The 56,607-nt window shown below is 28.9% G+C and carries 48 protein-coding genes, 1 pseudogene and 1 riboswitch; of the genes and pseudogenes, 13 read left to right on the top strand and 36 right to left on the bottom strand.

All coding sequences use genetic code 11. The annotated features are described in order from the left end of the window. Positions 1 to 373: 373 nt before the first annotated feature. Complete coding sequence (locus FMAG_RS05465; RefSeq protein ID WP_005884805.1) at positions 374 to 1,357, bottom strand: LacI family DNA-binding transcriptional regulator; 984 nt, start codon at positions 1,355 to 1,357, stop codon at positions 374 to 376. Positions 1,358 to 1,605: 248 nt separating this feature from the next. On the opposite strand from FMAG_RS05465, the gene FMAG_RS05460 reads away from it, so the two are divergent. The 3 genes from FMAG_RS05460 to FMAG_RS05450 are packed head-to-tail and all read left to right on the top strand — an operon-like array spanning position 1,606 to position 5,280. After that, positions 1,606 to 2,946, top strand: a complete 1,341-nt coding sequence (locus FMAG_RS05460; protein WP_005884803.1) for a PTS transporter subunit EIIC — start codon at positions 1,606 to 1,608, stop codon at positions 2,944 to 2,946. Positions 2,947 to 2,958: 12 nt separating this feature from the next. Continuing rightward, positions 2,959 to 4,365, top strand: a complete 1,407-nt coding sequence (locus FMAG_RS05455; protein WP_005884801.1) for a glycoside hydrolase family 32 protein — start codon at positions 2,959 to 2,961, stop codon at positions 4,363 to 4,365. Between the two features lie 54 nt (positions 4,366 to 4,419). Then, positions 4,420 to 5,280, top strand: coding sequence for an ROK family protein (locus tag FMAG_RS05450; RefSeq protein ID WP_005884799.1), 861 nt, complete (start codon positions 4,420 to 4,422; stop codon positions 5,278 to 5,280). A 50-nt stretch (positions 5,281 to 5,330) separates the two neighbouring features. Here FMAG_RS05450 and FMAG_RS05445 read toward each other — a convergent pair whose 3' ends face one another. Next, positions 5,331 to 6,869 (bottom strand): AbgT family transporter, encoded by a 1,539-nt coding sequence (locus tag FMAG_RS05445; protein ID WP_005884797.1) that lies wholly within the window; start codon positions 6,867 to 6,869, stop codon positions 5,331 to 5,333. A 182-nt stretch (positions 6,870 to 7,051) separates the two neighbouring features. On the opposite strand from FMAG_RS05445, the gene FMAG_RS05440 reads away from it, so the two are divergent. The 3 genes from FMAG_RS05440 to FMAG_RS05430 are packed head-to-tail and all read left to right on the top strand — an operon-like array spanning position 7,052 to position 8,575. Continuing rightward, the gene (locus tag FMAG_RS05440) at positions 7,052 to 7,567 is read left to right on the top strand and encodes a shikimate kinase (protein ID WP_005884795.1); all 516 of its coding nucleotides are present in this window, start codon (positions 7,052 to 7,054) and stop codon (positions 7,565 to 7,567) included. An 18-nt stretch (positions 7,568 to 7,585) separates the two neighbouring features. Next, positions 7,586 to 8,368, top strand: a complete 783-nt coding sequence (locus FMAG_RS05435) for an SDR family NAD(P)-dependent oxidoreductase (RefSeq protein ID WP_005884792.1) — start codon at positions 7,586 to 7,588, stop codon at positions 8,366 to 8,368. A 12-nt stretch (positions 8,369 to 8,380) separates the two neighbouring features. After that, positions 8,381 to 8,575: a hypothetical protein gene (locus FMAG_RS05430; protein ID WP_005884790.1), complete on the top strand. Its 195-nt coding sequence runs from the start codon at positions 8,381 to 8,383 to the stop codon at positions 8,573 to 8,575. A gap of 41 nt (positions 8,576 to 8,616) precedes the next feature. Here the strand turns inward: FMAG_RS05430 and FMAG_RS05425 are convergent, their stop codons facing one another. The 7 genes from FMAG_RS05425 to FMAG_RS05395 all read right to left on the bottom strand — a co-directional run bounded on the left by FMAG_RS05425 (position 8,617) and on the right by FMAG_RS05395 (position 16,692). After that, on the bottom strand, positions 8,617 to 9,972 hold the full coding sequence (locus tag FMAG_RS05425; RefSeq protein ID WP_005884788.1) for an MATE family efflux transporter: 1,356 nt from the start codon (positions 9,970 to 9,972) through the stop codon (positions 8,617 to 8,619). A 194-nt stretch (positions 9,973 to 10,166) separates the two neighbouring features. Further along, a complete protein-coding gene (locus FMAG_RS05420; RefSeq protein ID WP_005884786.1) occupies positions 10,167 to 11,498 on the bottom strand; it encodes an alanine/glycine:cation symporter family protein in 1,332 nt (443 codons plus the stop codon). Positions 11,499 to 11,636: 138 nt separating this feature from the next. Beyond that, on the bottom strand, positions 11,637 to 12,638 hold the full coding sequence (locus tag FMAG_RS05415) for a 7-cyano-7-deazaguanine synthase (protein ID WP_005884784.1): 1,002 nt from the start codon (positions 12,636 to 12,638) through the stop codon (positions 11,637 to 11,639). Positions 12,639 to 12,640: 2 nt separating this feature from the next. Beyond that, entirely contained in the window at positions 12,641 to 13,147 is a 507-nt protein-coding gene (sepF, locus tag FMAG_RS05410) for a cell division protein SepF (protein ID WP_005884782.1), read from the bottom strand. Positions 13,148 to 13,171: 24 nt separating this feature from the next. After that, positions 13,172 to 13,849 carry a YggS family pyridoxal phosphate-dependent enzyme gene (locus FMAG_RS05405; protein ID WP_005884780.1) on the bottom strand — a complete coding sequence of 226 codons (678 nt, stop codon included), beginning with the start codon at positions 13,847 to 13,849 and terminating at the stop codon, positions 13,172 to 13,174. Positions 13,850 to 13,864: 15 nt separating this feature from the next. Further along, entirely contained in the window at positions 13,865 to 14,941 is a 1,077-nt protein-coding gene (gene hemW / locus FMAG_RS05400) for a radical SAM family heme chaperone HemW (protein WP_005884778.1), read from the bottom strand. 20 nt (positions 14,942 to 14,961) lie between these two features. Next, positions 14,962 to 16,692 (bottom strand): phospho-sugar mutase, encoded by a 1,731-nt coding sequence (locus FMAG_RS05395; protein WP_005884776.1) that lies wholly within the window; start codon positions 16,690 to 16,692, stop codon positions 14,962 to 14,964. Between the two features lie 295 nt (positions 16,693 to 16,987). On the opposite strand from FMAG_RS05395, the gene gltS reads away from it, so the two are divergent. Further along, on the top strand, positions 16,988 to 18,175 hold the full coding sequence (gltS, locus tag FMAG_RS05390) for a sodium/glutamate symporter (RefSeq protein ID WP_005884774.1): 1,188 nt from the start codon (positions 16,988 to 16,990) through the stop codon (positions 18,173 to 18,175). 18 nt (positions 18,176 to 18,193) lie between these two features. Here the strand turns inward: gltS and FMAG_RS05385 are convergent, their stop codons facing one another. From FMAG_RS05385 to FMAG_RS05355, 7 genes are all read right to left on the bottom strand, one after another. Further along, a complete protein-coding gene (locus FMAG_RS05385; RefSeq protein WP_005884772.1) occupies positions 18,194 to 19,762 on the bottom strand; it encodes a ClC family H(+)/Cl(-) exchange transporter in 1,569 nt (522 codons plus the stop codon). Positions 19,763 to 20,089: 327 nt separating this feature from the next. Next, the gene (locus FMAG_RS05380; RefSeq protein WP_005884770.1) at positions 20,090 to 21,010 is read right to left on the bottom strand and encodes a S66 peptidase family protein; all 921 of its coding nucleotides are present in this window, start codon (positions 21,008 to 21,010) and stop codon (positions 20,090 to 20,092) included. Between the two features lie 9 nt (positions 21,011 to 21,019). After that, the gene (gene dacB / locus FMAG_RS05375; protein ID WP_005884768.1) at positions 21,020 to 22,687 is read right to left on the bottom strand and encodes a D-alanyl-D-alanine carboxypeptidase/D-alanyl-D-alanine endopeptidase; all 1,668 of its coding nucleotides are present in this window, start codon (positions 22,685 to 22,687) and stop codon (positions 21,020 to 21,022) included. Between the two features lie 22 nt (positions 22,688 to 22,709). After that, a complete protein-coding gene (locus tag FMAG_RS05370; protein WP_040493632.1) occupies positions 22,710 to 23,249 on the bottom strand; it encodes a spore maturation protein in 540 nt (179 codons plus the stop codon). 65 nt (positions 23,250 to 23,314) lie between these two features. After that, entirely contained in the window at positions 23,315 to 23,923 is a 609-nt protein-coding gene (locus FMAG_RS05365) for a nucleoside recognition domain-containing protein (RefSeq protein WP_040493631.1), read from the bottom strand. Positions 23,924 to 24,019: 96 nt separating this feature from the next. Next, positions 24,020 to 24,194, bottom strand: a riboswitch (Lysine riboswitch). A 237-nt stretch (positions 24,195 to 24,431) separates the two neighbouring features. Beyond that, positions 24,432 to 25,235, bottom strand: a complete 804-nt coding sequence (locus FMAG_RS05360) for a hypothetical protein (protein ID WP_005884766.1) — start codon at positions 25,233 to 25,235, stop codon at positions 24,432 to 24,434. Positions 25,236 to 25,251: 16 nt separating this feature from the next. Further along, positions 25,252 to 26,133 (bottom strand): DMT family transporter, encoded by an 882-nt coding sequence (locus FMAG_RS05355; protein ID WP_005884764.1) that lies wholly within the window; start codon positions 26,131 to 26,133, stop codon positions 25,252 to 25,254. A gap of 157 nt (positions 26,134 to 26,290) precedes the next feature. Here FMAG_RS05355 and sppA point away from each other — a divergent pair, with 157 nt between their 5' ends. From sppA to FMAG_RS05340, 3 genes are all read left to right on the top strand, one after another. After that, a complete protein-coding gene (sppA, locus tag FMAG_RS05350) occupies positions 26,291 to 28,009 on the top strand; it encodes a signal peptide peptidase SppA (RefSeq protein WP_005884761.1) in 1,719 nt (572 codons plus the stop codon). A gap of 78 nt (positions 28,010 to 28,087) precedes the next feature. Further along, complete coding sequence (locus FMAG_RS05345) at positions 28,088 to 28,444, top strand: YbaB/EbfC family nucleoid-associated protein (RefSeq protein WP_005884759.1); 357 nt, start codon at positions 28,088 to 28,090, stop codon at positions 28,442 to 28,444. Between the two features lie 123 nt (positions 28,445 to 28,567). Then, positions 28,568 to 29,668, top strand: a complete 1,101-nt coding sequence (locus FMAG_RS05340) for a linear amide C-N hydrolase (protein ID WP_005884757.1) — start codon at positions 28,568 to 28,570, stop codon at positions 29,666 to 29,668. An 81-nt stretch (positions 29,669 to 29,749) separates the two neighbouring features. Here FMAG_RS05340 and FMAG_RS05335 read toward each other — a convergent pair whose 3' ends face one another. From FMAG_RS05335 to polA, 8 genes and pseudogenes are all read right to left on the bottom strand, one after another. Then, the gene (locus FMAG_RS05335) at positions 29,750 to 31,261 is read right to left on the bottom strand and encodes an ABC transporter substrate-binding protein (protein ID WP_005884755.1); all 1,512 of its coding nucleotides are present in this window, start codon (positions 31,259 to 31,261) and stop codon (positions 29,750 to 29,752) included. Between the two features lie 21 nt (positions 31,262 to 31,282). Beyond that, positions 31,283 to 32,349, bottom strand: a pseudogene (gene corA, locus FMAG_RS05330) (magnesium/cobalt transporter CorA). Between the two features lie 10 nt (positions 32,350 to 32,359). After that, the gene (locus tag FMAG_RS05325) at positions 32,360 to 33,886 is read right to left on the bottom strand and encodes an Eco57I restriction-modification methylase domain-containing protein (RefSeq protein WP_005884753.1); all 1,527 of its coding nucleotides are present in this window, start codon (positions 33,884 to 33,886) and stop codon (positions 32,360 to 32,362) included. Then, positions 33,886 to 35,346, bottom strand: coding sequence for a murein biosynthesis integral membrane protein MurJ (murJ, locus tag FMAG_RS05320; protein ID WP_005884751.1), 1,461 nt, complete (start codon positions 35,344 to 35,346; stop codon positions 33,886 to 33,888). The genes FMAG_RS05325 and murJ overlap by 1 nt, the downstream gene beginning before the upstream one ends. 37 nt (positions 35,347 to 35,383) lie before the next feature. After that, complete coding sequence (locus FMAG_RS05315) at positions 35,384 to 36,055, bottom strand: segregation and condensation protein A (protein ID WP_005884749.1); 672 nt, start codon at positions 36,053 to 36,055, stop codon at positions 35,384 to 35,386. Next, positions 36,030 to 36,986 carry a bifunctional riboflavin kinase/FAD synthetase gene (locus tag FMAG_RS05310; RefSeq protein ID WP_005884747.1) on the bottom strand — a complete coding sequence of 319 codons (957 nt, stop codon included), beginning with the start codon at positions 36,984 to 36,986 and terminating at the stop codon, positions 36,030 to 36,032. The genes FMAG_RS05315 and FMAG_RS05310 overlap by 26 nt, the downstream gene beginning before the upstream one ends. A 2-nt stretch (positions 36,987 to 36,988) precedes the next feature. Then, positions 36,989 to 37,891, bottom strand: a complete 903-nt coding sequence (whiA, locus tag FMAG_RS05305) for a DNA-binding protein WhiA (protein ID WP_005884745.1) — start codon at positions 37,889 to 37,891, stop codon at positions 36,989 to 36,991. 8 nt (positions 37,892 to 37,899) lie between these two features. After that, positions 37,900 to 40,617 (bottom strand): DNA polymerase I, encoded by a 2,718-nt coding sequence (gene polA / locus FMAG_RS05300; protein WP_005884743.1) that lies wholly within the window; start codon positions 40,615 to 40,617, stop codon positions 37,900 to 37,902. 147 nt (positions 40,618 to 40,764) lie between these two features. On the opposite strand from polA, the gene FMAG_RS05295 reads away from it, so the two are divergent. Next, positions 40,765 to 41,181: a single-stranded DNA-binding protein gene (locus FMAG_RS05295; protein WP_005884741.1), complete on the top strand. Its 417-nt coding sequence runs from the start codon at positions 40,765 to 40,767 to the stop codon at positions 41,179 to 41,181. Positions 41,182 to 41,365: 184 nt separating this feature from the next. After that, complete coding sequence (locus tag FMAG_RS05290) at positions 41,366 to 42,796, top strand: helix-turn-helix domain-containing protein (RefSeq protein WP_005884739.1); 1,431 nt, start codon at positions 41,366 to 41,368, stop codon at positions 42,794 to 42,796. Positions 42,797 to 42,850: 54 nt separating this feature from the next. On the opposite strand, the gene FMAG_RS13255 is transcribed toward FMAG_RS05290, so the two are convergent. The 12 genes from FMAG_RS13255 to pnp form a co-directional block, all read right to left on the bottom strand. Further along, entirely contained in the window at positions 42,851 to 43,255 is a 405-nt protein-coding gene (locus tag FMAG_RS13255; RefSeq protein ID WP_050795423.1) for a response regulator, read from the bottom strand. Between the two features lie 149 nt (positions 43,256 to 43,404). Then, complete coding sequence (gene dnaN, locus FMAG_RS05280; protein WP_005884737.1) at positions 43,405 to 44,535, bottom strand: DNA polymerase III subunit beta; 1,131 nt, start codon at positions 44,533 to 44,535, stop codon at positions 43,405 to 43,407. Between the two features lie 24 nt (positions 44,536 to 44,559). Beyond that, complete coding sequence (locus FMAG_RS05275) at positions 44,560 to 45,381, bottom strand: sigma-70 family RNA polymerase sigma factor (RefSeq protein WP_005884734.1); 822 nt, start codon at positions 45,379 to 45,381, stop codon at positions 44,560 to 44,562. A gap of 27 nt (positions 45,382 to 45,408) precedes the next feature. Next, positions 45,409 to 46,410 (bottom strand): NAD(P)H-dependent glycerol-3-phosphate dehydrogenase, encoded by a 1,002-nt coding sequence (locus FMAG_RS05270; protein WP_005884732.1) that lies wholly within the window; start codon positions 46,408 to 46,410, stop codon positions 45,409 to 45,411. Positions 46,411 to 46,420: 10 nt separating this feature from the next. Continuing rightward, the gene (plsY, locus tag FMAG_RS05265) at positions 46,421 to 47,023 is read right to left on the bottom strand and encodes a glycerol-3-phosphate 1-O-acyltransferase PlsY (protein WP_005884730.1); all 603 of its coding nucleotides are present in this window, start codon (positions 47,021 to 47,023) and stop codon (positions 46,421 to 46,423) included. Between the two features lie 9 nt (positions 47,024 to 47,032). Next, complete coding sequence (rlmD, locus tag FMAG_RS05260; protein WP_005884728.1) at positions 47,033 to 48,385, bottom strand: 23S rRNA (uracil(1939)-C(5))-methyltransferase RlmD; 1,353 nt, start codon at positions 48,383 to 48,385, stop codon at positions 47,033 to 47,035. Beyond that, a complete protein-coding gene (locus FMAG_RS05255; protein ID WP_005884726.1) occupies positions 48,386 to 48,646 on the bottom strand; it encodes a hypothetical protein in 261 nt (86 codons plus the stop codon). It abuts the gene before it with no gap. A gap of 3 nt (positions 48,647 to 48,649) precedes the next feature. Beyond that, positions 48,650 to 49,591 carry a 16S rRNA (cytosine(1402)-N(4))-methyltransferase RsmH gene (gene rsmH / locus FMAG_RS05250; protein ID WP_005884724.1) on the bottom strand — a complete coding sequence of 314 codons (942 nt, stop codon included), beginning with the start codon at positions 49,589 to 49,591 and terminating at the stop codon, positions 48,650 to 48,652. Positions 49,592 to 49,641: 50 nt separating this feature from the next. Then, the gene (locus FMAG_RS05245) at positions 49,642 to 49,899 is read right to left on the bottom strand and encodes a YggT family protein (RefSeq protein WP_005884722.1); all 258 of its coding nucleotides are present in this window, start codon (positions 49,897 to 49,899) and stop codon (positions 49,642 to 49,644) included. 14 nt (positions 49,900 to 49,913) lie between these two features. After that, positions 49,914 to 50,447, bottom strand: coding sequence for a CDP-diacylglycerol--glycerol-3-phosphate 3-phosphatidyltransferase (gene pgsA / locus FMAG_RS05240; RefSeq protein ID WP_005884720.1), 534 nt, complete (start codon positions 50,445 to 50,447; stop codon positions 49,914 to 49,916). A 27-nt stretch (positions 50,448 to 50,474) separates the two neighbouring features. Next, positions 50,475 to 51,812, bottom strand: coding sequence for a 30S ribosomal protein S12 methylthiotransferase RimO (rimO, locus tag FMAG_RS05235; protein ID WP_005884717.1), 1,338 nt, complete (start codon positions 51,810 to 51,812; stop codon positions 50,475 to 50,477). Between the two features lie 109 nt (positions 51,813 to 51,921). Next, complete coding sequence (gene pnp / locus FMAG_RS05230; RefSeq protein WP_005884715.1) at positions 51,922 to 54,021, bottom strand: polyribonucleotide nucleotidyltransferase; 2,100 nt, start codon at positions 54,019 to 54,021, stop codon at positions 51,922 to 51,924. Positions 54,022 to 54,245: 224 nt separating this feature from the next. On the opposite strand from pnp, the gene FMAG_RS05225 reads away from it, so the two are divergent. After that, a complete protein-coding gene (locus FMAG_RS05225; protein WP_005884713.1) occupies positions 54,246 to 56,552 on the top strand; it encodes a patatin-like phospholipase family protein in 2,307 nt (768 codons plus the stop codon). The last annotated feature ends 55 nt before the right edge of the window (positions 56,553 to 56,607 follow it).

Here is a 56,607-nt window from a genome sequence, read left to right as displayed (position 1 = left end):
ATAAAAAAAGAACTTAAATTTATTATCTCTAAAATAAAAAAATATAAATTACAATATACTAAAACTACATTTTATCAACTAGAAATCTGGAAAACATTTGGAATAAATCCTTTCTATTGTTTTAATTGTAAAATTAAAATGAAAGTAAGAAGAATTTCATATTTTAATATATCAAAAGGCTCCATTTGTTGGAAAGAATATTGTTGGTAGCGCTGATTAAAATCAGCTTTTTTGTGTTACAAAAATATTTATTTTTTCTTATTTTATTAAACTTCTAATAGAAATATTAACTAATTCCTTATTTTTCTCTTAAAAAGTCAAATTATAATTTCCTTATATATAAAAAAGTGGTTAGGAACTCCTAGCCACTTATTTATTTTACACTCTCCCTATCTAAAAACTCATAATCTATTTTTTGAATTTTAGGAACTTCTTCATTTCTAATTAATTTTATTATAGTTTCAGCAGCTAATTTTCCTGTCATTTCATTGTTATATTTTATTGTTGTCAATCTAGGAGTAACTACATCTGAAATTTTATATCCACCAAAACCTAAAATAGATATATCTTCTGGAATTTTATATCCATGTCTATAGATCGCTTTCATAGCTCCAAAAGCCATATTATCAGTAGCAGATACTATACAATCAGGGCTATTATTTTTTAAATACTCATCTACTAAAATCTCAGTTTTCTCAAGAGAGAAATCACTTTTTATTTCAGTAATTTCAATATCAGGAGATTTCCTTAAAATTTTAAAAACAGCCTCTCTTCTAGTAACCCCTACAGTAATATCTTTTTCATCTACTCCAATATAAAGAATCTTTTTTAAATTTGCTTTTAAAACCTTATTTCCAATCTTTTTTCCAGCTTCATTTTCATTGTTAATTATAGAGTACCCATTTGAACAAATTTGCCCTACAAAAAGAGTTGGAAGCTGAGTTCTCTTTACAAAGTTTTTATGCTCAGGAGTAATTTGAGTGGCTAAAATAATTATACCTTCGACATTTAAACGCCAAAGATTGTCAAGATTTGCCTTTTCTAATTCAATATCATGATTAGTATTTATAATAAGAGGAATATACCCCTCTCCCCTTAATTTTGTATCTAAGTTCATTAAAATAGTTGATGTAGTAGTAGAATCAAAACATGGAACAATAACTCCTATAAACTTATTATTTTTAGTTTTAATTCCTCTAGCAAAAAGATTAGGAGCATATCCATGTTCATCAATGACCCTTTGAATTTTTTCTCTGACCTCTTCACTTACATATCCATTATTAAAAAATCTTGAAACAGTACTCTTTCCCACTCCAGAAAGTTTTGCTATATCTAAAATCGTTATTTTTTTACTCATAAAAGTTTGTAACCTCACGTAAATATATTATATTTTCTATTATACAATAAATTTTGTAAAAACACTAACAAAAAATATTTTTGTATTAAAACAGGAAAAAAAGAGCTATAAGAGTTATTAGTGAAATATTTTTAAAAAATATTATTGACAAATTTAAAAAAATATATTATCTTAAATATATGGGAACGTTCCCTTAAGTTTGAGAGAGGGAACATAAATTTAGAATTAAAAAGTAAGAGGAGGAGAGTATGGACTTTAATAAAATTGCACAAGAAGTTGTAAAAAATATTGGTGGAAAAGAAAATATAGCTGTAATGGAGCATTGTGCTACTAGGCTTAGAATTGTTGCCAAAGATAATGACAAGGTTTCAGTAGAAGGTTTAAAATCTATTCAAGGAATAGGGGGATACTTTTTCCAATCTGGTCAGCATCAGATAATAATTGGAACTGGAAAGGTAAATAAGGTTTTTGCTATTATAAATTCTCAAGGAGATATAAAGACAGAGGGAGCAAAACAGGAAGCTTATGCTAATTTAAATCCATTCCAAAAAGGATTAAGAGCTTTAGCAGATGTTTTTATTCCACTTATACCAGTACTTGTTGCTACTGGACTTTGTATGGGACTCAGAGGTTTTGTATTACAATTAGGGGTAACACTTTCTCCCGAAGTTTTAACTATGACACAAGTTGTAACTGATACAGTATTTATATTTTTACCTGCTCTTGTAGTTTGGTCTACTTTTAAGAGGTTTGGTGGAACTCCTGTAATAGGAATGGTCTTAGGACTTATGTTGATAGCCCCTATGTTACCTAATGCTTGGGAAGTTGCTAGTGGTGCTGTAAAACCTTTACAATTAGGAATTTTTAGGATTGAAGGATTCCAAGGTACAATCCTCCCTGCTCTTATTGTTGGTATAGTTGGATCATATATCGAAAAATGGGTAAAATCTTGGATGCCAAGTGTAGTAGATTTAGTATTTACTCCATTTTTAACAATAGTTATAGGAATGATATTAGCTTTCTTAGTTGTAGGACCTATATTTACAACAATAGAAGATTTAGTTATGACTGCAATTCAAGGAATAATAGGGCTACCATTAGGAATAGGTGGTGGTTTATATGGTGCTTTCCAACAAGTATTGACAGTAACAGGATTACATCATTCATTAATGATTGTTGAAACAAGTTATTTAAGTACTTTAGGAAGAAATCCATTAAATGCTTTAGGAACAGCTTCTATGGCTGGACAAGCTGGAGCAGCTATAGCTTTCGCTATGAGTATAAAAAATAAGGAAGAAAGAGCTTTAAAATTCTCTTCAATAGTTCCTTGTTTCTTTGGAATAACAGAACCATTACTATTTGGAGTAACTTTAACAAATTCAAAAGTATTTATATCAGGTATGATAGGTGGAGCTGTTGGAGGAATATTTGCAGTTTTATTTGATATAGCTCCTTCTGTTATGGGAGTAACATTTATCCCAGCTATTCCAGCTTATTTAGGAAACAATCTATTTGGTTATTTATCTATGATTGCTATAAGTATGGGAGTAGCTATGGGAGTAACAAAAATTTTAGTTAAGAAAAATTAATTTGAGGTAAGAATGGATAAAAAAGAGTATATAAATCGTTTAAATGAACAGAAAAAACTACAAGAGATGATGAGTAGAGATAGATATTTACTTAACTTTCATCTAATTCCACCTAGTGGTTGGCTAAATGATCCAAATGGACTTTGTCAGTTTAAAGGGATAAATCATATTTACTATCAATATACACCTTTTGATGCTACTTGGGGTATGAAGTTATGGGGACATTATACAACAGAAGATTGGATAACCTACAAAGAGTATGAACCATTTCTTTTTTCAGATGTAAAAGATGATAGAGATGGGGTATATAGTGGTTCAGCTTTTATAAAAGATGATGAAATCTATTTTTATTATACAGGTAATGTAAAATACACCGATAAAAAATATGATTATATCTCTGCTGGAAGAGAGCAAAATACCATAATGGTAAGATCTAAAGATGGATTTACCTACGATGAGAAAAGAACAATTTTAAAAAATAGTGACTACCCTAATATGAGTTGCCATGTAAGAGACCCTCAAATAATAGAGAGAGATGGAGTTTTTTATATGGTATTAGGAGCAAGAGATTTAGAGGATAGAGGCTGTGTCTTAATATATAGTTCAAAAGATTTAGAAAACTGGTCTTATCATATGAGAATAGATTCACAAGAAAAGTTTGGATATATGTGGGAGTGCCCTAATTTAATAGAGATCTCTGGAAAGATGTTTTTAATTTGTTGTCCTCAAGGGGTGGAGCAAGTTGGAATAGATTATGCCAATATCTACCAATGTGGATATTTTCCTATAGATATAGATTTTGAGGGGAAAGAGTATGCTTTAGGAAAATTTGTAGAATTAGATAGAGGATTTGATATATATGCTCCTCAAACTTTTACTGATGAAAAAGGAAGAAAGATTTTAATTGGTTGGATGGGATTACCAGATGCTTCATACACTAATGAGGAAACAGTAAAAAATGGGTGGCAACATGCTTTAACCCTTCCTAGAGAGTTAAAGGTAAAAGATGGAAAAATTATTCAACTTCCTTTAGAGGAGTTTAAAAAATTAAGAGTTGAACAAGAAAATATATCTACTTTTGAAAATATAGAATTAATCTTTGATTTTGAAAGTTGTAAAGAGATTGAACTTCTTTTAAGAGAGAGCATAAAAATTATATATAGAGCTGGAATTTTAACTTTAAATCTTGAAAAATGTGGTCTTGGTAGAGATGAAAGAAGTGTAAGATTAGAGAAACTGGAAAGTTTAAATATATTTCTAGATAATAGCTCTATTGAGATTTTTGTCAACTCTGGAGAGGAAGTTTTTACAAGTAGATGTTATTGTGAGATTTTAGAAAATAGAGTAAATCTCAGTGGAGAGTATAAATTAAAAGAATTTAAAGGTTACGAGATAAAAAAATTTGAAATTTTAAAATAAAAATTGTATTATAGTAGATAATTACTATATTAGAATAAAGGAGATTAGAAACAGATGATAATAGGAGCAGTTGAAGCTGGAGGAACAAAATTTGTTTGTGGTGTGGGAAATGAAAAGGGAGAGATATTTGAAAGAGTAAGTTTTCCTACTGAAACACCTGAAATTACCCTAGCAAAAGTAGTAGAATTTTTCAAAGATAAAAATATAGAAAGACTTGGAATAGGATCTTTTGGACCAATTGATGTAAATCCTAAATCAAAAACTTATGGATATATAACAAAAACTCCTAAGTTAGCTTGGACAGATTGTGATGTAGTAGGATATTTAAAAAAATATTTTGATATCCCTATGTACTTTGATACAGATGTAAATGGAGCTGCTTTAGGAGAAGCTACATGGGGAGCAGCTAAAGGATTAGATAACTGTTTATATATGACTATAGGAACAGGAATAGGTGGTGGAGCTTTAGTTTCTGGAAAACTAGTTCATGGAATGTTACACCCTGAGATGGGACACATCTTAGTTAAAAGACATCCCGAAGATAAATACGAAGGAAAATGTCCTTTCCATAAAGATTGTTTAGAGGGAATGGCAGCAGGACCAGCTATCGAAGCTAGATGGGGAATAAAAGGACATGAGTTACCATTAGACCATGTTGCATGGGATATAGAAGCTTACTATATAGCTCAAGGATTAGTTAATTTCATTCTTACTTTATCTCCAGAAAAAATAATTTTAGGTGGTGGAGTAATGAAACAATCTCAACTTTTCCCAAAAATTAGAGCAAATGTAATAGAGTTACTAAAAGGATATGTTCAGACAAAAGAAATTCTTGAAAATATAGATAATTATATAGTATATCCAAAGTTAGGAGATAACGCTGGATTATTAGGAGCTTTAGCATTAACTTTGTAATTAAATAAAAAGGAGAAGCAACTTAACTTCTCCTTTTAAATTAGTTTATATTATAGGTGGATAGAAATTCCTGGTCCTATTGGTAAACCTATTAAGAACCAAACTATCATAAGCATTGTCCATCCAATTAAGAAACACATTGAATATGGTAACATCAAAGAAATAAGAGTTCCCATTCCACCATCTTTTTTATACTTTTGCATAAATGCTACTGCCATAGCAAAATAAGACATAAGTGGAGAAATTATATTTGTAGATGAATCTCCTATTCTATATGCTAATTGAGTAAATTCTGGAGTATATCCTAATTGCATAAGCATAGGTACAAATACTGGAGCCATAATTGCCCATTTTGCTGAAGCTGAACCCATAAACAAATTAATAAATCCTGTTAAAAATACAAATGCTACTATTAATGGCAGTCCTGTAAATCCAATAGACTTAAGAGCAGATGCTCCACTTACAGCAATTACTGTTCCTAAATTTGTATATCCAAAATATGCTATAAACTGAGATGCTGTAAATACAATAGCCATATATCCACCCATACCAGCTAACGCCTTAGCCATTAATTTAGCTACATCTTTATCACTTTTTATAGTTCCTGCTACATATCCATAAACAATACCAGGTAATAAGAAAAATAACATCATCGAAGTAATAAGTCCATTTGATGTCCAAGCTTTAAGTGTCCCATTTTCTCTAAATACTGCATTTGATGGAATAGTACAAAAAGCCATTATAGCAACAAATATTATCATTACAAGAAAAGCTGCTTTTAATCCTTTTTTCTCCTCTTCAGAAATAGTAGTCATATCTATTTCATTTTCACCTTCATATTTTCCTAATCTTGGTTCAATAATTTTTTCAGTTATAAATGTTCCAAATGCTGTAATTAAAAATGTTGAAACAAACATAAAATAGTAGTTAGCTGTAGCATCTACAAAATAGTTATGATCTAATAATCTTGCTGCCTCTGTAGTAATTCCTCCTAGTAATGGATCTGTTGTTCCTAATAAAAGATTAGCTGAAAATCCACCAGATACTCCTGCAAATGCTGCTGCAAGTCCTGCAAGCGGATGTCTTCCAAATGATAAAAATATTACTGCTCCTAATGGAACTAATACAACATAACCTGCATCTGAAGCAATATTTGACATAACTCCAGCAAAAACAACAACAGCTGTGATAGCTCTTTTAGGTGTAGAAGTTACTATTTTTTTAATAAGAGCTGACATAAGTCCACTACCTTCACATACTCCAATACCTATAACCCCTATTAAAACTGTTCCTAATGGTGCAAAACCAGTAAAGTTTTTAATCATAGAGTTAAATATATATCTAATTCCATCACCTGTCATTAGAGATTTTACTTTAACTGTTGTTTCTTCAAAATTTCCAGTTGCTTTATTTAAAGCTTCATAAGTAACTGATGCTCCCATTTTTGCTGCTATTCCAGAAATTAAAATAATAGCCACACAAAATAAGAAAAATAGAGTTACTGGATGTGGAAGTTTATTTCCTCCTACTTCAATAAAATCTAGAAATTTGTTAACAAATCCTTTTTTTACACTTTTTTCTTTCTCCATACTTCCTCCTAAATACCATTTTTTTCATTCTTTTTTTGAACTAAAAATATATAATTAAAATGTTTAGTTCAATAAAATTATACTTTAAGTTTAAAATAAAATCAACATAATTTTTAAAAAATATAAAATTTCTTTCTTTTATTTGCTTAGTTTACATGTTATAATATCTTTGAGGAGGAAAAATGAAAGATAATATTGCACTGATAGGATTTATGGGAAGTGGGAAAAGTACCATAGGAAGAATACTTGCTAAATATATGGATATGAAATTTATTGATATAGATAAACTTATTGCAGCTAGAGAAAAAAAAACTATTCCAGAAATTTTTTCTGAAAAAGGTGAACAATATTTTAGAAAATTAGAAAGGGAAATTGTTTTAGAGGAATCTCTCAATAATAATATTGTTATAGCCACTGGTGGTGGAGTTATCATAGATAATGAAAATATTAAAAATCTTAAAGAAACTTCATTTATTGTTTATCTTGATTGTACAATAGAGTGTATCTATGAAAGAGTAAAAAATAGTAAAACTCGTCCTCTTCTAAATGTTGATAATATGTTTGAAAAAATCCAAGAATTATATCAAAAAAGAGAATTACTTTACAAAATATCTAGTGATTTTAGCATAAAAATTGATATTAACAGCAATATGTATGACACTGCTGAAAAAATAAAAAAAGCCTATATCGAAAGTTAAAATAAAGGGAGTGATATTATGTACAATGAAAGTAGAGTAATGGGAAAAATAGCTTTTATTACAGGAGCAACTAGCGGAATAGGAAAATCTTGTGCTATATCTTTAGCTAAATTAGGAATGAATGTCATTATCACTGGAAGAAGAGAGCATCTTTTAAATGAATTAAAAAATGAATTAGAAAAAAATTATTCTGTTAAAGTTTTACCACTTCAACTAGATGTAAGAAATGCTCAAGAAGTAGCTGAAAAAATAGCCAATCTTCCTACTGAATGGAAAGATATTGATATACTTATCAATAATGCTGGATTAGCATATGGGTTAGATAAGCTTTATTTAAATTCATCAGAAGATATTTCTACTGTCATAGATACAAATATAAAAGGGCTTCTTTATGTTACTAATGCTATAGTTCCACATATGATAGAAAGAGATGTTCCTACAACTATTATCAATATGGGTTCAGTTGCTGGAGACGCAGCTTATGCTGGTGGAGCTGTTTATTGTGCTACTAAAGCAGCTGTAAAAATATTATCAGATGGACTTAGAATTGATTTAGTTGATACTAAGATAAAAGTAACTGATGTAAAACCTGGACTTGTTGAAACAGATTTCAGTTTAGTTAGATTTAAAGGAGACGTAGAAAGAGCTAAAAAAGTTTATCAAGGAATAGAGCCTCTTACTCCTGATGATATAGCTGAAACTGTAGCTTATATTGCTAATTTACCAGCCAATGTACATGTAGCTGAAATTACACTTGTTTGTAATAATCAAGCTGATGGTAGAACAATATATAAAAAATAATAGGAGAATATAATGGAAAAATACTTGATTAGTAAAACTGAAAAAGAGAAATATTTAAAAGATTATCCTGTTCTTGAGTGTGAACACTCTATTGGAATAGATTACGATGGACATATATCTATTAAATGTAAAAAAATAACTGGTACTTGTACTTATAAAAATTCTTCTAAAAACGAATATCATAATTGTAAACTCTTAAAAGATTAAAAAAATTAGGAGCTGTTAACAAATTGTTACAGCCCCTTTTTTTATCTTTTTAATACTGACTTCCAAGGTGTTTTTGTCACAATATAATAAAATAAAAAACCAGCTATATAGTTAGATACAAGATTTCCCCAGAAAACAGAATCTACTCCTAGCCATCTTTTTGTTATAAGAATAAATATGTATCTTATAAACCAAACTCTTAAAATTCCCATAGATAATGGTAATCTTGTTCTTCCTAATCCTATAAAAGCTCCTTGAGATACCATATATATTCCAAATCCTATAATTGAAAATGTATATATTTTTAATGAGTGGTCTGCTAAGTTTACTATTGTTTCATTATCTTGAAATAATCTAACTAAATAATTACTACTTGGTAAAAATAAAACAATTATAATTAAAGATATTATTACACTCACTCTACAACCATATATGAAAGATTTTTTAGCATTTCTAGGTTTTCTTGCCCCTATATTCATACTTACCATAGTTGTTACTGTTGTTCCTATTGAAGATGGTAAGTTAAAACACATAGCATTAATATTACTTGCTATTGTTTGTGCTGTTAATACATAAGCACCATATCTTTCTACTTCCATATTTATTAAGAAAAATCCAAAATTTATTAAAGAATATGTTAACATTGTAGGAAGAGCTAATTTTAATAACCTTTTTAAAAGTTTAAAGTCAAAACTAAAACCCCTCAAATCTAATTTTGTCATACTCTCTTTTATAAAAAGGTCATAATACATCCAAATTGCAATTACTATATAAGAACAAAGAGACGCCATCACCGCTCCAATAACTCCCCAATGAAGTACAGCCAAAAAAATACTATTAAAAATTATTTTTAATAAAAGTAAAATTATCATTCTTATAAGTGTAGCCTCTGGTTGTCCAGTTGCATTTTTTATAGCATTAAAAATAGCCGCCATAAAAAGCATTGGAATAACAATAGCATAAAGGCTCAAGTATAGAAAAACATCATAAGCTATCTCTGGACTAATACTTTTAGAAACCACTGAAGCAAAAATAATTGATGTGGGAGCCACCACTAATCCAATTATAAAAGAAAATACCATTATCTGAGTCGAAACTTTTTTTACTTCCTCCAAATCTCCTGTTCCATTTATTTGTCCAACTATTGCCATAGAAGCAACTCCCAGTCCTTGAGATAAGGCATTTATTATATTTATAATAGGTTGCCCAAATCCAACAGCAGCAGCTACTAAATATCCTGAGGTTCTATTTAAAAATAACCCATCAGATAGAGGAATAAGAGATTGAACCATCCCCATCAATAAAGTTGGAAAAGAAAGAAACAATAATGTGTTAAGAATATTTCTATTTAAAATCATTTCACGACGTTTTTCAACATTCGTAGATAAAAACCCCATAAAAAATTCACCTTCTTGTTTTATTTTTTATATTTTTCTTAATTTTATAGTATCATATTTCTTTATTAAATAAAAGAAATTGTTATTTTTTTTAAATTTAAATTTAATATAATTAAAATTTATTTTCTAAATAAAAAAGACTATTATAACCTCAATACCATAATAGTCTTTCGAAATATTATTTTTACTCTATACTATTTATTAAAAAATTTAACTTCATACTCTTTTAAACTCTCAAGAGCTTTTGAAACTAGAGGAAATACTCCAATCATATTTACTATTGTCATAAGTCCTAATCCTAAATCAGCTAAACTCCATACTAAGAAATTTTGTCTAACTCCTCCCCAGTATAACATAATCAGTGTAAATATTTTAAAAGCTTCTTGTGGCCATTCTTTTTCACATAGAAAATATAAATTAGGTTTTGCATAGAAACTAATACCTAAAATTGTACTAAATGAGAAAAGGAATAAAATTACCGCTGTAAAAACAACTCCCCATTCTCCTACATGGTATCTAAAAGCTTCTTGTAATAAAGTCATTCCACCTAATCCCTCTTGTACGTGTCCTTTAGATAATAAAATAACAAAAGCTGTAGCACTACAAATCACAACTGTATCTACTAATACTCCTAGAGCTTGAATTAATCCTTGTTTGGCTGGATGTTCTACTTCTGCTGCTGCTGCTGCACATGGAGCAGAACCAGACCCTGCTTCATTAGAGAAAAGTCCTCTCTTTACTCCTTCCATAACAACACTACCAAATGTTCCTCCTAAAAATTGTTTAACTCCAAATGCATGTTCAAATATATCTACCATAGTTGTACCCATAAGTCCTATATTTTTTACAATTATATAAAAAACAACTATTAAATATAAAGCTGCCATAAAAGGAACCATCTTATCTAAAACTTTTACTATTTTATTTCTATTTCCAAAAAGTACTCCAGCAGACAATATTACTAAAATCAAAGAAGTCATACTTGTGTTAATTCCAAAAGCTGTATTAAAAGATTCTGTAACAGAGTTTGAGATTACTTGGAAAACTCCTCCCCAGCATATAAGAGCAAAGATTACAAATAATATTCCTAGCCACCTTTGATTAAGTCCTTTTGTTAAAAAGTATGGTGCTCCTCCTCTATATCCCCCTTTTGGATCTTTTTCTCTATATAGTATAGCTATAGTCGATTCAATAAAAGCTGTTGAAGAGTTAAGTAAAGCTACTACCCACATCCAAAATACAGACCCAGGTCCTCCTACTGATACAGCTGCTACTACTCCAGCAAGATTTCCTACTCCTACTCTTGATGCTGTACTTATACAAAAAGCCTGGAATGAAGAAACTTCATCTTTTCCCGCCTTAGATTTTTCAGTTAAAAGTTGACACATATGAGTAAATAATCTAAATTGTACTCCCCTTGTTCTAATAGTAAAAATAATTCCACTTACTACTAAAAGTATTACTAATAAATTTTTGTTCCACATAATTCCATTGATTATGTTTACTAAGTTTTCAAACCAATTCATAAAATTTTTCTCCTTACTAAATATTATTATAATAAAAAAACGACTAAAATAAATAATCTTAGAATTGTCCCATAAAAAGAATAACTCCAAATTAAATTAATTCAGTCGCCTTACTTTACATATTTTACTACAATTCTACTATCCTACTATTTGATATTTTTTCATAAACTCTTCTACTTTTTCTACATCTACTACTGGTACTTTAGAGATCTGTCCATTAATTCTTACCTCTATCTCCTCTTTACCTTTACATTTAGAATATCTTGAAAATAGCTCTTTTACTAAGTTCATATCCTCTTCATTAAACTCTCCAAAACCTAACATATGTGGTCCTGGAACCCTATGTCCACACAGATAAAAACTTCCCAACTCTTTATAGCTAGCTATTCTCTCATTTCCCTCTTGGTCTCTTCCTACAAATAAATATTTTCCTTTTTCTAGTCTATAAAATCTGCTTTTCTTTATTAAGTGAAAAAGAAAAGAGTATTTCTCTTCAAGATAACCATCTTTTTCCAATATAGATAGTCTATCAGAAAAAGCTGGATCTGTCAATAGACAACCTCCCCCTGGACTAGGATATTCTACTAAACCATATTTTTCCATTAATTCCATTTGGATATGCCTACTTCTCCCTTGAATATCTAAAAGTTTTTCTCTATCTATCCATCCTTCTAACTCTGGTTTACTTGGTGGTAATAATTTAGCAGATAGGGGTCTTACTATTAATTCATCCATCCCAGAAAGTTTTTTTACTTTTTCTAATGCAGCTGAGTTTTGAGACATAGGTCTTTGCCCCAGTACCTCTCCAGAAATCACAAAGTCTGCATCATATTTTTCTAATAGTTCTCCTGCAACTTTAAACATAAGAGAGTGACAATCTATACAAGGATTCATATTTTTCCCTCTACCATATACAGGATTTTTTACCACTTCTGTATGTCTTTTTTCAAAATGTACATACTCTACTTTTATTCCCAATTGCTCAGCCATTTTTTCAGCTTTTTCATTTTTTCCACCAAAAAAATGTGATACAAAATTCAATGCTATTACATCAATCCCTTGATCCTTTATAACTTTAATTGCTAAAGCACTATCTAATCCACCAGAAAATAGTGCTAACGCTCTTCTTTTTTTCTCCACAATTACCTCTCTTCTCCAAATCCTTTAAATATTTTTGGACTTATAATCTTCTTATCCTCATAATATACTTTCATACTCTTAGGTACAACAGTATAAACCTTTTTACTTATCATAAGATAATTAGCATCTTTTACAGTCATAGCTCCAGATAAAAAATTCATAAGCCTTACAGCAGTTTGTTCATCTAGGTATTCTAAATTTAAAGTGACCATTTTATCCGCTCTTATATAATCAACTATTTTTTTACAATCTGAATAAGTTTTAGGGTCTAAGAAAATAGTTTGATAACTAGTTCCTCCCATTTCAGTTTCTAAAGTTGATACTTGTTTTGTTTTTTGCTTAGATAATATATGGTTTTGTACTACTGGTTCAGCTTCATTTTTATTCTCTACTATTTCTATATCAGTTATTCCACTCTCTTCAAAATCTATATCACTATCTGTTCCTGCTCCATCTGGATTATCTAAACCAAACAAAACTTTTATTTTATCTAATGGATTTTTATTCATTATTATTCCTCCTTGTACAATATATTATTGATATATCTTTCTCCCTACTCTTATAATAGTAGCTCCCTCTTCTAATGCTATTTTATAATCATTTGTCATTCCCATTGAAAGCTCTGTAAGTTTCCCATTGAAAGTCTTTTTGTTTAACTCATCTTTAATCTCTCTAAGCCTTCTAAATACACCTCTAACAAGAGTCTCATCATCTACAAAAGGAGCCATAGTCATAAGACCTATTATATTTATATTTTTTAATTCTAAAAGTTGAGGTAATTCTTTGTATAACTCTTCTAATTCATACCCCTCTTTACTCTCTTCTCCAGCAATATTTATTTCTAAAAGTACATCTATCACTCTATTATTTTGTAGTGCTCTCTTATCTATCTCTTGAGCAAGAGATAGTTTATTTACAGAGTGTATAAGCTTTACAAAAGGAGCTATATATTTTACCTTGTTTTTTTGAAGATTACCTATAAAGTGCCACTCTATATCTTTTCTTCCCTCAGAAAGATATTTTTCATACTTCTCTTTGATAACTTGGGCTTTGTTCTCTCCAAAAACTTTTACTCCACAATCTAATATACTATTCATAACTTCAGCATCTACATATTTTGTTACAGCTATAAACTTTACTTTTTCAGGATAAATAGAGTAATCTTTTATATCTTTTTGAATCTCTTCAATATTATTTTTTATGTTACTCATTCTTCTCAACTCCATTTAAATAAACTCATCTAAAACATCATTAGCAAGCATTATTCCTTTTCTAGTTAAAATATAAGCCTCTCCATTTCTTTTTAGAAAACCTTGCTCTTCTAATGAGATACATTTTTCTAAATATTTTCCACTAGGAATCACACCTTTATTAAGCAATCTAAAACCTAACATATACTTATATTCCTCTTTAGTTTCAGCAGTGACTATCTCCTCTTCTAATATAGGTAATATTCCTCTTTCTATATTATCATAATATTTAGAAAATTGCACCTGATTTTTATATCTTTTTACTCCAATATAACCAGAAGCCCCTAATCCAATACCTAAATACTCTCTATTTTCCCAATATTTCGAATTATGCCTTGCCTCTTTGCTAGGTAAACAAAAATTAGATATCTCATAGTGAATATACCCAGCTTCAGTAGCTCTATCTATTATATATTCAAACATCTGAGCTTCTAAATCATTATCAGTTTCTCTATATACTTCCTCTTCTAATTTTTTAAAAAAAGCTGTCCCCTCTTCCCAAATAAGTGAGTATATAGAAAAATGTTCAGGTCTTAGCTCTAACAATCTTTCTAAATCCTGTTTTACTTTTTCTATGCTTTGATTAGGGAGTGAAAACATTAAATCTAAGCTAATATTATCAAAACCAGCCTCTCTAGCTTGATAATAAGTTTCAATACCTTCATTGGAGTTATGCATTCTTCCTAAAACTTGTAACATTTTTTCATCAAATGTCTGTATTCCTATGCTTACTCTATTTATTCCAGCTTTTTTAAAGCCTTTTAACTTTTCTAAATTTACAGTTTTAGGATTTACTTCTAAAGTAATCTCTGCCCCAGCTTTTATATTTAATTTTTTTATTATCCTCTCTACATCTTCACAATTTAAAAGGGAGGGAGTTCCCCCTCCCAAATAAACTGTATCATACTCATATTTAGGATATAAGTCTATCTCTTTTAAAATGTAATCTACATATTTTTTTCTTTCTTCTTCATTAGATTTAAAAGATAAAAAATCACAATAATTACATTTATTCATGCAGAAAGGAATATGTATATATATTCCATCTACCATTTTTCCTCCTGTATTACTTCTTATAGAGTATCTACATATTTTAAAAACTCAGATTTTACATATGCTAATTTTTCATTTGCCTCTTTATCTCCCGAACCTACTACACATAAATAATATTTGATTTTTGGCTCTGTTCCTGATGGTCTAACAGTAATATAAGTTTTATCTTCTAATACAAATTGAATAACATCAGATTTTGGTAAATCTATTTTTCTAGTTTCCCCTGTTACACAATCTTTTTCTACTTGTAATTTATAATCTCTACACACTACTACTTTTTTACCACAGATTTCTGTATGCTCTTTCTTTCTCATATTTTCCATTATTTTTCCAATTTCTTCTAATCCAGATTTTCCTGTCTTAGTTATAGAAACTGTCTCTTCTTTATACCAACCATATTTTTCATATAGTTTATTTAATTCTTTATAAAGAGTAGAACCTATACTATCATAATAGCATGCCATCTCTGTAATTAATAACGAAGATACCACAGCATCCTTATCTCTTACATGTGTTCCTACTAAGTATCCAATAGACTCTTCAAATCCAAACAAATATGTTCCATCTAATTCTTTATTTTCAAACTGTCTAATCTTTTCCCCTATATATTTAAATCCTGTTAAAGTTCTGTATAATTTTACATTCTTATCTTTAGCTATTACATCTAACATAGGAGTAGAAACTATTGTAGATATTACTGCTCCATTAGCTGGAAGATTTTTATTCATCTCTAATAAATAATTCATTAATAAAATTCCTAATTGGTTTCCATTAGGATAATACCAATCTCCATTATCATCTTTTATAGCTATACCTGTTCTATCAGCATCTGGATCATTAGCTAAACAAATATTTGCTCCTATTTTATCAGCTAACTCTGTACTTAATTTAAATACTGACTTATCTTCTGGGTTAGCATATGAACAAGTTGGGAACATTCCATCTGGCATCTCTTGCTCAGGCACTGTGTACACAGATTCATATCCCATCTCTTTTAAAACTCTTTGAACAGCTACTCTTCCTGTTCCATGTAATGGAGAATAAACTATTTTAAAATCTTTTTTATTTGGCAAATCTCTATTTATAGCTTGTTTTTCTACTTCTTCTATAAATCTATCATCAACTGCTTTTCCTATATATTCTAATAATCCTTTAGCTTTTGCTTCCTCTTCAGTTATCATTTTTATATCATTGAAAATATCTACTGAATTTACAGCATTTACTACTCCACTAGCTTGTGGTTCAACTATTTGAGCCCCATCTTCCCAATATACTTTATATCCATTGTACTCTTGAGGGTTATGAGAAGCTGTTACCATTACACCTGCTTGAGCTTTTAACTCTCTAGTTGCAAATGATAGCTCTGGTGTTGATCTTAGAGATTCAAATAGATATGCCTTTATTCCATTTCCTGCAAGTACAAGAGCTGTATTTAAAGCATATTCAGTAGAACCTATTCTACAATCATAAGCTATAGTTACTCCTCTTTTTGCTCCCTCTTCTCCAGTTGTTGCTAGAATATAGTTAGCTAATCCTTGAGTTGCTTTTCTGATATTGTAGTTATTGATTCTATTTCTTCCTACTCCTCTTACTCCTCTCATTCCAGCAGTTCCAAAACTTAAATCTGTATAAAATCTATTTTCAATCTCTTTATCATCATCTTTTATTTCTAAAAGTTCTTTTCTATCTTCTTCAGTTATATTTTTTGATTCTAACCACATTTTGTAATAACCTAAATAATTTTTTTCCATAGTTGTTTCCTCCATATTATTTTATAAGTTAATTATATTATACTCTATTCTTTTAAATATTTTAACTAAAAAATTATTTTTTTTCTACAATTTACTAAAAACTTATTGCGGTTATTTTTATTACTTTTATTTCTTTTTTATTACGTTTTTTATTATATTAATATTTTTAAAATAAAAATATAATAATTATTTATTTTTTATATTTGTAATATTACAATACTATATGATATATTTTATATGTATTTTAATAATAAATATTTTTTATTTATAATATGAATAATTGTAGGAGGTTTTTATGATTGTCCATTTTTCAACTATACAAACTATGGCTTTAGCAGTTATAGTATTTTATCTTGGAAAGTTTTTAAATAATAAATTTAAATTTCTTAAAAATAATTGTATTCCAGATTCAGTTACTGGAGGAACTTTATTCTCTTTCTTTATCTTATTAGGACATGAAACTGGAAGTTTCTCTTTTATTTTTGAAGACTCTATTAAAGATATTTTTATGATAGCATTTTTTACTACTGTTGGTTTTTCTGCTAGCATAAAACTTCTTAAAAAAGCTGGCCTTCCTGTTCTAATGTTTTTAATAGCTGCTATTCTTCTTGCCATTTTGCAAAATGTTGTTGGAGTAGGAATGGCAAAAATTTTAGGAGTTAGTCCAATGATAGGTATTGCTACAGGCTCTCTAGCTACTACAGGTGGACCTGGTACAGCAGGAGCTTTTGGTCCAATTATGGAAAGCTTTGGAACCCCTGGAGCTACAATGGTAGCTATGGCAACAGCTACTTATGCTCTTATCGCTGGAAGCATAATTGCTGGTCCTATTTGTAAAAGACTTATAGAAAAGAAAAATCTTATTCAAAAAAGAGTTACTTTAGAAGAGTTTCAATCATTTGATGATAAGTCTGTTACTTTAGAATTAAAAAATGTTGTCCCTACTGGATTTCAAATTATTATTGCTATGGGAATAGGTAGTTTAATATCAAACTTTTTAAATAGTTTAGGACTAGTTTTACCTCCATATATTGGTACTATGTTTGCTGCTTCAATTATGAGAAATTTAGCTGATGAAACTAAATTATTTTCTATTGATTTAGAAGTAGTCTCTGTTATTGGAAACTTTACACTTACTATGTTTTTATCAATGATACTTATGAATTTTAAATTATGGGAGCTAAAAGAATTGGCTCTACCTTTAATTATTATGTTAATTGGACAAACTATTCTTATGGGAGTCTTTGCCTATTTTATAACCTTTACCCTTACTGGAAAAGATTATGATGCTGCAATTATGACTGGTGGACACTGCGGTTGCGGGTTTGGGACTACTCCAAAAGCTCTAGCTAATATGGAAGCTCTTACTGAAAAGTATCTTCCTTCACCAAAAGCTTTCTTTGTTATTCCTATAGTTGGAGCTTTATTTATAGATTTTTTTAATGCTGCTATTATAACCTTTTTTATAAATTTACTAAAATAATATAAAAGGTGGGAATAATTAGTTCCCACCTTGTTTATATAATAGCTCTTTCATTTCATATACCTTAGCTTCTGGAAGTAATAGTGTAAGAACATCTCCACTCTCTATCACACTATTTCCTTTAGGAATTATCTCATGTTCATTTCTACATATTGCTACCACTAAAACATCTTCAGCCCATTTTATCTCAGAAATAGTTTTGCCATCTAATTCAGATTCAGCCATCACAGGTACTGTTATTATTGTCTTTTTTCCAGAATCTTCCTCTTTCATAGGAGTATCTTTTGGCATACGTTTAAATAAAATTTCATAGATAGGCTCTAATCCTAAAAGCTCTGTTACATAGTAAGCTACTACTGATACTGTAACCAACGCAAGTAAATGGTCAAAATTTCCTGTCATCTCTAATATGAGAACAGCCCCTGTAATAGGTGCTCTTACTACGGCAACAAAATATCCAGCCATTCCTAATACCATAAAATGAGGAACAAAATCTAATCCAACACCTAAATATTTAATAAGTGTTAGTCCATAAATTTTCCCTATAATAGCTCCTAATACTAACATTGGTAAAAATATTCCACCAGCAAATCCAGTTGCATAACATAGAGCAGTAAAAAAAAGTTTTGCTAGAAAAATTATAATCAATAATTGTATTGTTCTATTTCCTCCAGCCATCTCCTCTACTAATTCATGTCCACCCCCTGTTACTTCTGGTAAAAAATAACAAAATAGTAGTGAAGTAGACATTACAAAAGATATTTTTATCCATCTTGAAATTTTTAATTCTTTAAATTTATCTTGCACTTTAATTAAAGTTAAAGTAAATAATTTACCAAAGAAAGCTATTACTATTCCTAAAATTATATAAAGGATAAATTGATAATAAGGATTTATATTTTTAGGATAATTAGCTATTAAATTAAAAGATGTCTCCATTCCAAACATACGTCTTCCTACAAAATCAGAAGCTATACTTGCTAGAAATGTACAAATCAAAAGTTTTGCTGAAATATATTTATGTAACTCTTCCAAAGCAAACATTACTCCTGAAAGAGGTGCCCCAAAAGCACCAGCAAGCCCAGCACTAGAACCACTTGTTACTAAATATTTTTTCTCAATACTATCTTTTTTAAAAATTTTGGTAATCCCAAAACCTATATATGAACCTAGCTGTACAGAAGGTCCCTCTCTTCCTAATGAAAGTCCAGCTCCTATACTCATAAGCCCAGCTATAAATTTAGCTATTAACTCTTGAAGCCAATTTACATAGTCTAACTTTCTTAAAAGTATCCCTTTTACTTGTGGTATTCCACTCCCTGAAATTTTCGGATATTTTTTTGAAATATAGTCTACAATAAGTCCAATTAAAATAAAAGATATCCAAATAAAAAAAATAGTTAGTGTTCCTTCTGACAAAGAATTTTTTACTATAAATTCTCTAAAATGATTAGCATAGTTAAGTGCCCATCTATACAGAGAAACTATAAATCCTGTCAAAGCTCCCACAATAATACATAGCAGATATAACTTTCCACTTCCTTTTTGTAAAAGTTTAAGATTATCTGCCACAGTTTCTTTTTTCATGAAACCCCTCCAGATTTTTATTATTTAACCCTTTTATTTTAATACTTTTTTTGTTTTAATTCAATATTTTTTTAAATTTCTATTTTATAATGGCAGGCTTATAGAAATTCTATCTAAATAAGATTATAACAACTTTATTCTTCACTTCCTATCTATCAATTATTTTTATTTTTTGTTCATATTTTTTTATTTAAATATAAATTTTATTATGTTTTTAAAAAATTATTATTCACATTTTTAGAATTTATTTATCAAATAAAAATAAATATTTAATATAAAAGGGATATTACAACTTAAAATTTTGTAATATCCCTTAAACTATAAATTTTATTTAACTACCTTCTCTAGTATTGTAATTTTTTTCTCATAACTATCTATTCCACACATAGCTCCAAGTGGAAGAGTTAACATAGGCTCACTATGCCCACTCTCTAAATTATATATCACTGGTTTCTTTAAATCTCTAAAATAGTCTTGAAAAACTTCTATTAGTGACATATCTTTTTCTGAATCTGGAGGACAATTTTTAAAATCTCCTAAAACAATTCCCTCTATCTTTTCAAAAACTCCATGTTTCTTCAATTGATTTAAAAATCTATCTACCTTATAAGTCTTTTCTCCTATCTCTTCAAGAAAAAGTATTTTTTCTCTATAATCTAAGTCATATTTTGTTCCAAGAGTAGCTACAAGAGTTGCTAAATTCCCTCCTACTAACTTTCCTTTAGCTTTTCCTTCACTTATTACCTCTAACTCTTTAGAAAAATTATTTATTACTCTTTGATCTAAAGGATTAGATAAAATTTCAATAAAATTATTATATGTATCTATATTATAATTTCCAGTAAAATTACTTACTGCCATAGGTCCATGAAAAGTTATCAATCCTGTTTTTTCATTTATTGCCATATGTAAAGTTGTAATATCACTATATCCTACAAAGATTTTAGGATTATTTTTTATTATTTCAAAATCTATAAGTTCTATAAGTCTATTACACCCATAACCTCCTCTCATACAGAGAATAGCATCAATAGCTTTATCAGAAAAAAAGTTATTTATCTCTCTTGCTCTTTCTTCATCTTCTCCAGCATAAGAGTACCACTGTTTTTGTGTACACTCTCCTAATACTACTTTATACCCCATATTCCCTATATTTTTCTTAGCTTCTAATACTTTTTCATAACTACTGCAACTAGCAGGAGCTATTATTCCAATAGTATCCCCTTTTTTTAAAACTTTTCCTAACATCTCTTACTCCTAAAATAAGTTATTGATAAATTTCTCCATTTCATCTTTTAATCTATTTCTACTTCCATTCCAATGGTTTACAATTATTGTAAAAGCTAATTTCGTTCCATCTTTTTCTATATATCCAGTATAAGATTGTATTCCACTCATACTTCCACTTTTTACTCTTACTATACCATCAAAAACTTTAGGTTCTAAAAAATCTGAAACAGTTCCCTCATATCCACCTCTTGGAAGTAATTTTTCAAACTCTGGGTAGTTTTCATTCATATAAGCTAATATATCTGTTAAGATACTAGCTGATACATAATCTCCACGAGATAATCCACTTCCATCAAGCATAACTAAAGCTTTAGTATCTATCCCTTTCTCTTTCCAAAATTCAGAAATTTTTACATCCTTAAGTTTTAAAAGTTGATATAGATGCTCTGTATAATGATTATCACTTCTTTTTAGTAATACTCTTACCATCTCTTCTATTGTGGCTGATTTTGTTATAGCTAAAGTCTTAGGATTTTTTGGTCTCTTATTACTATTTCTTGAGGTCTTTATATCTCCACTAACTGATACTCCTGAATTTTTTAAATTTTTCTTAAAATATTGTCCTAAAAATAAAGCTGGATTTGGAATATCACTCTTTGTTACAATTTTTTTCAGATTAGCTGGAACCTCTCCATTTAATACTCTTTTATTCTCAAAAGGTAACCCTCTTACTGAGAAATCTCTTCTGCCTCTAGGAGATATTTTCAGTCTATTCTCAAATTTCAATCCATCAATCTCAGGTTTTGTTCCTAATATATCAATTTTTTTATCAGTTGAAGATAGATACAAAGTATATAAATTATCAAATACACTTATTCCATAAGTTCCTTGTCCATAGTTAGTACCAAAATCTTCCCATAACCATTTTTCCTCTACTCCTACATAACCAAAAAGATTATCTATTACAATGATATCTCCCTTTATCTTTTTTATTCCAGAGGATTTTACCTTACTTATCCACTCTGTTATAAAAGCAGTCTGCTCTTTTTTTATTCCATCAGAACCTAAAGTTGGGTCTCCACCACCGATAATATATATATCTCCTGTAAGAGTACCTTCACTATCTATTTTCCCATCATATACAACTTTTGTTTCTAATCTTGTATCAGCCCCTAAAACTTCTAAAGCAGTAGCTGAAGTAATTACCTTCATTATAGAAGCTGGAGTTATTGCAACTCCTTTATTATACTGAGCTATTATCTCTCCACTCTCTATCTCTCTTACCTCTATACCAATATTACTATGCTCTAACATTTCTAGATTACTAAAGCTTTTTATTGCCTTTTCTCCCTTACTTTTAAGTGAGGCAATTTTTTCTGAAGAGATATTTTTTTTCTCCTCTTTTTGAGCTGGTTGTTTCTCCTCTATTTTTTCTTTAATTACATCTTCCTCAACTGTATTTTCAATCTTTTCTGAAGCTGTTTCATCTATCTCTTCTCTATTTTCATCAATATCTTCTTTTACACCAATCTCTTGTTCCAAGCTTTTTAAAATTTCACTTGGAGTTATTACCTCTTCAGTTCTTACTTCTTCTTTTATTTTATTTTCAGTTTTTATAGTGGTATCTTTTATCTCATTATTAGTACAACTTGATAAAATAACCAAAGCTAATACAAGTATTCTTAATTTTTTCATTCTCTTCTCCAAATTATAGTTTTTAAGCAAACATAATTCTACAAATCCATACAGCTGTTAAAAGTCCAGCTAAGTCAGCTAATAGCCCAGCTGCTACTGCATGTCTTGTTTTTCTTATGCTCACTGCTCCAAAATATACTGCAAGAACATAGAAAGTTGTTTCTGTTGAACCCATCATAGTAGAAGCTATTCTTCCTATTAAAGAATCTGGCCCATATGTAAGCATTAAATCATTCATTACTCCAGTAGCTCCTCCTCCAGATAGAGGTCTTAGTATAGCCATTGGCAACACTTCTCCTGGCATTCCTATTAATGAGAAAACTGGGTCTAATATTTTCATCATAATATCTATACAACCAGAAGCCCTAAAAATACCTATTGCCACTAACATAGCTACTAAAAAAGGAATGATTCTAATAGCTGTATTAAATCCCTCTTTTGCTCCTTCACAAAATACTTCATAAACTTTTATTTTCTTTACAAAATAAGCGTATCCTACTATTACTAATATAATTAAAGGTATGGCATAAAGTGATATATTTTCCATTATTCTTACGAACATATTTCTTCCTCCTAAATTTTACTAAAAATTTCTTATTATTTCAATAACTAACTTTTTTCTTACTTTTATTTTTTTATTTCTATTTTTTCTCTTTTATATTTAGGTAACTTTTCTAAAAACTTACAGGAAATTATAGCTACAGCTGTTGACATAATTGTTGCTACTATTGTTGGAGCTATTATTTCAGTAGCATTAGCTGAACCAGCTGCTACTCTATATGCTATTGTACTAGATGAAATTAAAGTTACAGATGAAGTATTAATAGCTAAAAACATTACCATAGAATTTGATGCCTCATCTTTATTATCATTTAAAAGTTGTAACTCTTGCATAGCCTTTATTCCAAGTGGAGTAGCTGCATTTCCTAATCCAAAAAAGTTAGCTGCCATATTAGCTACTATACTTCCCATAGCCGGGTGATCAGCTGGTATCTCAGGAAATAATTTTACTAAAAGTGGTTTCATTAAATTTCCCATTGCTTTTACCATTCCTGCCTCTTCAGCTATCTTCATAAGTCCAAGCCATAGAGCCATTACCCCTATCATCTCTAAAGATAAAGTTACAGCTGTACCTGCTGATTCAATAGCCGAATCTGTAACTGCTTGTACATTTCCTGTAAATATCCCCACCAATATTCCTATCACTATAAGTCCACACCAAATTGCATTAATCATATTTTATACCTCCTAAAAATTTTAGCAAAATAAAAAAATCACAGCTGACTCAACTGTGATAAATTACAAAAAAGATAAATCAATCCCTCTATAGTTTTCACAGATAGCTCTCCATTGAAATTTTTCAATGACAACATTGTAGATATTCTCCACACTGCCAACAAAAGAGTTCAGCTCTCTCTTTTATTTCGGCAAATTCCCCTTTCAAAATATCATAACGCCTGCCAAGCTAGATATTTTTACTCTTGTCCTTTGCACCTCTATCTTGCTTTTTTATTAGTATACTCTAGTTTATACTTCTTGTACAATATATTTTTTATATCTTTTAAATATATTTAATCTTATATCTTACATAAAAAATATTTAGAATTACAAAATATTTATTGACAATATCAAATTATATGCTATAATAATATTGTCATAAGACATTTCCTTAAATTACATTTTAATTTCTACGTATAAAGAAGTCCTGAGGCCGAAGGGGCTTCTTTATCGTTTTTTGACTTTTTTATTTTTTCTTAATATACTGTTCATCTATATCTTTATTTATTTTTATATTCAAACTTTCTAATATACTCTTACAGAATTTTTCGCCAAAAATATAAGAAAGAACATTATAATAATTTTCTATAAATGGTTTATATTCATCTAATTGAAATCCAATAGGATTTTCTCTTCTAAAATAAGGAGATTTTTCTTTCTCTATATTCATGCATGGAAAATCACAATCATTCATAGAAAGATAATTATTCCCACTTGTTGGAACAAAAATATATAAATTTTCTTCTTCAATTATCAATTCTAAAGGATATAAAGAACACCATAATGGCTTAGTATCAATAATCTCTCCTAAGCTCATCCCTTTATCTATACAAATTTTATGTATTGCACAAAGACTCTTATCAATATACACACATGAACAAGTACATCTATCAAAGACACTATTTTCAAACTCTTTTGGTATCAGCATAGCATCATTTTCTATAGAGCTTTTTATCTCTTTCTCTGTCATTCCCTCTTCTTTCATTATAGAAATAGCTTTAGTTAAGGAGTCATACTCTTTTAAATTTTCTAATATAACTTCTCTTGCCTTTTTATTAAACTCATAAGGAAATTGTACACAACAATTTGTTAGACAATTAAAGCAATCAAAATTACTTAACCATCTAAAACTTTCTACATCTATTATTCCATAATAGTTCTTATTTAAAAATTTTACTTCTAATTCTAATTTTCTAATTTTTCTAAAATAATCTTTTATTCTTTTTTCTAATTTAGGAGATAACTCCTTATTATGCATAAAATATCTCATTTTATCCTCCAATTTATTATAAGAAAAATAGAGCTATCCCAAAAACAGAGATACAAGCTCCTATTATCTCTTTTATCTTTATCTTCTCTTTAAATATTAAATATGATATGGGAATTATAAGAATTGGGCTGGTAGAAGAAATTGTAGATATAATACCAGCATTCCCTAAATTAAGAGCTGCTACTAAAAAAGTTATTCCAGCTGTAGCTGTAATAGTTCCACCTATTATTAGTAATATAACTTTCCTATCCCTCAACACATTAAAAACTTTTTTCCACAATCTTTTGTAAGTAAGAAAAATTATAAAGACACCTAAAGCACAAATCATTCTTATCTGAGTAGATGAACTCGGGTCATATCCCATTGAACCCATCTTAGTAAATACTATTCCTGTTGCTTCTAAAATTGTAGCTATGCAGATAAATAGTATCCCTTTTGATGATAATTTTTTCTCATCATTTTTATTTTTAGGTTTGATTACTACTAATAGTACTCCACTACAAGTTATTAACATAGCTACAATTTGAATCAATGTCAATGCTTCCCCTAAAAAAAGATAACCAAATATTCCTACTACAAGTGGAGTCATTGTCATAAATAACATACATATTCTAGCCCCTATCATAACATAGGCTTCGTATAAAAACATATCTCCAAAAAATAATCCTATCAATCCAGATATCCCCAATATTTTCCAATTATAAGATGTAGCATCCACTGGTAAGATAACTCCTCTATCTATACAAGTAAATATTCCTAAAAATATAATTCCCATTACTAATCTAATTACATTTACTGAAATACTATCAGCTTTTTTAGAAGCTTGTTCAAAAAAGAGTGAACTTAAAGCCCAACCAAGTGCTGTAATAAGTGCAAAAATCTCTCCTAAATATCTCATAAAAACCTCCCTCAATATTCTATTCTAATATGATTATATAACACTTTTATATAAATAAAAAGAAAATATAATTTTATTTTCTAAATTTCATCTAACTTGACTATATTCTAAAATATGGTATCATTTAATGAAGATAAAATAAAAGGTGGTAATTATTATGAAAATATTTACTTTTTTTAAAAAAATAGTTTTAGGAACAATTTTATTTATTATAAAGGAAGTCTTCTCTTTTATAATTAAATTTTCTCTATTTTTAATTTTAATAGTTGGAGTAATTGGAGCTATTCTCAAATACTCCTCTAAAGATGAAACAATAGTATTGAAAGAAAATAGTGTTGTAGTAGTAGATTTAGGGAAAGAGTACAAAGAAAAGTTAGAGGGATTACCTAAATTTTTAATTGAAGGGGAGATTAATTTTTATTCTCTTTTAACAAAACTAAACTCTATTAAAAATGATAATAAAGTAAAAGGAGTTTTACTAAAACTGGATAATATGACATTGGATAGAGGACAAATTGAGGAGCTAAGTGGCAAATTAGAAGAGCTTAGAAAAAATAACAAGATGGTTCTTGCCTATGCTAATAATATGAATAATAGAAATTACTCTCTTGCTCTTGCTTCTGATAAAATAATTATGCCTCCTACTATGAGTGCTAATGTAAATATTACTGGATATTATAATGAATTAGCTTACTATAAGGGATTGGCTGATAAGTTAGGAATAAAATTTAATGTAATACATGTGGGAGATTATAAATCTTATGGAGAGAATTTTACTAAAAATCAGATGTCACAAGAGTATAGGGAAAATATTATAAGATTACAAGATAGGATTTATAATAACTTTCTAAATAAAATAGTTGAAAAGAGAAAGATTAATAAAAATTTAATTAATAATAGAATACTAGCTGGAGATTTTGTATTTTCTGAACCATATCAAATGGAAAAATTTAATATGATAGATGAAAAAGTTTATGAATCTCAAATAAAAGATATAATAGGAAGTGAAAGATTAATTCCTATCGAAAAATACCAAGAGAGTATTCTACACTCTCAAAATAAAATAGCTATCATATATGCTGAAGGTAATATCTTACTAGATGGAGAGAGAGGAGGAATTGGAAACTCTATTACTCCTGAAAAAATCAATTCTGAAATTGACAAAGCTTTAAAAAATCCCAATATAAAAGGAATAGTTTTAAGACTTAATTCTCCAGGTGGCTCAGCTCTTGCTTCTAATCTTATCCATCATAAGCTACAAGAGGCTAATAAGATAAAACCGATATATGTCTCAATAGGTGGAGTAGCTGCTTCTGGTGGATATTATATGGCTAGTGCTGGGCAAAAAATATTTGCTGATAATGAAAGTATCACTGGTTCTATTGGAGTTGTTAGCCTTATTCCTAACTTCAATGAGCTTATGAAAAAAATAGATGTAAATGTGGAGAGTGTAAAAAAGGGAGAGTATTCTGACCTATTCTCTTTAACTAAAGATTTCAATGGAAAAGATAGAGAAAAAATATATGCTTCTAGTGTAAAGGTATACAATGAATTTTTAGATGTAGTAGCTCAAGGAAGAAATTTAAATAGAGAGTATGTACACTCAATAGCTCAAGGAAAGGTATGGTTAGGAGAAGAGGGAAAAGAGATAGACTTAGTTGATGAAATTGGTGGTATTGAAAATGCTATTTCCTCTCTTGCAAAAGAATTAAAAATAGATAGTTATGAAGTAGTGGAGATAGTAGAAAAGGAAAAACTTGATGTGATGTTAAAACAATATATTCCTTTTAAAACTTTTTGGAAAAATTTATCACTTTTAGAGGAAGAGAAAGAGTTATTTTTTGAACCAATCTATTTTTTTCCATATAAGATGTAGAAAAGAGTTGAAAAAATATAGTGGTTTGTGATATAATCACTGTTAGTTAGAAAGAAAAATATCAGGAGGACAATTATAATGGTAAGAAAATTAAAAGGTGGAAAAACATCACAAGGTGCAGGAAGCCAAATGAATATATTAAAACAAGCTCAAGCTATGCAACAACAAATGTTACTAGTTCAAGAGGGGCTTAAAGAGAAAGAATTAACTTCTTCTGTTGGGGGAGGAGCTGTAACTGTTAAAGTTAATGGACAAAAAGAGTTATTAGAAGTTAAATTAACTGATGATATCATTAAAGAAGCTGCTGATGATAAAGAAATGTTAGAGGATTTAATCGTTTCTGCTGTAAGAGAAGCTATGAGACAAGCTGATGAGTTAGCTGAAGCAGAAATGGGAAAAGTAACTGGTGGAATTAATATCCCTGGATTATTCTAATTAGAAAAGTTTAAGAGAAGCTATTACAAGTAAAATGTAATAGCTTTTTTTATTAGTTTTAAATTTGGAGATATTTAATCTATATGGTATAATATACTATAAATGTTAACTTAGGAGGTTATAATGAAAAAAATTTTTAAACTAACACTCAGTTTATTTTTAATCTTATCCAGTCTAGCACTTGCTTGTACAGGTATTACTATAAAAACTTTGGATAATAAAATAGTACAAGGAAGAACTATTGAATATGGAGAAAGTAATCTTAATAGTAAACTTGTAGTATCTCCAAGAGGAAAAGAGTATCAATCTCTTACTCCAGATGGAAAACTAGCTGGATATAAATGGAAAGGTAAATATGGTTATGTGGGAGCCAGTCTTATTACTGATATGTTTATTGGAGAGGGAATAAATGAAGTTGGACTTAATGCTGGACTATTTTATTTTCCTCACTATGGTAGTCTAACTAAATATAATAAAAAAATATCAAAAAAATCTATAGTTGATATGCAAGTTGTAAGTTGGATTTTATCTAATTTTGCGACTGTTGATGAAGTAAAAGAGGGACTTAAAAAGATAAAAGTTGTAAATATTGGGTATGATGAAAAAGGAAATCCTTTACCTACTGCTCATTGGAGAGTAGCTGATTCTAAAGGTGGAAATATCGTCATAGAGATTGTAAATAATGGAGAGGTAAAAATCCATGATAATAAAATAGGGGTACTAACTAACTCCCCAGATTATCAGTGGCATGTAAAAAATCTTAATAACTATATTAATCTTTATGCTGGAAATGCTAAAAATTTCAATGTCAATGGACAGGAATTTTTCTCATTTGGAGCTGGGACAGGAGCTATGGGGTTACCTGGAGATATCACTCCACCATCAAGATTTGTCAGAGCTTTTTATTTCTTAAATACTATGAAGCCAGCTGAAACTTCAAAAGAAGCTATCAATGAAGCTTTCCATATTTTAAATAATTTTGATTTACCAATAGGTGTAGAGTATCCAGCTGAACATAAATCTTATATTCCTAAAGATTTACCAAGTGCAACTCAATGGACAGCGATTAGTAGTCTAAATGACAGAGAGTTCTACTATAAAACTATGTATAATAGTCAAATAAGAAAAGTTGATTTGAAAAAAATAGATTTCTCTACAGTAAAATATACAGTTCTTCCATTAGATGAAAAACCAGAAGAAAATATTCAAGAAATTACATTTTAATCTATAATTATTTAAAATTTTAAGGGAGTATTGCAATTTAAGAATTTGTAATACTCCCTCTTTATTATTTTATTAAATTAATTACTCTTTTCTTAATTTAGTCAATACATGATGTCCATTTGGTCTGAAGATAAATCCAGAGATATTTTTTCTCATTCCTATAACCTCATTTTTTCTTAACATAGGAATAATTGGTAAATCTTCTTCTAATATAGCTTGAGCCTCTCTATATAACTCTGCTCTTTTTTCCACATCTGTTTCCTGTCTTCCCATCTCTACAAGTTTATCGTATTCTGGATTACTATAGAAACTTCTATTTCCAGCACTTCCCTTAGCATTAGAGTGATACAATGGGTATAGAACTATATCAGAGTCATTAGTTCCTGGGAACCAACCTCCCAATAATAATTCATGCTCTCCCATAGCACTTCTCTCTAAATAAGTTCCCCACTCAACAGGTTCTATTACCAATTCTATCCCTAACTCTTTTATATTTGATTGAATTATTTGAGCTGTTTGAATATTTGTAGGAACAGAGTCTGTCATTATACTCAACTTACTTGGAACATTTTTTACTTTTTTCAATAATTCTTTTGCCTCATCTACTCTTAAAGTTATATCTCCAGTAGGTTTTCCTCCTATCATTTCTGGACTTAACATAGAAGTAGCTGACTCTCCAGCATTATCATATATAGCAGCTAATATTCCCTTTCTATCTAATACCATATTTACAGCTTGTCTAAACTCTTTTTGGTTTAAAGGCTCTTTATTTAAATTAAAAGCTAAATACTCTGCTCTCATAGAGGGTTTATTTACTAAGACTAAATCATTATTCTCCTCTATAAATTTTATATCAGATGGATTTATATTATAAGCTATATCTACCTCTCCAGTTTCTAAAGCTATAAGTCTATTATTTCCTTCTGGAATAATTTTAAATTCCAATTCATCTATCTCTGGTTTTCCCATAAAACTATCTTCAAACGGTTCAAGTTTTACAATATCTCCACTATTCCAATAAGTTAATTTAAATAGTCCTGTTCCATTAGGTTTTACAGCTATCTCTGATTCTCCTCTTTTTAAAGTATCCTCTTTATTTATGATTCCACAAAGAGAAAGTGTTAAGTTATATAGTAGTGGTGAGAATGGTTCTGACATGGTTACTCTTACATGAGTATCATCTACTACCTCTACTCCACTTATACTCTCTACCAATATTCTTGTCCCAGCTTTTCCTCTCATTCTTTCTAATGAAAAAGCAACATCATCAACAGTTAACTCTGCACCATTATGAAATTTTATTCCTTTTCTAATTGTAAAAAGAATAGAAGTTGGTGTTTCGAATTCCCACTTCTCTGCTATCTCTGGAACGAGATTTCCCTCATCATCAACAACTAGCAAAGTATTAAAAATCTGTCTTGCTACTTTCATAGAATCCACCTGATTTGCTAATGGTGGATCCAAAGTTTTTGGCTTTGTTGCTTGAGCTACTACAACTTTTTTATGTGCTTGTTCAGCTACTTCTGTTTTTTTATCTCCTCCACCACATGATACAAATAAAAGTGATAAAAGAAATAACCCCAATTTTTTCATATGTTTATCCTCCCTACTAAATTATATCCATTTTTTTCTTTTAAAATATGCAAGCATAGCTAATACCAATACAAACATTATTCCCAAAATTATAAAATAACCATATTTACTCTGTAATTCTGGCATATATTCAAAGTTCATTCCATATAAGCTAGCTAAGAAACTAAGTGGCATAAATATTGTAGATATAATTGCTAAAATTTGCATAATCTCATTCATTCCATTACTAATTGTAGAGTGATATAATTGTATTAACTCTGTAACTCTACTGTTTAAAATATCCAAAGTATCATGTACTATTATTCCATGGTCTGATAAGTCTGTCAGATATATTTTTATATCATCATTCAAATATTCAGCTACACTATTAGTTTGTAATCTACTGATTAACTCTCTAATAGGTCCTATTGTTCTCTTTAATGTAGTAACTTTCTGTTTCAGTGTAATGATAGCTTGTAAGTCCTCTCTTTCAGAGTTATTTATTACTTTTGATTCAAGCCTATCTATCTCCATTTCCACTTCATCAAGTATCATAAAATAGTTATCAACTATACTGTCTAATATTGTATACGTTAGATACCCAACACTTTTTTTCTCATTCTAGAGTTAGGTGCCTCAATTCTAGCTCTAATAGAATCAAATACATCTCCAGGAGTTTCTTGAAATGTAAGCAAATAATCCTCTCCTACTATAAATGATACTTGCTCATAAGTAATATCCTTTGAAATTAGATTTAATTTTAACATCTTCATTACTATAAAAAGATATTCTTCTCTTTCTTCTACCTTTGCTCTTTGAGTACTATTTACTAAGTCTTCCATAACTAAGTTATCTAGACAAAATAACTTGCCTATTTCTTTTACAAGAGGGATATTATGTATTCCATCTATATTTATCCAAGTTATCCCTTTAAAATCTTTTCTTATCTCAGATAAATCACTACTTTCATCAAAAAGCTCCCTTTTTGTTACACTGTCATTGTAAGCAAGAATATCTATATGTATCTTATGCTGTGGATTTTCTCCAGTATAAATTATACTTCCTGGAGGTAATCCAACTTTTTTTATCCTATTTGATGAATCATTCATCTAATTCACCTCACTTACTAAAAATTTCTTCAAAATATCTGTCTATTTCTTTTTGTACACTGTCATCATAATTTTTTATTTGATTTTTTACTAATTTTCTTATATACTCTATCTCTTCTTTATTATTAGGATAGTATATCGGTGTTTCTTTTAGTGGAGTAGAGTAAAATTCATAGTTCTTCCCTTTTGTTTTTCCGTTATACTTAAACCATTGTAAAAAAGTACTAGAGTTCATATACCCTAAAATATAGAATATATCTATCTCTTCACTCTTAGTAGTTACAAAATAGATATCAGCACTTCCATAAAATTCCCCTTCATCATAGGAAAATTGATTAGTTTTACATCTTTGACGAACAAGTATCTTAGGCTTTGAAAAAATCTGTCTATCTCTTGCCCATTGAAGTTGCCACCACTCTATTCTTCCTATTTTTACCTCTCTTCTTGCACTTAGCTCTGAGTAATACTTCTTTAAATACTTTTCTAACTCTTTATTAAGAGGGGTTTCTTTATCTAAATACAAAATCCAAAAGCTATTTTTTTCATTATTATACTTTCCAATATCTTTATTTTTGTAAAAAGGTTTAAGATAATCTTTAAATTTCTCTTGATATTCATCAAAAACAAAAGCTTTATCATAGCCAGAAACTATTCCTTGATTTATATTTACTAAATCTTTCAACCTATAATTTGCTATCTCTTTTACTCTTTTATTATACTCCCTACTCTCTCTATCTGCCAACACTATTTTAAAATTCTCATCATAGAGTTCACTATTTTTTAAATTAAATTTTTCCTCTGGTAACTCTATCTCTATATTGATATCAATATTTTCTAACTTCTCCCAAGTAAAAATTATATTATGTTGTCCCTTAGCTTTAGAAAAAAGAGAGTTATCATAAAATATTATTTTAGAAAAACTTCCATTCTCCTTAAGAGTATTACGTAATTTTTTAGCACTATCAGCCTTCAGCCAATAATTTGTTGTAAGATAGACTAAAATTCCTCTCTCTTCTAAAAGTTCCACAGCTTTTTCCACAAAAAAGTAGAAATAATCCATCTTTCCTTCATAATATTTCATACCAAAAGAGGTATTTTTTATTTTTTGAAATACCTCTCTGTTGTTTTTTTCTCCTAGATATGGAGGATTTCCCAAAACTATATTATATTTTTTTCCCTCTAACATCAATCCATCTATATTTTCAATATCTATACTTCCCTTTAAAGAGTATTTTTTTAGAAGCTCCTCTCCCTTTCTCTTAGTCAAATTTACAGCTTCCTCATTTATATCACACCCTTTTATCCACAGTGGATTATAAAAGTATTTTCCACTGATATCCTTTGAAAGAAGTATAAGAGATTCTAAAAATGGAAGTAAAAGATTACCATTTCCACAGGATAAATCTAAAGCTCTTACACTCATCAATTTTTCATAGGTAATCTCTCCTTCAAAATACTTTTCCAATGCTATTAAATTTATTTTTTCGGCTATCTTATTTGGAGTATACACCTGATAATTATATTTTTTCTCTTTCATCAAAACACTTCCATCTTATTTTTCAAAAGACTCTTAGCCCAGAATAACATATATACAGCAGAAAATACCACTAACTTTATAATTGTATTATCTATTTTATAGCTTGCTATTAGTGCAATAGCTGTAATAATAAATGTTTTTATAAAGAAAATATAACTCTTTTTTAAACTAAAGTTTATATATTTTCTTCTAAATACTATTAACAAAAGGAAAAAATTTACTCCTGAAGCTATGGAAGTTGAAAGTGCTAAACCTCTGTATGCCATACTTTTTATCAACAAGAAATTTAAGACTATATTTATAACTATTGAGATTATAGAGAATTTTACTGGATATTTGCTGTTTTTTACACTATAAAAAGCTCTAGTTATCAAATAAATAGCTGTATAGAAGTATAATCCCAATGAGTAATAAAGTAAAGCTTGAGAAGTAACTCTTACAGCTTCCTCATCAAATTTTCCATAGGAAAGTGTAAGCCTAATTACCTCTGGTGCGTAAAAAGTCAATACAGCTGTTGATGGAATTATTAAAAACAGTAAAATATTTAATCCTTTTACTATATTATCAGTTGCTCCATCTAAGTCATTTTTTGACATAGCTTTAGAAAGTGCTGGGAATATTACAGTGGATATGGATACTCCAAATACCCCAACTGGTAGAAGATACAATCTAGTTGCATTTTCAAGGGCTGAAACTCCCCCTTCTGCTAAATATGAAGCAAACATCTGGTCTACAATAGTATTTACTTGCCTAGCTACTATTCCTATGAGCATAGGACATATCATTATAAAAATTTTCTTAAGATATGGGTCTTTCCAATCTATTTTAAAAGAGTATCCCTTCATTATTTTAAAGAAAGCTGGTAATACCACTAAAAATTGAAATAATCCCCCTATTACAACTCCATAAGCTAGAGCGTCTATCCCATAGGTTTTTCCAAAGTACATAGAGGCTAAAATTATAGCTAAATTAAAAAAGATTGAAGTTGAAGCTGGTACAGCAAATTGTTTAAAATTATTTAATATAGCACAAACCATTCCTGATAAACTTATAAAAACAAAATACACTGACATTATTTTTAAAAGCCTTGAAGCTATTATTTTAGTTTCATCAGGAAATCCACTAACTATTCCATCTATTATTCCCTGAGAGAAAATTATCATAAGAATAGTTACTATTGTACTAAATACAAAAAGCAAGTTGAGGATTGAATAGATAAACTGTTTGCTATTCTCCTCTCCCTCACTCTCTACTCTTTCATTATATAAGGGGATAAAAGAACTTCCTAAAGCTCCCTCTCCCAATAGTTGTCTAAAAAAGTTACTGATTTTAAAAGCACTGAAAAAAGCATCTGTCATAGCAGATGCTCCAAAATAGTAAGCTATTATCCCAGCTCTTACCAGTCCTAATACTCTACTTACCATTGTAATTATCATAACTAGAAGTCCACTTCTAAACATAATACTTCCTTTCCTCTTTTAAATATTAAAAGAACTCTTAATTTCTTTTAACCATTTCCCCTTCTATTAGAATAAGTCCCTCTTTATATAGCTCTAATATAGCCAAGAAAATATAAACAAGATGCATTCTATTTTCTGCCTCTCCAAAGATTGAGTCAAAGGTTCTATTATGAGAATATAATTTTAAATATAACTTATCCATCTCATCTTTTAAAGTATATTTTTTTTCTAATTCTAGTTCTAAATATTCATTTTCTTTCTTATCTACATATCTTTTATAAGCTGAATATAAATCACTAGCTTGTAATTTTGAAATATCATACTCCTTTGGAGCTTTTTTTATAATCTTTCTACTCTCTCCCCTTGTGTAAGAGATATTATACTCCTTTTCCATCTCTCCTATTTTTAAGGCAATCTCTTTAAATACTTTATAATCCTCTAGTCTTCTTTTTAACTCTTTTTCTTTATTTTCCTCATCATTGATTGATAGAAGAGTAGATGCCTTTATCTCTAAAAGCTCTGAAGCAGTTACAAGAAACTCCACTTTAATATGGAGATTCTCCTCTTGTGCTTCCTTTAATACTCCTAAATACTCATCTATAATCTGAGAGATTTTTATTTCTGATATTTTTAATTTTTTCTTCTCTATCAAATGAAGAAGTAAATCTAATGGTCCTTCAAAATTATCTATCTTTAGTACTATATCCATTTCTTCTCTCTTTTACCACTTTAGTCCAAGTTTTCACATCATTCCCAATTACTCTTTTTAATTCATCTATTGAAGAGAATTTCTTTTCCTCTCTCAAATATTGTTCCAATTCTACAGCTACAATTTTTCCATAGATAAACTCGTCAAAATCTAAAATATTTACCTCAACACTTTTTTCTCCAGGTTTTAAAGTAGGATTTACTCCAATATTTACCACTCCATCACGGTAAAAATCCTCCCCTTCTATCTTCACTCTAGCCCCATATATTCCATTTTTAGGATATAATCTTGTAGATATCTTTATATTGGCAGTAGGAAATCCCAACTCTCTTGCTATTTTTTTACCATGTACTACTTCTCCCATTATAAGAAATCTATGTCCTAAATATCTATTTATCTCTGCAATATCAGCATGCAAAATTCTATTTCTTAAAAAAGTTGAGCTTATTAAATCTCCATCTACATAGACAGCTGGGATTTCATGGACAAGAATTCCTCTCTCTTCTCCTAGTCTAATTAAATCTTTTGTTTTAGATTTTCCTCCCTCTCCAAAAGAAAAATTAAATCCTACAAAAATCTCCTTACTTCCAACCTTTTCTTTTAAAATATCAGCAAATTCGTCTGCTGTTAAATTAGCAAACTCCTTTATAAAAGATTGTAAAATTACACAGTCCACTCCCATATTTTCCAATAGATAGAGTTTTTCCTCTATTGTATTTATCACTCTTGGAGCTCTTGAGATATCTATAAGTTCCATAGGATGACTTGAAAAAGTAAACACTACAGATTTCCCACCATTTTTCTTGGCTTTTTCCACAGCATTTCTTATCAATTTCTGATGCCCATAATGTACCCCATCAAATGTTCCTATAGCTACATAGCTCTCTTGTAAATTTTCTTCTAACTCAAATATATTTTCAATTACTCTCATACTTATTCCTCAGTTTCTTCTTTTTTTAGATTATTATAAATCTCCTCTATTCTTCTAAATCTATTTCTTACACCAGATTTTGATATTCCTACCATCTCGGCTATCTCTTGAAGAGTGCTCTCAGGATTATTTAATCTCACATGAGCTATCTCTTCTAAAACAGGACTTAGAGAATTTAAACCCATCTCTTTTTCTATATGTTTTATCATTTTAATCTGATTATTTCCTGTATTTAAGGTCTTAGTTTCATTAGCTACTTCCCAGTTCATCTCTCTGATAGTTTTATTTTTTAAATCCTTTATCATTGTAGTTTCTTCATATTTAAAAAAAGATTGAATACTTCCTATCATTACCATTATATCCATAATATTTTCTGAATTTCTAAGATATACTAACGGTTTATTTCTCTTCATAGTTTTAAATACTTTTTTATCTTTAGATAAAAGTAAATTATATAATTTATCTGCAGCTTCTTCATTATCCATAAAGAAATCTAGTGCATACTCTTTTTCTGGGTCTTTTATATATCCACAAGATAAAAATATTCCACGAATAAATCCTTTTAATATATCCTCACTTGCTAATATTAACTCCATACTAAAACTTTTCATATTCTCTATAAAATCTCTATATCCTTTTTGTCTAGGTATCACTATAATATAGACATTATGCTCCCCTAGCCTCTTAGATATTTGATATTTTATCTCTATTTTTAAGCTAGTTATATCTTTTATAAACTTATATACTCTTTTTGCTAGAGCTAAATTTTCCAATCTAAGCTCAATTTTATCATCATAAAAAGCATTTTTACTGAGAAGAACTGCTGATATTTCAGCAGTTTTCTCTATATTTGTTATCATTTCATTATTAAGTATCTCTTCTTTTACATTATAGGTATAAGACATCTCCCCTCCTATTTTGTTTCAGCCCAGTTTACTCCAATATTAGTATTTATCTCCAAAGGTACACTATCAAACTTTACACTTTCTCTCATTATTTTTTCAATATCTTCTCTATACATCTCTAATTTTTCTTTTTCTATTTCAAAAATAAGCTCATCATGTACCTGTAATAGCAGAGATATTCCATCTCTGTCTTTTATATATTTATAAATCTCTATCATAACTTTTTTTATAATTTCAGCAGCTGTTCCTTGAATTACACTATTTACTGCCATTCTCTCCGCTTGGCTTTTTATATTTTTATTCTTAGAGTTGATTCCATCTATAAGCCTTCTTCTTCCAAAGAAAGTTTCTGTATAACCATGTTTTTCTGTAAACTCTACTATCTCCTTTTCAAATCCCTTTACCTTAGGATATTGATTAAAATATCTATCTATATATTCACTGGCCTCTTTTTGTGATATTCCTAGCTCTTTTGCTAATCCAAAGGCTGTTTTTCCATAAATTATACTAAAGTTTATTGTTTTAGCTATAATTCTTTCCTCTCTACTTACTTCCTCTTCATCTGAAAGTTCAAATATCTTTCTAGCTGTAAGACTGTGTAAGTCCATACTGTTTTGGTAAGCTTCTCTTAAATTTTCATCTCCAGAAAGTTGTGCCAATACTCTTAACTCTATTTGAGAATAATCTATTCCCATAAGTACAGAGTTTTTTTCAGCAACAAAACCTTGTCTTATTTTTATTCCCTCATCAGTTTTTACAGGGATATTTTGTAAGTTAGGGTCAGATGAAGATAGTCTACCTGTTGTAGTTCCTATTTGATTAAATGTAGTATGAACTCTATCCTTTTCATCTCTCAATTTTGGTATAGCATCTACATAGGTATTTTTTAGTTTTGCTAATTTTCTATATTCCAATATAGCTTTAGCAATCTCTGCTCCATCAACTTTTAACTTTTCTAATACCTCTTCATCAGTAGATAATCCTGTCTTTGTCTTTTTCACAGGTGGTAAATTCAACTTAAAGAAAAGTATCTCTGCTAATTGTTTAGGAGAGTTTATATTGAACTCCTCTCCAGCCTCTTCATAAATTTTTTCCTGTAACTTTTCTATTAAATCTCCCAACTCTTTTTCATAGTTAGAAAAATACTCTGGGTCTATTTTTATTCCCTTTATCTCCATAGAAGATAGTATCTCTATAAGTGGCATCTCTATCTCATTTAATACCTTCATCAAGTTTCTATCCTCTAGTTCCTCTTTTAATATATCATAACACTCTAAAAGTCCCATTGTTCTTTGACATAGATATTTTCCATACTCTTTGGCAGAAATATTTTCTGGTTTCTCTTTTCCAAATTTATCAGCATAGTTGTCTAATTCTATCCCAGTGAGATGCTCAATAGGTAGCTCTACATTTTCTTTAGTTTGTGAACTTATAAGATGGTAAGCTATCATCATATCTAATTTACAATTTTTTACACTGATTCCTCTATTTAAAATATTTTTTAAATTATAAGTGACAATCTCTCCATTGTAATTATCAAAAAACTCCTGTATCTCTTTGCAATTTATTTCACAATCTTCTACTACTGGAGTTGGGTCAAACAGAGAGATATTAGCTCCTATCTTACTTTCACATTTTTTCTCAAATGGAAAATAGTAATCCTTGTCAAAAGAACTAAAAGCAATTCCATATTCAGTATAGTAGCAACTTACTAAATCAACTTTCTTTAGAGATTTTACCATATCTTTTATATCTGCTTTTCCCTCTACTACTTTAAAAGTTCTCTCTTTAGAAACTCTTTTTGACTTCTCTATCTCCTGTGTTTTCTCATCTCCATTTTCAAGCCCCATCTTTTTAATTAAAGCTTTAAATTCTAAAATTTTAAAAAGTTCTAAAAGTTTTATATTATCAATATCATAGCTTAAATTTTTTAAATTAAACTCCAATGGAACATCTTGACAAATAATAGCTAGCTCTCTACTCATAAAAGCTATCTCTTTATCCTCTACTAAATTATTTACAAGAGATTTTCCTATTCCAGCAATCTCTGTAAGCTTATCTATATTTTCATAAATTCCCTCTAATGTTTCATATTTTTCCAACATAGGAATAGCTTTTTTAGGTCCTATTTTTCTAACACCTGGAATCCCATCACTTGAATCTCCAATTAGACCAAATAAATCTGGAATTTTTTTAGAAGGAACTCCTAAATACTCTATGACATCTTCATCTGTTCTTATTATTTTAAATTTATCTCCACCCTCTCCTTTTCCAAGTAGGGCTATATTTATATTTTCATCTAATATTTGAGCTAAGTCCTTATCTCCTGTTACTACATAGACCTCTACCCCTTGTGCTGAAAGATTTTTAGCAAGAGTTCCTAAAACATCATCTGCTTCATACCCCTCTATCTTAAATCTTTCTATATTATAACAATCTAATAACTCCTCAATTCTTGGTATTTGAGCTATTAAATCTTCAGGTGCTGACTCTCTCTGTGCTTTATACTCTTTATATATCTCACTTCTTTTTAATGAAGCTCTTTTCACATCAAAAGCTGCTCCAATATAATCTGGAGAAAACTCTTTTATTATGCTCATCAAAGTATTAACAAAACCATATACTGCTCCTGTTGGCTCTGTCTTTGTTCTAAAATTCATATTAGCAAAATATGCTCTATACATTATGGCACTTACATCTAAAAGCACGGCTTTTTTCTTTTCCATTATTGCCTCCTAGCTTATACAATTTTACTGTACTATTATATCATAAATACCACTATTTTGCTTGTAATTTTTTCTTAAAAAACATTGGACTAAAATAAAAAATATGTTATAATTAATTAGTGATAGAAATTAACAGGAGGTAATAATATGAACGTTGTCGTTTTAGTTGGTAGACTTACTAGAGACCCTGAATTAAAATTTGGACAAAGTGGAAAGGCTTATTCAAGATTTTCCTTAGCAGTAGATAGACCATTCTCAAAAGGAGAGGCAGACTTTATCAACTGTGTTGCTTTTGGAAAAACTGCTGAACTTATAGGAGAATACCTTAGAAAAGGAAGAAAAGTTGGAGTTAATGGAAGACTTCAAATGAATAGATTTGAGATGAATGGAGAGAAGAGAACTTCTTATGATGTACTTGTAGAAGCAATTGAATTCTTAGAGTCTAAAGGAAGCGGAGACTCTATGGGTGGATACGAGCCTGAGTATTCTTCTCCAACACCAAAATCTTCTGCTAAAGAGGTAGAAGAGATACCTTATGAAGATGATGATGAATTTCCATTCTAGTCAATAAAAAATTTAGATGAGAAAGTAAAAGCTCTCCCATAATATGGTAGAGCTTTTTTATTTTATTTTTTAAATTTATTTACAAAATATTTCTTTAATTTTTCTTTACATTTTTTATTTTTTATTATAAAATATTATTGATTATCTTAATATTTAGTACTTTTTATTCAGTGGGGGTAATATTTTGAAAAAAATTATATTGAAATCACTTGATGTTGATGTGATTAATTTTATTCTTCATAACAATAGGGCTAGTATTGATGAACTTTGTAATTGTTTTGAAGTTTCTCAAGTTAATATTCGTAGTGTCTTAGCTAAGATAGAAGAATTTTCTAATAAAAATAATCTAGGAACTCTTCTTAAAGAAAATGGAGAATATTATTTTGAAAATAATAAAATTAACCTTGATTTTAAAAAAAATGATTTTTTATTAAATGATTTAGAAAAAAAAGAGAGAATTACTTTTATTGTCTTAAAGCTTATTGTAGAAGGATCCATTAATTTAACCTCTATTTCTAAAGAAATTAAAGTCTCAAGAATAACTCTAAATTCTGACATGGAAGTTATTAAAGAATTAATTTCTGATTTTGGTTTAAAGCTTACAAGTATTCAATGGAGAGGAGTTTTCTTTAAAGGAGATTTTTATAACCTACAAAATTTTTCTATTTTATTTATTTCAAAATTATACATAGAAAATTATTTCTCTTCTCCTTTAAAAAAATTAATAAATCCTTTAGTCAGTGACTACTTTAGAAAATTTTTAAATTATGAAACTGAAAAAAAATTACTAAATCTAACCAATAAAATATATCAACACTTTGATATAAAATTAGGATTTTATCATTATTTCATTCTTTGTGGTATATTGATCTACACTCATCTAGGTTCTAAAAAAAATATAGAATTTTTTACAAAGAATACAGTAAAATCTTTTAATCTAACTGAAACATTAATTGATATTTTAGATGCTGAAGATAAAGCCTTAATAAATAATAATATATCACTTATTTTAGAGTATTTATCTTTATGTCTAAATAAAAAATATTCTATAAATCTCCCTATTAATACAGATGCTGTGGTTAAAAAAATATATTCAACTTTCAACTTAGATGATAATAACCTTAATAACCAACTTCTCAGTTTTCTTATTAATAATATATACCTAGAAAATAGATTCTTTATTCCTAATTATATAAATTTTGCTAAAAAAGATGAATATATTTTAGAAGAGGAAATATCTATTAAAATAATGGCTATACTTAATAAATATCAAATTCCTTTTACTAAAAAAGATATTGCTTTTCTTTATTTTTATTTAATCAATATACTTACAGAAACTCAAAAGAAAAATATATTGATTATAGACCAAAGTACAATGACTTGGAAGGGAAATCGATTAAAAGGAATGTTGCAAAACTCTGAACAAGTTAGAGCTGTACAAGTTATCTCTTACTTTAATTTTAAAACTTTTCCAACAGAAATCTACAATAAGTATGATATATTTATCTTTATTGATTTACCTGATGAAAAAAAAGAAAATTATTCAAAACAATGTTGTTTTATTAATAGTTATGAGCTTATAAAAAATTCATTAAATATTTCAAAACTATTTTAATTATTCTAATAAAAAGGAGCTATTGCAATTTTAGGATTTGTAATAGCTCCTTTTTTATTCCTCTTGTATTATCTCAAATTTATTAAATTCTTTTAATATATTTTTAATCGAGCTTTCTATCTCTTTATTTTCCTCAGCTAATTTTAAAATATTAGAAAATTTTTGATTTAAATCCTTTAACAATTTTTTTTGTGCCTCTTTTACTTTATATAACTCTATTACACTCTCTATTCTTTTTTCCAAAAAGTATGGAACAAAAGGTTTTTCTAATACATCCTTTACTCCTAATTCATAAGCTTCATACATAGTTTCTTCAGAATTATCTGCTGTTATTATAAATATAGGTACATCTTCTACTATCTTCTCTCTTCTTATTATTTTTAAAACTTCTATTCCATTTACTTTTGGCATAACTAAATCTAACAATATAGTTACTATTTTAGAAGAGTTTTCTCTCATATACTCTAAAGCTTCATCTCCATCACAGGCTTCTACTATTTCATATTTTTTTTAAAAAGATTTCCTAGTATTGCTCTATTCATTTCTAAATCATCTATAATAAGTAACGTATTCCTTTTTTCCATTTTCTCCCCTCTACTATTTTTATATTAATCTTTTAAAGCAAGTGGCATTAAAACATATAGATAATCATTTGCTTCTTCCTCTTTTATTTTCACAGAACTATTAGAAGCGATAAATTCTAAAGTGATATCTTTATTTTTATTTAAAGTTTGAACAAAATCAGAAAGAAATTTAGTATTTAAAGCTATTTTTATATTTTCTCCCTCATAGTTTACTTCTAATACTTCATTTATCTTTGCAACTTCATTCACTCCGTGAACCTGCATCTCTTTCTTTTCAAGATAAAAAGTTGCTCCATACTTTGTTTCATTATTATTTCTTACAAAGATAGTTATTCTTTTTAACATTTTTAAAAATACTTCAGCATTGATAGTTAATTTTTTATTATAACTATTATTTCCTAAAATTCCCTTATAATTTGGAAAAGACATATCTATTATTCTACTTATTACAAGAACTTCTTCCATTTTGAAGAAAATCTGCCTATTTATAAAATAAAAACTTATATCTGTACTCTCTATACTCCTTAATAATTTAGTCAATGCTTCCACTGTATTTAGTGGAATACTTACATCTATATTTTCATTTATTTTTTCAATCTCTTTTTCTAAATAAACAAGTCTATATGTATCAGTAGTAATAAATTTCAATTTCTTATTCTCATTTTCCATTCTTACACAGTTTATTGAAAGATTATCACTAGATGAAGATGCTGCATATTTTACTTTTTCTAATATTTCTGCTAACTCAATACTATTTATTTTAAATATCTCTTCTTTTTGAGAAAAATCTTCATCTACTAAAATTTTAGGAAAATCTTCTACATTCATTAAAGAAAATTCTGAAGAAGAATCTGAACTTTCTATTACTAAATTCCCATCTATTTCACTAAATACTACAAATTCATCTTTTAATTCTTTTAAATATTCCTCTACTAACTGGTGTTGAAATACTATTTTACCACTTTCTATTACCTCTTTACATTTCATCTCAGTAGTTATAGTTGTTTCTAAGTTCGTTCCACAAAAGAAAAGATTATCCCCTCTTGTTTCTATATAAGCACATGATATTATAGGCTTTATTTTATTTTCAGTGATAGTTTTTTCTACTACCTTCAATCTTTTTAAAAATTCTATTCTTTCTATTTGTATTTTCAATTTTTCCTCCTCAACTAAGAACTTTTAAAAAAACTTGTCCTTATTTTTTTCACATTGCATTTTTAATTTTTTTAAAGTTTTTTTCTCTATTTGTCTTACTCTTTCACGAGTTATATTAAAAGTCTGTCCAATTTCTTCTAATGTATGTATCTCTTCTCCATCTAAACCAAATCTTAATTTTAGTATCTGCTTTTCTCTTTCATCTAGAACTTTTACTATCTGTCTTACTTGCTCTCTTCCCATCTCTTCTATAATGTCATCTTCTATAGATGTTTCAGAATTATTAGCAATTATATCCTCTAATTGAATATCATCTCCAATACTTGCACTTAAAGACATTGGGTCTTGGAAAGCTACCATAATTTCCTCTATTTTCTCTTTATTTACATTTAAATCTTCTGATATCTCTTCTACAGTTGGATATATTCCCTCTTCTCTCACTCTATTTAACACATATCTATTTACTTTACTTAGTAAATCATATTTATAAGATGGAATTCTTATTCCTCTTCCTTTACAAATAATAGCTTTTGTTATAGATTGCTTTATCCACCAAACTGCATATGTAGAAAATCTAAATCCTTTCTTCATATCAAATTTTTCTATGGCATAGATAAGTCCAAAATTTCCTTCACTTATCAGGTCAATAAGACTAAGTCCTCTATTTACATAATTTTTTGCTATATTTACAACTAATCTTAAATTACATAAGATAAGTTTATTTTTAGCTTCTATATCTCCAGCTTTTGCTTTCTTTAATAGTTCTGTCTCTTCATCTTTTTCCAACACTTTATATTTTCTAATGTCTTCTAAATAGTATGAAATTAGGTCTCTATCTAATGTCATGTTGCATCCCCACTTTTTGTATTAATATTAGTAAAATTCCACTTTTAACTCTCTTTCCATCAACTCTTCAACCATTTTTTTAGCATTAGCATTATTATATATAATATTATAAGTAGCCTCTACTATTGGCATAGAGATATTAAGTTTCTGAGCTTGTTCATATACAGCTTTTACTGTTGGAACACCTTCAGCTACCATCGTCATATTATCTAAAATCTCTTGGATAGCTTGCCCCTTTCCTAAGCATTCTCCAACATGTCTATTTCTACTATGTTTACTAGCACATGTTACTATTAAGTCTCCTATTCCACTTAATCCAGAGAAAGTTCTTTCATCAGCACCTAAAGCTTTTCCAAATCTTGTCATTTCAGCTATTCCTCTAGTTATTAAAGCTGCTTTTGTATTATCCCCAAATCCCATACCATCTGCTATTCCAGCTCCTATAGCCAAGCAGTTTTTTACAGCTGCTCCTATTTCTACTCCTACTATATCCTCATTTAAATATACTCTAAAGTTTTTTGTATTAAATAACTCTTGAATCTCCCCCGCTTTTTCTTTTTGTCCTGCAGCTACTATTGTTGTAGGAAGACCTATAGCTACCTCTTCAGCATGAGTAGGTCCTGAAAGAATAACAATATTTTTATGATATTTTCCTATTATTTCATCTTTCATTACTTCAGACAATCTCATTCCTGTTGATACTTCTATTCCCTTAGCTGTATTTACAAGTATCATATCTTCAGTAAGCTGAGAAGAAAATTTACTAATTACTCCTCTTAATACTTGTGATGGTACAGAAAAAATTACATATTTAATACCTTTTAATAGATTTTCACTCTCTGATGTTACATTTAAATTATCTGGAAACTTTACTCCAGGTAAATATCTACTGTTCTCCCTTGAGTTTTGTATCTCTTCAGCTCTAGTTTTATCATATTCCCATAATGTAACATCATATTTTTTACTAGCAAGTATAAGCCCTAAAGCTGTCCCCCAACTTCCTGCTCCTATTATTATTACTTTTTTCATGAGCCGCCTCCTATTTTAGTTTAAATTTATTTTCTGTTCCTTTTAGAAGTCTTTCTATATTACTTTTATGTTTATATACTACAAATATACCTATAATACTAGTCATCAATAAAAGCGGTAACTTATCTAATCCATTTTGTGTAGGATAAAAGTATGTTAATATTGGTAACATAATAGCTGCTATTATTGATCCTAAAGATATGTATTTTGTTATAGCAACTACTACTATAAAGATTATTAAAAGTGTCAATGTTACTTGAGGAATTAAAAATAAAAATACTCCAAGTGATGTAGCAACTCCTTTTCCACCTTTAAAATTTAAGAAGAAAGATAAAGTATGCCCTATTATAGCTATCATACCTATAAGAAGCAATGAATTTCCTGCTACCCCAAATTTACTAGCTATAAAAGGAGGTAAAAAACCCTTTAAAGCATCTGCTATAAGTACCATTATTCCAAATTTTGGTCCTAATACTCTATAAGCATTTGTAGCACCAGAATTTTTACTTCCATGCTCTCTTATATCTATTCCCTTAAAATATTTTCCTATCCATACTCCATTAGGTAGTGCACCTAAAATATACCCTATTATAATAAAAATTATTAGCTCCATATCTATCTCCTATTTATAAAATCTTCCTACTACTTCAGTATGAGAAGTTCCTGGGAACATATCTACAGGTTGAACTTCATCTATCTTATAACCTAATCTACTTAGAATCTCAGCATCTCTTGCAAAAGTAGATGGATTACAAGAGATATATACTATCTCTTTTATACCACTTTCTGCTGTTTTTATCAAACTTTTTTCTTCTATTCCTTTTCTTGGTGGATCAAATATAATAGCATCTACTCTTTTTCCAGCATTGATTAGCTCTAACATCTTATCCTCTACAGCTCCATTGATAAACTCAATATTTTCTATTCCATTTTCCCCTGCTGTTTTCATTCCATCTAATGTAGCAGATTCTACTAATTCTATTGCATAAACTTTTTCAGCTTTTTTAGATAGCATCATAGCAATAGTTCCTGTTCCAGAATAAGCATCTACTATGTATTTATTTTCAATGTTAGGGAAGTAATTAATAGCTGTACTATATAATTTTTTAGTTTGTGGTAAGTTTATTTGGAAAAAAGATTTTGGAGAGATATTGAAATTAATCCCATCTATCTCCTCTTTTATACCTTTTTCTCCCCAAATAAATATATTTTTTTCTCCAAGAGCAAAATTAGTTCTTTTATTATTTAATGAAATATATATAGATTTTATTGAAGTTATTTTATTTTTCAACTCCATTAAAATATCTTTATCTCTTTTTTCTACTTTAGTTGCATTAATAATAAGAACTACCATCGCTTCTCCTTTGGAATTTGTTCTTACCATTATATGTCTAAGTTTCCCACTATGTTCTTTCTCATCGTATACAGAAACTTTCTCTCTGTTAAGGATTTTCTTTAACTCTCTTATAATTTCATTTCCTAATCTTGAGTTTAAAATATTTTCTTCCACTTGAAAAATATCATGAGATTTTCTTTTAAAAAATCCTGTGATTATTTCTCCATTATATTTTGAAAAAGGTTCTATTATCTTATTACGGTAATGGTATGGATCTTCGCTTCCTATTACATCCTTAACTAGAATATCTAATTTCCCTATTTTTTTCATTACATCTTCAACCATAGCTTTTTTATACTTTAATTGAGCTTCATATTTTAACATTCCAAAGTCACAACCTTGAAAGTCCTCAAAGGAAATTTTAGTAATATCCTCTACTCTCTCTTTTCCAGCAGAGATTATCTCCTCTATAAGTCCTCTAGCATAAGTTTTTTTCACAGATATAATTTTTATTTTTAAAATATCATTTGGAACAGACATAGGAACAAATATAGCAAAATCATTATAATATCCTAATCCCTCTCCACCATTTACTATCTTTTCTATTTTTATCTCTATTATCTCATCTTTTTTTACCATCTATTTTTCCTCTATTCTAAAGAATTTTATTCCCTGAGAGATTGCCATTTTTTTCCTGTTTTTCATCTCATTTCCTATTTTTTCTAAATCCATTACTGTATTATATTCTATCTCTTTTTTAGATAGCTCTTTTTGTAACTCATCAAGTATTTTTTTATCCTCTTTTATACTTAATTCTATTTTAGAAACTTTTATAAGAAGTGTTCCATGTAATATCCAAATAGATAATATACCTATTAAGAATATAGTTAAATTTTTCAATTTTTATCCTATCCTTTCAACTACTCTAAGTTTAGATGAGTGAGCTCTGTTATTAAACTCTACCTCTTCTCCTTCTGGAACTATTGGCTTTCTTGTAATTAATTTTACCTTAGCCTTTCCACCACACACACATATTGGAAGTCCTGGTGGACATTTGCATGCAGTAGCTAAATCTTTAAATTTAGTTTTTACTAATCTATCCTCTAGGGAATGGAAAGTTATAATTCCTAATCTTCCTCCTACTTTTAAGGAATCTACTGCTTTATCTATAGCTTTTTCTAAAACCTCTAACTCTCTATTCACCTCTATTCTTATAGCTTGGAAAGTTTTTTTAGCTGGATGTTTTTGAGCTCTTTCTGGATAAGCTCTTTTTATTATTGCTACTAACTCCCCTGTTGTTTCTATATTTTTCTCTGTTCTAGCTTCACAAATAAATTTTGCTATTTTTCTAGCATTTCTCTCTTCTCCATATTCAAAAATTATTTTTGCTAACTTCTCTTCTGGATATTCATTAACCACTTCATAAGCTGATAAAGGATTACTTCTATTCATTCTCATATCAAGTCTTGTATCATATCTATATGAAAATCCTCTCTCTGGATCGTCTAATTGTGTAGATGATACTCCTATATCCATAAGTATTCCATCTACTTTATCATATCCAGCCATGTAAAGAACCATATCTAAATTTTCAAAGTTATTTTTAAAAACTTGCCACTTTTTTCCATATTTTTCAAGTCTTTTCTTGGCAAAATCTATAGCTTGTTGATCTTGGTCTATAGAGATAAGGTGTCCTTTATCAGAAAGTTCTTTCAATATTCCTTCTGAATGTCCACCACCACCAAGAGTACAATCTAAATAGACTCCATCTTTATTTATCACTAAATTATCTATACACTCTCTATACAAGACAGGTATATGGTATTCACTCACTATATCTTCCATCTTTTACTCCTTCTGATTTTACAAAAATAGAGAAGCCATAGCTTCCCTACTTAGAATATAAGCATAAAAATTAATCTTCTTAAAATTATAAAAAAGAAATATGCTATGATAGGTGAAATATCCATTCTCATATTTCCCATAGGTATTAGTACTCTAAAAGGTCTTAGTATTGGCTCTGTTGTATTATATATTAAATCAGTAAATCCATTTCTTGACATAGGTGCTAACCAAGAAAGTACAACTCTTATAAGTATGAGAGTATTTATTACTGTTATTAATAAATCTACAATTCTTGCTATTAAAATCATTTTTTCACCTCTCTCTATTTAGAGTTTAAAAAGTAGTGCTTTGCCTTTGATGTATATTCCCATCCAGACCACAGTGTCAAAATAACAGGAATTAACATCATATAGAAGTTATATGGATTTCTTCCAAATAACATCATAATAAGAATGACTATCATTTGACTAGTTGTCTTATATTTTCCTAATTTCCCCGCAGGAATAACTTCTCCTTTAGCAGCAGCTAACATTCTTATACCACTTATTAAAAACTCCCTAGCAATTACTACAATAGACATCCAAGAAGGAATATATCCTAAATCTACAAATATAACTAAAGCTGAAATTACAAGAACTTTATCAGCAAGTGGATCCATTATTTTTCCAAAATCTGTAATTAAATTATGTTTTCTTGCTAAATACCCATCAAAAAAATCTGTAAGTGAAGCTATTACAAATATTACAAAAGCTATTGCTCTATAAGTAAATCCACCTTCATCTGAAAATTGAAGAAAATATATAAAAGGTACAGCTAGTATAAGTCTTAAAAATGTTAGTTTATTTGGTAAATTCATTTTTATGCTCTCCTTTAAATTTTAAACTTATTTTTCATTCTCTACTATTGGTCCAACAAAATCATATTCAAAGTTTTGTTCAAATTTAACTTTTACTATCTCTCCAGGTTTTGCAGTTCCATCTGTTGTAAGAACTTTTCCATCTATCTCTAGTGCTTGCCCTCTTGTTCTTCCTTCTAATAAGTACTCACTTTCACTAGATACTCCATCTATCATTACTTCTATCTCTTCTCCTAGAAGTCTTCTATTTTTTCTCTCAGCTATTTCACTTTGTAAGTTTACAAGTTCTGCATATCTTTTTTCCTTTATTTCCTCAGGAACTTGATTTGGTAAGTTATAAGCCACTGTATCCTCTTCTCTCGAATACTTGAATACTCCAGCATAATCAAACTCAAACTCTCTTACATAATCCATTAACTCTTGGAAATTCTCCTCAGTTTCTCCTGGGAATCCAACTATAAGAGTTGTTCTTATAGTAGCCTCTGGAATAGCTTTTCTTATTCTATTTAGAACATCTTTTACCTGTTCTCCACTTTTTGCCCTTGCCATATTTCTCAAAATATTGTCTGAAACATGTTGGATAGGTACATCAAAATACTTACAAATTTTTTCTTCTGACTTCATAACCTCTATAAGCTCATCTGTTACATATTCTGGATGCATGTAGTAAGTTCTAAGCCATTTTAATCCCTCTATTTTACATAACTCTTTCATTAGAGCAGCTAGTTTTTTATCTCCATATAAATCTATTCCATACTCTGTTGTTTCTTGAGCTAATAAATTTATCTCTCTTACACCTGAAGCTACTAATCTTTTTGCTTCCTCAACAATATCCTCTATACTTCTACTTCTAAGTCTTCCTCTCATCTGTGGAATTATACAATAAGTACAAGCTCTATTACACCCTTCAGATATTTTTAAGTAAGCTGTATGTGAAGCAGTTGTTAAAACTCTTTCTGTATTAGCATTTGCTAAAAATGTCATATTTTTTGTTTCAACAACTTTCTTATTTTCTAAAATTTCATCTACTACTTTTTCTATTTTATCTATATCTCCAGTTCCAATTACTGCATCTACTTCTGGAAGTTCTTTTAAAATCTCTTCTGAATATTTTTGTGCTAAACATCCTGCAACAATTAATTTTTTTAAATTTCCTGTCTCTTTAAATTCACTAACTTCTAAGATAGTCTCTATTGACTCCTCTTTAGCATCTCCAATAAATCCACAAGTATTTACTATTACTATATCAGCTTCTGATAGTTCACTTGTAAGTTCCATTTCTTTTCTTTTTGATAAAATCCCTAAATAGTGTTCACTATCTACTAAATTTTTACTACAACCTAAGCTAATTAAAGCTAATTTCATCCTCTATTTTTCTCCTTCTCCTATTTAAAAGTAATAACTATTTAATATTTTAGAAGACTAAAAGAGACGGAATAACTCTTAGTCTTCTAAAATATAATTTAAATAGTTATTACACTCTTTTTTTACTTAAACTAATTTTTCCATTATCAGTAGAGATTACTTTTACATCAAATACATCTCCTACTTTTAATACATCTTCTACTTTCTCTACTCTCTCTTGAGAAATTTCAGAAACATGTAAAAGTCCCTCTTTACCTGGTAATATTTCCATAAATGCTCCAAATTTTTGAATGCTTACTACTTTACCAGAATAAACTTCTCCTACCTCTACATCTTTTACAAATGAGTTAACAAGTTTTACAGTTTCATTTAAAGCTGCTTCATCTTTACAGAAGATAGATACTTTTCCATCATCATTAATATCTACAGTAGCTCCTGTTTGGTCTATTATTCCTTTTATATTTTTTCCACCAGGTCCTATTAATACAGCTATCTTATCAGTAGGTATATTCATTTGATAAATTCTTGGTACATTTGATTTAATTGGTGCTGGTGCTGGAATTGTATTATTCATTAACTCTAAGATTTCATTTCTAGCATCTAAAGCTTGTTTTAATGCTATTCTCATTATCTCTTCTGTAATTCCAGTAATTTTTATATCCATTTGAAGTGCAGTAATTCCATTTTTAGTTCCTGCTACTTTAAAGTCCATATCTCCTAAGTGGTCTTCAAGTCCCATAATATCTGTTAATACAGTGAACTCATCTCCCTCTTTAATAAGTCCCATTGCTATTCCTGCTACATGTTCTTTTATAGGTACTCCTGCAGCCATAAGTGATAAAGAACCACCACATATAGATGCTTGAGATGATGAACCATTTGATTCTGTAATTTCTGATACAACTCTTATTGTATATGGGAACTCCTCTTCAGATGGTATTACATATTTTAATGCCCTTTCAGCTAATGATCCATGTCCTAATTCTCTTCTTCCTGGGCTTCCCATTCTTCCAGTTTCTCCAACTGAATATGGTGGGAAATTATAGTGTAAATAGAATTTTTTATAATACTCTTTTTCTAAATCATCAACTAATTGTTCATCTTCTTTAGTTCCTAAAGTAGTTATTACAACTGCTTGAGTTTCTCCTCTAGTAAACATAGCTGATCCATGAGGTATTGGTAAGCAATTTACCTCTGCAAATAGAGGTCTAATTTCAGTAGTTTTTCTTCCATCTACTCTATGTTTATGATAAAGAATAGCATCTCTTACTAATTTTTTCATTAAATCGTGATAATATCCTTTAAATTCTATTAAAACATCTTCAGGAATCTCTACTTCCTCTCCTTCTCCATAGTTCTCTACTTTGAAAGTTTCTAATAACTCCTCTTCTAATGAGTCCACTGCTTCCTCTCTATTTTTCTTACCTAATGTAAGTACAGCAGCTTGAAGTCTTTCCATTCCTCTTTCATCTATAAAGTTTTTAACTAGTGGCATAACCTCTGGTTTTACAAACTCCATTTTCTCTTTTCCAACTTCCTTAGCAAAAGCTTCTTGGAAATCACAAATCTTTTTGATATTTTCATGAGCAAACATTATAGCTTTAAGCATAGTTTCCTCGTCTAACTCATTAGCTCCAGCCTCAACCATGTTAATAGCTTCTCTTGTTCCAGCAACAGAAAGTTCTAACTCACTTGTTTCTAGCTCTTCTGGAGTAGGGTTTAATATAAACTCTCCATTTTTATATCCTATTACAACTCCAGCTACTGGTCCTAAAAATGGTAAATCTGATAACATTAAAGCCATTGATGAACCAATTATTCCTAAATAATCTGGTGTATTTTTCTCATCAAAAGAAAATACAGTATTTACTATATGTACATCGTAGTTAAATCCATCTGGAAACATTGGTCTTATAGGTCTATCTATAAGTCTTGCTGTAAGTGTTGCGTTAGTTGATGGCTTCCCTTCCCTTTTATTAAATCCTCCAGGAAATTTTCCTGCTGCATAAAATTTTTCTATATAGTCAACTGTAAGTGGAAAAAAATCATTTTCCTTTCTTGGCTCTTTACTTCTATTTACTGTACTTAGTAAAACAGTATCTCCATATTGAACCATTACAGCTCCACATGATTGTCTTGCTATTTTTCCAGTAGAAAATGTAAGTGTTCTACCTGCTAATTCCATTTGAACTTTTCTTTCATCAAACATATTTTCCTCCTAATTATTTTGTAGATTAGGAAGTAAATAATAAGGAGTAAAAAAATAAAATTTATTTTCTTACTTCTTACTACTTAACCTTCCTAACCTCTTTTTTACAGATATTATAACATTTTTAATATGAAAAATCAAATTTTACCTAACTCTTTTATTTTATTTTTTTTAAAAACTTGGTATAATATATTGTAAATTTATTTTTAGTTTAAGGAGGAGGAATGAAAAAAAATACTATACTTTTTTTCTTGATTATATCTCTGTTTTTTATTCCCTCAAAAAGTTTAAGTAAAACTTTAACCTCAAAAGAGGATATTGAAATAAAAAAACTTAAAGAGCAGATTAAAATTTTAGAAAATAGAATCTCTCAACTAGAAGAGATTAAAAAAAATAAAATTATTAAAAATAAAAAAGATTTAAAAATTGGACTTGCTCTCAGTGGTGGTGGAGCAAAAGGACTTGCTCATATAGGAGTATTAAGAGTTTTAGAAGAGTTAGATATCCGTCCTGATTTTATTGCTGGGACAAGTATGGGAGCTGTGGTTGGAGCTTTATACTCGGCTGGTTACTCCCTTGATGAAATAGAAAGTATACTCACTAAGAGTGATTGGGATAGTTTTATCAATGGTACATTTGTAGATAGTAAAGTTCCTCTTGAAAAGAAAGTTAATAATAAAAAGTATATGCTATCTATACGATATGATAATAAATTTAATTTCTCACTTCCTAAAGGTTTTGGAAATAATCAGATGATATATTTTGAATTAAAAAAACTATTAAGTAGTGTAGATAGTATTAGAAATTTTGATGATTTACCTATTCCCCTTAGAATTATCACAACAGATCTAAATACTGGACAAGCAGTAGCAATGAAAGAGGGAGACTTAGCTAAAGTAATCACTGCTAGTGTGGCTATTCCTACTCTTTTTGAACCAGTTGAAATTGATAATCGGCTTTATGTAGATGGCTTAGTTTCTCGTAATTTCCCTGTAATAGATGTTATTAATATGGGAGCTGATATCATTATTGGTAGTGATGTTGGAAACGAGGTTAAAGATAAAAAAGATTATAATATCCTCAGTGTACTAAATCAATTAGTAGCTATACAAAGTGCCTCTTCTACAAGTGAACAAAGAGAATTAACCTCTACACTTATAACTCCAGATGTTCTTGAATACTCGGCTACTGATTTAGATAAGGGAAAACTCTTTATAGAAAAGGGAGAAGAAGCTGCACGACAACAAATTTCTCTTTTAAAAGATTTAGCTAAGGGTTCAACTAGAGAAAAAAATATAAAAATTTCTACTACAAATAACAATAAAACATTTGTAATAAAAAATATAGAATATAAAAATGAGATTTCTGAAAAAAATAAATTTATAATAAATAGTATACTTGAGAATATTTTGAATAGAGAGATTACCCCTGAAGATTTAGAAAATTCTATGCTAAAAGTTTATGGAAATGATATTATCAATCGTGTATATTATAACTTAAGCGAAGATACTTTAGTTATTGATGCTGACATTAATCCTAATAACTCTTTTGGAGTTGGAGTAAATTATTTAACTGGTTATGGAACTACTTTTGATATAGGAACCACACTTAGTAACTTAGGAAAAATAGGAAATAATACTCTTGTTGATTTACAAGTAGGAGATTATCTTGGACTTAATCTTAAAAACTTCTCTTACTATGGTTATTCAAATAAAATTGGAGTTTTTACTAATCTTGGTTATAATGAAAATCCTTTTTTCATCTATGATGGAAAAGAGAAAATCTCTAATTCGCTTATAAAAAGTATAGATTTTGAAACAGGAATACTTACTCAATATAATAATCAACTTACTGCTTCTTATGGAATAAAAACTTCATATAGTAAGTTAGAACAAAAAACTGGGTCTGTCTTACCAGAAGATATAGAATACTCTAAGAACTATAATGGCGCTTTTATTAGAACTACTTTTGATATTCTAGATTCAAGTACTCATGCTAACTCTGGCTTAAAAATTGATTTTGAATATAGTTGGGAAGGAAGTCTTGATAAATCTAAATCTAATTTCTATGGACCTTTATATTCATTAGATGGGTATATCCCTATTACTAAAAAATTTACTCTTAATTATGGACTATATGGTGGAATTATATCTGGTGATGAGGTTTCTTCTATTGATAAATTTATACGTCTTGGTGGAACAAAAAATAATCTAGAAAATAAAGATTTTGCTTTCTATGGTTATAGGTATCAGCAAAAACTTGTAGATGAGTTTTTAATAGGTAAGTTAGGATTAATTTATAAATTAGATTCTAATTTATATTTGAGTACTCGTTGGAATATAGGAACATATAATGATTTAACTTCTGAAAATTATTCTAATTCTAAAAAAATCTGGGAAGATTACTCTCAAGGATTTGATATCTCACTTACTTATGAAAGCTTAATTGGTCCATTTGAGTTTTCTCTATCTCGTGATGGAGAAAAAGGAGATATTCTTTCACAAATAAGTATAGGATATATTTTTGAGTAAATAAAAAGAGATTAATATAAAAAATCAAGAATGACTTTTATTTTTAAGAAAGTAA

Origin of the sequence: Fusobacterium mortiferum ATCC 9817, from assembly GCF_000158195.2 — a bacterium.
Classification (GTDB): domain Bacteria; phylum Fusobacteriota; class Fusobacteriia; order Fusobacteriales; family Fusobacteriaceae; genus Fusobacterium_A; species Fusobacterium_A mortiferum.
This window is presented reverse-complemented; position numbering and strand designations above follow the sequence as displayed.

What these genes read in the sequence shown, in the direction of transcription:
- FMAG_RS05465 (WP_005884805.1), bottom strand. Translation starts at nt 1,357, where the DNA reads ATGAGTAAAAAAATAACGATTTTAGATATAGCAAAACTTTCTGGAGTG.
- FMAG_RS05460 (WP_005884803.1), top strand. Translation starts at nt 1,606, where the DNA reads ATGGACTTTAATAAAATTGCACAAGAAGTTGTAAAAAATATTGGTGGA.
- FMAG_RS05455 (WP_005884801.1), top strand. Translation starts at nt 2,959, where the DNA reads ATGGATAAAAAAGAGTATATAAATCGTTTAAATGAACAGAAAAAACTA.
- FMAG_RS05450 (WP_005884799.1), top strand. Translation starts at nt 4,420, where the DNA reads ATGATAATAGGAGCAGTTGAAGCTGGAGGAACAAAATTTGTTTGTGGT.
- FMAG_RS05445 (WP_005884797.1), bottom strand. Translation starts at nt 6,869, where the DNA reads ATGGAGAAAGAAAAAAGTGTAAAAAAAGGATTTGTTAACAAATTTCTA.
- FMAG_RS05440 (WP_005884795.1), top strand. Translation starts at nt 7,052, where the DNA reads ATGAAAGATAATATTGCACTGATAGGATTTATGGGAAGTGGGAAAAGT.
- FMAG_RS05435 (WP_005884792.1), top strand. Translation starts at nt 7,586, where the DNA reads ATGTACAATGAAAGTAGAGTAATGGGAAAAATAGCTTTTATTACAGGA.
- FMAG_RS05430 (WP_005884790.1), top strand. Translation starts at nt 8,381, where the DNA reads ATGGAAAAATACTTGATTAGTAAAACTGAAAAAGAGAAATATTTAAAA.
- FMAG_RS05425 (WP_005884788.1), bottom strand. Translation starts at nt 9,972, where the DNA reads ATGGGGTTTTTATCTACGAATGTTGAAAAACGTCGTGAAATGATTTTA.
- FMAG_RS05420 (WP_005884786.1), bottom strand. Translation starts at nt 11,498, where the DNA reads ATGAATTGGTTTGAAAACTTAGTAAACATAATCAATGGAATTATGTGG.
- sepF (WP_005884782.1), bottom strand. Translation starts at nt 13,147, where the DNA reads ATGAATAAAAATCCATTAGATAAAATAAAAGTTTTGTTTGGTTTAGAT.
- FMAG_RS05405 (WP_005884780.1), bottom strand. Translation starts at nt 13,849, where the DNA reads ATGAGTAACATAAAAAATAATATTGAAGAGATTCAAAAAGATATAAAA.
- hemW (WP_005884778.1), bottom strand. Translation starts at nt 14,941, where the DNA reads ATGGTAGATGGAATATATATACATATTCCTTTCTGCATGAATAAATGT.
- FMAG_RS05395 (WP_005884776.1), bottom strand. Translation starts at nt 16,692, where the DNA reads ATGGAAAAAAATTATTTAGGTTATTACAAAATGTGGTTAGAATCAAAA.
- gltS (WP_005884774.1), top strand. Translation starts at nt 16,988, where the DNA reads ATGATTGTCCATTTTTCAACTATACAAACTATGGCTTTAGCAGTTATA.
- FMAG_RS05385 (WP_005884772.1), bottom strand. Translation starts at nt 19,762, where the DNA reads ATGAAAAAAGAAACTGTGGCAGATAATCTTAAACTTTTACAAAAAGGA.
- FMAG_RS05380 (WP_005884770.1), bottom strand. Translation starts at nt 21,010, where the DNA reads ATGTTAGGAAAAGTTTTAAAAAAAGGGGATACTATTGGAATAATAGCT.
- dacB (WP_005884768.1), bottom strand. Translation starts at nt 22,687, where the DNA reads ATGAAAAAATTAAGAATACTTGTATTAGCTTTGGTTATTTTATCAAGT.
- FMAG_RS05370 (WP_040493632.1), bottom strand. Translation starts at nt 23,249, where the DNA reads ATGTTCGTAAGAATAATGGAAAATATATCACTTTATGCCATACCTTTA.
- FMAG_RS05365 (WP_040493631.1), bottom strand. Translation starts at nt 23,923, where the DNA reads ATGATTAATGCAATTTGGTGTGGACTTATAGTGATAGGAATATTGGTG.
- FMAG_RS05360 (WP_005884766.1), bottom strand. Translation starts at nt 25,235, where the DNA reads ATGAGATATTTTATGCATAATAAGGAGTTATCTCCTAAATTAGAAAAA.
- FMAG_RS05355 (WP_005884764.1), bottom strand. Translation starts at nt 26,133, where the DNA reads ATGAGATATTTAGGAGAGATTTTTGCACTTATTACAGCACTTGGTTGG.
- sppA (WP_005884761.1), top strand. Translation starts at nt 26,291, where the DNA reads ATGAAAATATTTACTTTTTTTAAAAAAATAGTTTTAGGAACAATTTTA.
- FMAG_RS05345 (WP_005884759.1), top strand. Translation starts at nt 28,088, where the DNA reads ATGGTAAGAAAATTAAAAGGTGGAAAAACATCACAAGGTGCAGGAAGC.
- FMAG_RS05340 (WP_005884757.1), top strand. Translation starts at nt 28,568, where the DNA reads ATGAAAAAAATTTTTAAACTAACACTCAGTTTATTTTTAATCTTATCC.
- FMAG_RS05335 (WP_005884755.1), bottom strand. Translation starts at nt 31,261, where the DNA reads ATGAAAAAATTGGGGTTATTTCTTTTATCACTTTTATTTGTATCATGT.
- FMAG_RS05325 (WP_005884753.1), bottom strand. Translation starts at nt 33,886, where the DNA reads ATGAAAGAGAAAAAATATAATTATCAGGTGTATACTCCAAATAAGATA.
- murJ (WP_005884751.1), bottom strand. Translation starts at nt 35,346, where the DNA reads ATGTTTAGAAGTGGACTTCTAGTTATGATAATTACAATGGTAAGTAGA.
- FMAG_RS05315 (WP_005884749.1), bottom strand. Translation starts at nt 36,055, where the DNA reads ATGGATATAGTACTAAAGATAGATAATTTTGAAGGACCATTAGATTTA.
- FMAG_RS05310 (WP_005884747.1), bottom strand. Translation starts at nt 36,986, where the DNA reads ATGAGAGTAATTGAAAATATATTTGAGTTAGAAGAAAATTTACAAGAG.
- whiA (WP_005884745.1), bottom strand. Translation starts at nt 37,891, where the DNA reads ATGTCTTATACCTATAATGTAAAAGAAGAGATACTTAATAATGAAATG.
- polA (WP_005884743.1), bottom strand. Translation starts at nt 40,617, where the DNA reads ATGGAAAAGAAAAAAGCCGTGCTTTTAGATGTAAGTGCCATAATGTAT.
- FMAG_RS05295 (WP_005884741.1), top strand. Translation starts at nt 40,765, where the DNA reads ATGAACGTTGTCGTTTTAGTTGGTAGACTTACTAGAGACCCTGAATTA.
- FMAG_RS13255 (WP_050795423.1), bottom strand. Translation starts at nt 43,255, where the DNA reads ATGAGAGAAAACTCTTCTAAAATAGTAACTATATTGTTAGATTTAGTT.
- FMAG_RS05275 (WP_005884734.1), bottom strand. Translation starts at nt 45,381, where the DNA reads ATGACATTAGATAGAGACCTAATTTCATACTATTTAGAAGACATTAGA.
- FMAG_RS05270 (WP_005884732.1), bottom strand. Translation starts at nt 46,410, where the DNA reads ATGAAAAAAGTAATAATAATAGGAGCAGGAAGTTGGGGGACAGCTTTA.
- plsY (WP_005884730.1), bottom strand. Translation starts at nt 47,023, where the DNA reads ATGGAGCTAATAATTTTTATTATAATAGGGTATATTTTAGGTGCACTA.
- rlmD (WP_005884728.1), bottom strand. Translation starts at nt 48,385, where the DNA reads ATGGTAAAAAAAGATGAGATAATAGAGATAAAAATAGAAAAGATAGTA.
- rsmH (WP_005884724.1), bottom strand. Translation starts at nt 49,591, where the DNA reads ATGGAAGATATAGTGAGTGAATACCATATACCTGTCTTGTATAGAGAG.
- FMAG_RS05245 (WP_005884722.1), bottom strand. Translation starts at nt 49,899, where the DNA reads ATGATTTTAATAGCAAGAATTGTAGATTTATTAATAACAGTAATAAAT.
- pgsA (WP_005884720.1), bottom strand. Translation starts at nt 50,447, where the DNA reads ATGAATTTACCAAATAAACTAACATTTTTAAGACTTATACTAGCTGTA.
- rimO (WP_005884717.1), bottom strand. Translation starts at nt 51,812, where the DNA reads ATGAAATTAGCTTTAATTAGCTTAGGTTGTAGTAAAAATTTAGTAGAT.
- pnp (WP_005884715.1), bottom strand. Translation starts at nt 54,021, where the DNA reads ATGTTTGATGAAAGAAAAGTTCAAATGGAATTAGCAGGTAGAACACTT.
- FMAG_RS05225 (WP_005884713.1), top strand. Translation starts at nt 54,246, where the DNA reads ATGAAAAAAAATACTATACTTTTTTTCTTGATTATATCTCTGTTTTTT.